Source organism: Kitasatospora sp. NPDC088351, from assembly GCF_040685575.1.
Lineage (GTDB): Bacteria > Actinomycetota > Actinomycetes > Streptomycetales > Streptomycetaceae > Kitasatospora.
Window position 1 is genome coordinate 53,640 of the sequence record NZ_JBFBIL010000006.1, and the last position, 57,671, is coordinate 111,310.

Sequence of the window (57,671 nt, forward strand, 5' to 3'; positions counted from 1 at the left end):
CTGGTGCTCGCCGACGCCGACCTGGACCGGGCCGCCGAGGGCGCCGTCCGGGCCTGCTTCTCCTCGGCCGGCCAGCTCTGCATCGCGATCGAACGCCTGCTGGTGCACCGCTCGGTGGCCGAGGAGTTCCTGGCGAGGTTCGCCGAGCGGACCCGGGCGCTGCGCCTGGGCGGCGGCCTCGCGTACGGCGCGGACATGGGATCGCTGGTCTCGGTACGGCAGTTGGACGCCACCACGCGGCACGTGGACGAGGCGGTCAAGGGCGGCGCCACGGTGCTGGCCGGCGGCCGGGCCCGGCCGGACCTCGGCCCGTTCTTCTACGAGCCGACCATCCTGGACGGCGTCACCCCGGAGATGGCGGTCTGCGCCGAGGAGACCTTCGGCCCGGTGGTCTCGGTCTACCGCTTCGACACCGAGGAGGAGGCGGTGGCCGCCGCCAACTCCACCGCGTACGGGCTGAACTCCAGTGTCTGGACGAGGGATTCGCGGCGTGGCCGGGCCGTCGCGGCCCGCCTGCGCACCGGCACGGTCAACATCAACGAGGGCTACGCGGCGGCGTACGGCTCGGTCTCCGCGCCGATGGGCGGGATGGGGGAGTCCGGGCTCGGCCGGCGGCACGGCGCCGACGGCATCCTGCGGTTCACCGAGGCGCAGACCATCGCCGGCCAGCGGCTGGTGCCGCTCGCGCCCGCGTTCGGCCTGGACGACCGGCAGTTCGCCGCGGTGTTCACCGGCGGGCTGCGGGTGCTGAAGGCGCTGCGCTTCCGGTAGCCGCGCCCGCCGGGCGGCTCGTCCGGTCCGTCCCCGACGTCAGTTCTTTTCCCGAAGGAGCGGTGGCACATGGTGGGGTCCAGCGGTGCGGCGGACTTCGACTACGACGTGGTCGTGGTCGGCTCCGGCTTCGGCGGCTCGGTCGCCGCGCTCCGGCTGACCGAGAAGGGCTACCGGGTGGCCGTCCTGGAGGCCGGGCGGCGCTTCGACCGCGACGAACTGCCCCGGAACTCCTGGGCCCTGGCCGACTACCTGTGGGCCCCCCGGCTCGGCCTGTACGGCATCCAGCGGATCCATCTGCTGGCCAACGTGCTGATCCTGGCCGGCGCCGGGGTCGGCGGCGGCTCGCTGAACTACGCCAACACCCTGTACGTGCCGCCGAAGGCGTTCTTCGAGGACCGCCAGTGGCGCCACATCACCGACTGGCAGGAGGAGCTGGCGCCCTTCTACGACCAGGCGCAGCGGATGCTCGGGGTGCGGCTGAACCCGACCGTCACCCCGTCCGACGTCCACCTCAGGGCGGCCGCCGAGCGGATGGGCGTCGGGCACACCTTCCACCTGGCGCCGGTCGGGGTCTTCTTCGGTGACGGAAAGGACGCCGAAGGGAGGGCCAGGGCGGCCCCGGGCGCCGAGACCGAGGACCCGTACTTCGGCGGCGCCGGTCCGAAGCGGCGGGCCTGCGTGGAGTGCGGCGAGTGCATGACCGGCTGCCGGCACGGCGCCAAGAACATGCTCACCGAGAACTACCTGTACCTGGCCGAGCGCGGCGGCGCCGAGATCCACCCGCTCACCACGGTGGCCCGGATCCGCGAGCACCGGGGCGCGGACGGGAGCCCGGGCTACGCGGTGGACCTACGCCGGACCGACGCGCGCTCCACCACCGACCGGGTGAAGGCGGGGGCGCGGACCGTCACCGCCGCCCGGGTGGTCGTCGCGGCCGGCACCTACGGCACCCAGTCGCTGCTGCACCGGATGCGCGACGGCGGCCACCTGCCCCGGATCTCCGGCCGGCTCGGCGAACTGACCCGCACCAACTCCGAGGCGCTGGTCGGCGCGCAGACCACGGACCGGCGGTACGGCTCCCGGGCGGACTTCACCCGGGGCGTCGCGATCACCTCATCGATCCACCCGGACGAGAACACCCACATCGAACCGGTGCGCTACGGCAAGGGCTCCAACGCCATGGGCGCGCTGTCGATCATGCAGGTCAAGGGCGGTGGCCGGACCCCGCGCTGGCTGCGCTACCTGGGGACGGCGGCCCGGCACCCGGTGACCTTCGCCCGGTCGATGGACCAGCACCGCTGGTCGGAGAAGACCATCATCGGCCTGGTGATGCAGTCCCTGGACAACTCGATCACCGTCTCGCTGAAGAAGAAGGGCCTCGGCAGGAGCCGGCTGACGTCCACCCAGGGCCACGGCGCGCCCAACCCGACCTGGATCCCGGCCGCCGAGCAGGGCGCCCGGGCGCTGGCCGACGAGATCAACGGCTTCGCCGGCGGCACCGTCGGCGAGATCTTCGACATCCCGATGACGGCGCACTTCCTCGGCGGCTGCCCGATCGGCGACACCCCGGAGAGCGGCGTGGTCGACCCGTACCACCGGCTGCACGGGCACCCCGGGATCAGCGTGGTGGACGGCTCGGCGGTCTCCGCGAACCTCGGGGTGAACCCCTCGCTGACGATCACCGCACAGGCCGAGCGGGCGATGTCGATGTGGCCCAACAAGGGCGAGGAGGACCCGCGCCCGGCTCCGGGCGAGGAGTACCGGCGGGTCGCCCCGGTGGCGCCGGTGCGGCCGGCCGTTCCGCAGGACGCCTTCGGCGCGCTGCGGCTGCCGCTGCTCGCCGTGCCGGAGGTTCCGAGGAAGCGGCCCTGAAGGGCCGGTGCCGCCGCAGGGTCCGCGGTGACCCCGAGCCGTCGGGACCAGGCCGGCCCGGGCCCGGACAGGGCAAAGGGCCCCGCGGGGGAACGGGGCCCTTTGTCGCTCAGCACTCGGCGTCAGGGCGGCGCCGGTGCTGGAGGTGACGGCGCCGGGGGAGGAGCGCCGTCGGGTCGGTCGGATTCTGGGTCGCGCCGTCGCGGCTCCGGCGTGGATGGGCCGGTCGCGCGGGGCGCGCACGCTCGCGGCGCGGCGGTTCGGCGCGCGTGTCTGCGCCGGGCCTTCGCTCACGGAGCGTGAGGTGAAAATCGTTGCCGCCTCGGGTCTTGGCGGCATCGGGGGACGGCCTCCGCGAAGGGCCTCGGGCCCGCCGGGAGAACTGCTTCCAAGCAGCATCGTGCTGGACGAAGGGCTTGTTCTGCAACCGATTCGGCGTACTTCGGTACAGTCCATTTTCGGCCCGGCCGGTTCGGGAGGGCTGTGCCCGTCCGCGTGGGAGGCTCCGACGGGCACAGCGGTGATCACGGTGCGTAGTGATGGTGGTCGGCCGGAGCGCACGGGGACGCGCGTAGCGGCGTGGGACGGCAAAGGGCATGCGCCGGGGTGCGACGGTCGGCCTCCGGGCGTCCCCGGGGACCGACCGCCCCACCTTCCTGATTCCAGTCGCGGCCGGGTTCGCTGTCCCCTGCTGGCCGACCGCCGCACCGGCGCACGGTCCCACGGCGCACCGCTCCCGGCGGGGCCGGGACCGCGGCGGCGCCACGCGCGCCGGTGGACTGGGATGAGCTCCACGCGTGGTCCTGCAAGCCCGTACGGCAGCGCCCCTGCCGGGGCGGAGGCGGCGCACCTGGCGGGCGCGGCGCGGTCGTACGGTCGTCTGGAGCAACGAACCGGCCACCCGGCCGGTCACGGTCCCGGCGGCGGGCAGACGAGTGAAACCGGGCCGCCCGGTAGACTCGGCCCTAGACCCCCAGCCCGTCGCCCGCCGCCACCCTTGTAGGACGCGTGGCGCGCGACACCTTTCGTACCGCTGCCGGAAGGCCGTCCGTGTCCTCTGCTATTCCCGACCAGTCCGTACCTGAGACCGACACCGTCCTGGTCGTCGACTTCGGTGCCCAGTACGCCCAGCTCATCGCCCGCCGGGTGCGTGAGGCCAGGGTCTACAGCGAGATCGTGCCGAGCACCATGCCGGTCGCCGAGATGCTCGCCAAGAACCCGAAGGCGATCATCCTCTCCGGCGGCCCGTCGTCGGTCTACGAGGAGGGCGCGCCGCGGATCGACCGCGCGATCTTCGAGGCCGGCGTGCCGGTCTTCGGCATGTGCTACGGCTTCCAGCTGATGGCCGTGACGCTCGGCGGCACCGTCGACAACACCGGCGCCCGCGAGTACGGCCGCACCCCGCTGACCGTCTCCCGCGCCGGTTCCACCCTGTTCGAGGGCGTCCCGGCGCAGCACTCGGTGTGGATGTCGCACGGCGACGCCTGCTCCGCCGCCCCCGAGGGCTTCGTGGTCACCGCCTCCACCGGCGTGGTGCCCGTCGCGGCCTTCGAGAACGACGAGGCCCGCCTCTACGGCGTCCAGTACCACCCCGAGGTGCTGCACTCCGACCACGGCCAGCAGATCCTGGAGCACTTCCTCTACCGCGGCGCCGGCCTGGCGCCGACCTGGACGACCGGCAACGTCGTCGAGGAGCAGGTCGCGCTGATCCGCGCCCAGGTCGGCGACAAGCGCGCCATCTGCGGCCTCTCCGGCGGCGTCGACTCCGCGGTCGCGGCGGCCCTGGTCAACAAGGCCATCGGCGAGAAGCTGACCTGCGTGTACGTCGACCACGGCCTGATGCGCAAGGGCGAGACCGAGCAGGTCGAGAAGGACTTCGTCGCGGCCACCGGCGTCCAGCTGAAGGTCGTCGACGCGCAGGAGCGGTTCCTGACCGCGCTCGCCGGGGTCAGCGACCCCGAGGAGAAGCGCAAGATCATCGGCCGGGAGTTCATCCGGGTCTTCGAGCAGGCCCAGGCCGAGATCGTGGCCGAGGCCGGCGAGCACGGCGAGTCGGTGGAGTTCCTGGTCCAGGGCACCCTGTACCCGGACGTGGTGGAGTCCGGCGGCGGCACCGGCACCGCCAACATCAAGTCCCACCACAACGTCGGCGGCCTGCCCGAGGACCTGCAGTTCCAGCTGGTCGAGCCGCTGCGCAAGCTGTTCAAGGACGAGGTCCGGATGGTCGGCCAGGAGCTCGGCCTGCCGGACGAGATCGTCCAGCGCCAGCCGTTCCCGGGCCCGGGCCTGGGCATCCGGATCGTCGGCGAGGTCACCAAGGAGCGCCTGGACCTGCTCCGCGACGCCGACGCGATCGCCCGCGAGGAGCTGACCGCGGCCGGTCTGGACCGCGAGATCTGGCAGTGCCCGGTCGTGCTGCTCGCCGACGTGCGCAGCGTCGGGGTCCAGGGCGACGGCCGTACCTACGGTCACCCGATCGTGCTGCGTCCGGTGTCCTCCGAGGACGCCATGACGGCCGACTGGTCGCGGCTGCCGTACGACGTGCTGGCGAAGATCTCCACCCGGATCACCAACGAGGTCCGCGACGTGAACCGCGTGGTGGTGGACGTCACCAGCAAGCCGCCGGGCACCATCGAGTGGGAGTGACCGCTCCCCGCCGGCACTGAGCGGCCGCGCCGTCGTTCCCGTGGACAAGGGAGCGGCGGCGCGGCCGTTCGCGGTGTACCGGGCGCCGGACGGGTGGGACCTCCCACCGAAAGCGCTCGCGACCGTGCAGAATGCGGACCGGACCTGCCCGGGCGTGGCAGGCAGGGAAGGAAGGTGTGAGCGATGTCGGAGGCCAGCAGCTCCATGGTGGCCGGCGGGGGAGCGGCCGGCCGGGCGGTCCGGCGCAAGAACCTCGCCTCGCGGTACGCGCTGCTGCCGGTGCGGATCTTCCTCGGCGTCACCTTCGTCTACGCGGCGCTGGACAAGCTCTCCGACTCGCACTACCTGGCCGGCGCGGGCGACCCGGCGTCGTTCGTCTCGCAGACCCAGGCGGTCAGGGACAGCAGCCCGGTCTCCTTCCTGCTCGGCGCCGCCCTGCACGCGCCGACCCCGTTCGCGCTGGCCATCGCCTTCGGCGAGCTGGCGGTCGGCCTCGGCACCCTGGTCGGCCTCTGGGGCCGGGCCGCGGCGCTCGGCGGGGCGCTGATCAGCCTCAGCCTCTGGCTGACCGTCAGCTGGAACGTCTCGCCGTACTACCTCGGCAACGACCTGGCCTACCTGATGGCCTGGACGCCGCTGGTGCTGGCCGGCACCCCGTACCTGTCGGTGGACGGCTACCTCGCCCGGCGGTCGGCCCGGGACCGTGCGCGCGGGCTGCGTGAGCAGCACGTCAGGCGGCGGTCGGTGGTGGACGGTGGCATCGCGGCCGTCGCGATCGGCGGCGGGGGGCTGCTCACCGGTTCGCTGACGGCCACCTTCGGGCGCCCCAAGCAGGCGGCCGTGCCCCAGCGGTCCGCCCCGGCCGGTCCCGCCGCGCCGGCCGTCTCGGTGGCCGCCGCGAGCGTCCCGGTCGGCGGCTCGGCCCAGGTCAAGGACCCGGCCACCGGCGACGCCGTCTACATCGTCCAGCCCAAGGCGGGCCAGTACTGCGCCTTCTCCGCGGTGTGCACGCACTCCGGCTGCGCGGTCGACGCGCCGAAGAACGGGCAGCTGTACTGCCCGTGCCACGGCTCCCGGTTCGACGCGGCCACCGGCGCCGTGGTCAACGGGCCGGCCACCAAGGCGCTGCCCAGGTACGGCGTCACCAAGGACGGCGACAAGCTGAACCTCGGGCCGCTGCAGAGCTGACGCCCCCAGGGCGTGCTCAGTCCCGGCGGGGCTCGTCGCAGCGGCCGCGCCGGGTCATCGCCGCGACCGCCCCGGCCAGGCCGCCGACGCCCAGCACGATGAACGTCACCGGGATGACGATCCGGCCGTTCACCGTGATGTCGTTCAGCGACGCGACCAGGTAGAGCACCGCGATCACGGTGAACAGTCCGCCCGCGATCAGCGAGAACAGGTCGAGCTGGTGCTTCCTCACGACTGGACCACCTTGATCTCGCCGAGCCCGACCGTCAGCTGGAGGTCGAGCGTGCCCTTGGATGTCTGACCGTTCAACGGCTGGTACTGGTACGTACGGGTGGTCCGGTCACTGGTGACCGGCTCACCGGGCGCCCGGACGTTGCCGAGCACGACGCGGGTCCGCAGGTTCACCGTCACGTCCGACGGCAGCGTGACGGTCAGGTTGCCCATGCCCAGCTGCACGGTGGTGCCCACGGCGGCACCGGCCGGGTCCAGCCCGGCCAGGTCCAGCTCGATGTCGCCGGCCCCGAGGACGTACGTGGGCTCCAGCTCGCTCGCCGAGACGACGCTCCAGCTGCGATGGCCGGCCGCGTTCTGCATCGAGACCGACGAGTGACCGACGAAGCTCAGCGCCAGAGTGAGCAGCAGCCCCACCACGGTCAGCCGCCGGGCCCGGCCGAACTTCGCGCCGACCAGCAGCGTCAGACCGACCACCAGCAGGGCGGTCGCCAGCACGGTGGCGTTCAGCACCGTGGTGCTGCGGTCCGCCGAGGCCGACCAGACGGCGGTCGCCGCACCCACCGCCACCAGCAGGCCGAAGAAGCCGAGCGCCGAGCGCTCGCACCGGCGGTGCACCACCGGGGGGGCCGCGGGGGGCGCCGCCGGGCCGCCCTTGCGCAGCGGATCGCCCTGCGGCAGGTCGGGGCGCCGCCACCAGGGCTCCGCCTGCGGCCCGGCCGGCGGGACGGGTGTGCCGTGCGGAGCGGCGGCGCCGTCGTACGGGTTGCGCTCGGGGTGGCGCGGATCCCACAGGTAGCCGCTCGGCCCGGTGTGCGGGGTGTCGGCCGGGACCGTTCCGGCCGCCCGCTCCTCGGCGTGCCGCGCCCGCGCCCGCTGGTCCTCGGCCGGCCGCGGCCAGGAGTAGGCGGAGCCCGACGGCTCCTGCTCCGGGAAGTGCCGGTCGAACGGGCCGCCGTGGCGCTCCCGGCCGCGCCGGCGGCCTCGGCGGCGCTCCGGGTCGTAGCGGACCGCGAGGAAGACCAGGGCCCCGAGCAGCAGCAGCGGGAACATCTGGTCCCCGTCGCCCATGGAGGAGAAGAACACCCCGGTGCCGATCACGGTCAGCAGCACCGCGCCGACCGACTGGCCGTCCACCCGGCCGGTGAGCACCCGCTGGAGCTCGGTGCGGCCCGCCGTGCGGCCGCCCTTGCCGTCCGGGACCGGCTCGGTCGGGACGATCAGCCAGGCCAGCCCGTACAGGAACAGCCCGAGGCCGCCGGAGAGGCAGAGCACGGCCGTCACGACACGGAAGACCACCGGGTCGATGTCCAGATGCCGGCCCAGGCCGCCGCAGACACCGGCCACCACGCGGCGGTGCTCGGTCCGGGTCAGCGGGGGGCGTTCCGGCTCGGGCGGGGAGTTCGGCCCGGTCTCCTGGAGGGGGTGGTCTTCGGTCATGTCCACCATCCTGGTGGCTGCCGGGCCCCGGCCCAACCGGTCCGAGCCCTGTCCGGACCCTGACTTGTCCCTGAGAGAGGGTAGGGGGGGCACCCTGATGCGTCCGGCCCCGCCCGCGTGGAACCATCGTGGCGTGGCAGCCCCCGGTTCCGACTCCCGACCCCTCGTCCCCGACGCAGCGCCGTCGGCCGGCCCCGATCCGGCCGTGCCCGCCGACGGCCGGCCGCCGTACCGCCGGTTCTACCGCAGCCCGCAGGGCCGGATGCTCGGCGGGGTCGCGCACGGGCTCGCGGTGCACCTCGGTCTGCCGGTCACCTGGGTCCGGGTCGCCTTCGTGCTGCTGTTCTTCGCGCAGGGCATCGGCGTGCCGCTGTACGCGGCGTTCTGGTTCGTGGTGCCGATCGGCATCGGCGAGCCCGCGCAGCGCGGCGCCCACTGGGTCTACCTCAACGGCGCCTTCGTGCCCACCGGGCTCGGGCAGGCACCGGGGGCGGCCCTGAGCAAGGGCCGGCGCGGGCGGCTCGACCGGCTGCGGGAGCAGTTGCAGCACACCTTCCACGGCGAGCCCGCCGGGGCGCCGCCCGCCGAGACGGGCGAGGAGGGGGCGGCACCGGCCCGGGCCGCCGGGAGCGGCCAGGCCGGCCTCGGCCAGCTCGCCGCGCTGGTCATGGTGGTGATCGGCCTGATCGCCCTGCTCAGCTCGCTCGGCGTGCAGACCGCCAAGCCGTACACCTGGCCGCTGCTGGCGATCGGCGTCGGCGTCGCGCTGGTCTGGCGGCAGGCCGACGACTCCCGCTGGCAGCGCTGGTTCGGCCTGGAGGAGAGCGAGAAGCGGCGCGGCGCCTACACCCGCGTCGGTGCCGGAGTGCTGCTGGTGGTGGCCGGCACCATCGCCTTCCTCGCCATGCAGGGCAGCGGCTCCACCCTGGGCTCGGTGGTGGAGGCCTCGCTCGCGGTGCTGGCCGGGGTGCTGGTGCTGGTCGGCCCGTACGCGCTGCGGATGTGGCAGGACCTCGGCGCCGAACGCACCGCCCGCATCCGCGCCCAGGAGCGCGCCGAGATCGCCGCGCACGTCCACGACTCCGTGCTGCACACCCTGACCCTGATCCAGCGCCGGGCCGAGGACCCCAAGGAGGTGCTGCGCCTGGCCCGGGCCCAGGAACGCGAGCTGCGCCTCTGGCTCTACCGCCCGGAGGCCGCCGCCGAGGCCGCGCCGGACACCATGGCCGAGAGCCTGCGCGCGGTGGTCGCCGAGGTCGAGGACCGGCACGGGGTACCGGTCGAGGTGGTCATCGTCGGCGACTGCCCGATGGACGAGCGGATCTCGGCACAGATGCAGGCCGCGAGGGAGGCGACGGTCAACGCGGCCAAGTACGGTGGCGGGGGACCGGTCCAGGTCTACGCCGAGGTGGAGGGGAGGACGGTGTCGGTGTTCGTCCGCGACCACGGCCCCGGCTTCGACCCCGATACGGTGCCCGAGGACCGGATGGGCGTACGCGAGTCGATCATCGGCCGGATGAAGCGCAACGGCGGCACCGCACGGGTGCGGTCCGCGCCGGACGGCGGCACCGAGGTCGAGCTGGAGATGGAGAGAACGGATGACTGAGGCAGCGCCGGCGGTGGCGTCCCAGGCCGAAGGCCCGGGCAGGATCGCGCGGGTCGTCCTGGTGGACGACCACCGGATGTTCCGGACGGGGGTACGGGCGGAGATCGGGCGCACCGAGGCCACCGGCATCGACGTGGTCGGCGAGGCCGACGACGTGGAGTCCGCGGTCCGGGTGGTCGCCGAGACCAGGCCGGACGTGGTGCTGCTCGACGTCCACCTGCCCGGCGGCGGCGGGGTCGAGGTGCTGCGCCGCTCGGCCGGGCTGATGGGGGAACAGGGCGGCGTGAAGTTCCTGGCGCTGTCCGTCTCCGACGCGGCCGAGGACGTCATCGGGGTGATCCGCGGCGGTGCCCGCGGCTACGTCACCAAGACCATCACCGGCACCGACCTGGTCAACGCGGTCTTCCGGATCTCCGACGGCGACGCGGTCTTCTCGCCTCGGCTGGCCGGCTTCGTGCTGGACGCCTTCGCGGCCACCGACACCCCGCCGGTGGACGAGGACCTCGACCGCCTCACCCAGCGCGAGCGCGAGGTGCTGCGGCTGATCGCCCGCGGCTACGCGTACAAGGAGATCGCCAAGCAGCTGTTCATCTCGGTCAAGACGGTGGAGAGCCACGTCTCCGCGGTGCTGCGCAAGCTCCAGCTGAGCAACCGCCACGAGCTGACCCGCTGGGCCACCGCGCGCCGGCTGGTCTGAGCCCCGGGACCTCGCCGCCCCGTTGCCCGCCCGGCCCGGTTCCTCCGGCCGGGCGGGCTTGTCAGTGGGTGGCCATAGACTCGGAGTGCCATGAGTAGCCTCTTTGACGACCTCCCGCTCCCCGGTTTCGAGGCCCCCGCCGCCGGGTCGAAGCAGCAGCCCGCCGCCCCCGCCGACGAGGAGCCGCCGCCGTACGAGGACGACGTCCCGTACGACGCGTACGAGGAGGCGATTCCGCAGGGGCTGTTCGAGACCGACCACGCCGCCGAGGCCGAGCGGGACTCCTGGTACCGCAACGGCGCCGCCCGGACGGTGGTGGACCCGGCGCAGCTGCTGGAGGGGATGAACGACCCCCAGCGCGAGGCGGTGCTGCACGCGGGCTCGCCGCTGCTGATCGTGGCCGGCGCGGGCTCCGGCAAGACCAGGGTGCTCACCCACCGGATCGCCCACCTGCTGGGCGCGCGCGGGGTGCAGCCGGGCGAGATCCTGGCGATCACCTTCACCAACAAGGCGGCCGGCGAGATGCGCGAGCGCGTCGAGCAGCTGGTCGGGCCGCGGGCCCGGGCGATGTGGGTGTCCACCTTCCACAGCGCCTGCGTACGGATCCTGCGCCGCGAGTCCAAGCTGCTCGGCTTCACCTCCTCGTTCTCGATCTACGACTCGGCGGACTCGCAGCGGCTGATGTCGCTGGTCTGCCGCGATCTCGACCTGGACCCGAAGCAGTTCCCGCCGAAGTCCTTCACGGCGAAGATCAGCAACCTGAAGAACGAGCTGATCGACGAGGAGACCTACGCCGACCAGGCCGCCAACCCGATGGAGAAGAAGCTCGCCGAGGCGTACTTCCTCTACCAGCGGCGCCTGCGCGAGGCCAACGCGCTGGACTTCGACGACATCATCATGACCACCGTCAACCTGCTCCAGGCGTTCCCCGACGTCGCCGAGCACTACCGGCGGCGGTTCCGGCACATCCTGGTCGACGAGTACCAGGACACCAACCACGCCCAGTACATGCTGGTCCGGGAGCTGAGCGGGGGCTCGGTCACCGCCGCGCCGAAGCGCACCGTCGACGGGGACCTGGTGGACCCGGCGGCCGGGCGGCTCGCCGAGGTGCCGCCGGCCGAGCTGTGCGTGGTCGGTGACGCGGACCAGTCGATCTACGCCTTCCGCGGCGCGACGATCCGCAACATCCTCCAGTTCGAGGAGGACTACCCGGACGCGGTCACGATCCTGCTGGAGCAGAACTACCGCTCCACCCAGACGATCCTGAGCGCCGCCAACGCCGTCATCGAGCGCAACGCCAACCGGCGCGAGAAGAAGCTCTGGACGGCCGGTGACCACGGCGAGAAGGTGATCGGCTACGTCGCCGACGACGAGCACGGCGAGGCCCAGTTCATCGCCGACGAGATCGACCGGCTGACCGACGCCGGGGACGCCAGGCCCGGCGACGTCGCGATCTTCTACCGGACCAACGCCCAGTCCCGGGTGTTCGAGGAGGTGTTCATCCGGGTCGGGCTGCCGTACAAGGTGGTCGGCGGGGTGCGCTTCTACGAGCGCAAGGAGGTCCGGGACGTCCTGGCCTACCTGCGGGTGCTCTCCAACCCCGAGGACACCGTGCCGCTGCGCCGGATCCTCAACGTGCCCAAGCGCGGCATCGGCGACCGCGCCGAGGCGATGGTCGACGCCCTGGCCGCGCGGGAGCGGATCTCCTTCGCGCAGGCGCTGCAGCGGGTCGACGAGGCGTACGGCATGGCCGCGCGCTCGGCGAACGCGGTGAAGAAGTTCAACACGCTGATGGCCGGGCTGCGGCAGGTCGTGGAGTCCGGAGCGGGCCCCGCGGCGGTGCTGGAGGCGGTGCTGGAGGAGACGGGCTACCTCGCCGAGCTGCAGTCCTCCACCGATCCGCAGGACGAGACCCGGGTGGAGAACCTCCAGGAGCTCGCCTCGGTGGCCCTGGAGTACGAGCAGGACCCGGGGGAGCGGCCGGACGCGGGCGAGGACGGCGCACCGCCGGTCGGCTCGCTGGCCGACTTCCTGGAGCGGGTGGCGCTGGTCGCCGACTCGGACCAGATCCCGGACGAGGACGAGGAGGGGCAGGGCGTCATCACGATGATGACCCTGCACACCGCCAAGGGCCTGGAGTTCCCGGTGGTCTTCCTCACCGGTATGGAGGACGGCATCTTCCCGCACATGCGGGCGCTCAACCAGGTCAAGGAGCTGGAGGAGGAGCGGCGGCTCGCGTACGTCGGGCTGACCCGCGCCCGGGAGCGGCTCTACCTGACCCGCTCGGTGCTGCGCAGCGCGTGGGGGCAGCCCTCGTACAACCCGGCCTCGCGGTTCCTGGAGGAGATCCCGGAGCCGCTGGTGGAGTGGAAGCGGATGGGGGCGGCGTCGGCGCCGGCCCCGCGCGGGTACGCGGGGGGCTCGTCCGGCTCGTTCGGCGGGCGCGGGTTCGCCGCGAGCGGCGGCGGTTCGCGCGGGTCCTCGCGGGGCGCCGCGGCGGCTGCGCCGAAGGCGGGCTGGGGGCAGTCGGCGCGGCGTTCCGGCGGCGCCGTCGAGCGCGAGGTCGTCGGGCTGGCGGTGGGCGACCGCGTCACCCACGACACCTTCGGGCTGGGCACGGTGGTGGCCACCACCGGCGTCGGCGACAAGGCGCAGGCCACGGTGGACTTCGGTTCGGAGGGGCGCAAGCAGCTGCTGCTGCGGTACGCGCCGGTGGAGAAGCTGTAGGACCGGGGCGGCGGGGCCCGCGCCGGCGGCCGGTGGGTCAGCGCGGGTCGATGCCCTGGGCGAGCAGCCAGGGCAGCGGGTCGACGGGTGCGCCGCCGCCGGCCGGGCGGATCTCGAAGTGCAGGTGCGGGCCGGTGCTGTTGCCGCTGCTGCCGACGAAGGCGATCACGTCGCCCGCCTTCACCGTGCCCTTGCGGATCTTGTACGAGCGCAGATGGCAGTACCAGGCCTCGGTGCCGTCGGCCGTCTTCAGGATCGTCATATAGCCGTACGACGGATTCCACTGGGTGCGGATCGTCCCGTCGGTGACGGCCAGCACCTGGGTGCCGCCGTCGACCGGGAAGTCGATGCCGGTGTGCCGGGCGGCCCAGTGCGTACCGGACGCGCCGAAGGTCTCGCCCAGACCGCGCTGGGCGACCGGGAGGGAGATCTTGGGGCGCTCGGGTGGCTTGGGCGCCTCGGCGGTCGGGTCGGCGGTCGGGTCGGCGGTGGGATCGGCGGTTGGCTGCGCGGCCGGGTCCGTGGTGGGCTGTGCGGCCGGGTCGGCGGCGGGCTGGGTGCCGGACAGCGGCTGGCGGGCGTCGCCGCGGGAGGCGTGAGCGGCGTCGCCCGGTGCGGAGGCCTGCCGGACGGTGGTCCCGGCGGCCGCACCGGCGCCGGCCGGGTCGGCGGCGGCCTGCTCGGGCCCCCGGCCGGCCGCCTGCGCGCGCTGCTGGTCGGCCGCTTCGCCCTGGACGGTCACGGCGGCCGCCGTGGCCACTCCGAGCGCGGCCACCGACGGCAGCGCGACCCGCAGCAGCGCCGTTCTGGTGGCGGCCTTGGCGGCGTCGCGGCGCTGGGCGCGCGACTGTTCGCGGGCGGCCACGCGCAGCTCGGCGCGGGTCGGACGGGCGGCTGCTTCGGGAGCCATCGGGGGCTGCCTCCTCGGTGGGCCTCGGGCACGTCGACGGACAGGGGAAAACAGCCGAGACTGTAGTCGTAACGCCGACATCCGGACAAAAGTCCGGATGTCAAGAGGCAGGGCCGTGGGGACACCGACGGTGACGGAGGGGCGGAAAGCGGGCGGCGAAAGGCGAAGCTGTGACTTTCCCCTCCTCTTGCCGGGCGGCACGGCCAACCGGGCCGGGTGGCGCTAACCTCCCCTCAGGTTTGTTATTGCTGGTTAACCGCGCCCGCGCCCGACGAGGTCCGGTGGGGTGGTGGACGACGAGGTCCAGGAGGCAGTGATGGGTGTGTCAGGGCCGATCCGCGTGGTGGTCGCCAAGCCGGGGCTCGACGGTCACGACCGGGGCGCCAAGGTCATCGCGCGCGCCCTGCGCGACGCCGGTATGGAGGTCATCTACACCGGGCTGCACCAGACGCCCGAGCAGGTGGTCGACACCGCCATCCAGGAGGACGCGGACGGCATCGGCCTGTCGATCCTCTCCGGCGCGCACATGACGCTCTGCGCGCGCGTCCTGGAACTGCTGAAGGAGCGCGACGCGGAGGACATCAAGGTCTTCTGCGGCGGGATCATCCCGGACGACGACATCGCCGAGCTCAAGGCCCTGGGCGTCGCGGACATCTTCACCCCGGGCACGCCGACCCGGGACGTGGTGGCCTGGGTCGAGGCCAACCTGCGGGCCGCCGGCTGAGTCCACGCCGACCGGGCCGGTACGGAGAGCTTCCCGCTCCGTACCGGCCCGGTCGCATGTCGGCGACCGCCGCTCAGCCGTCGAGTTCGGCGAGCATCGCCTCCCGGAAGCGCAGGGTGCCGGCCAGCCGGGCGAAGGTCTCGCCCCAGGCCGAGGCGGGCGCGGCGGAGGCCGCCAGGGCCTCGACGGCGGTGGCCGTCCCGGGGGCGAGGGCCCGCTCGGTCATCCCGAGCACCCCGCTGTGGCTCCACGGGTACGCGCCGGAGGCGGCCGCCCGGTCCAGCGCCGCGACCACGGCGGTCGACAGCGGCGGGGTCCACGGGGTCGCGCAGGCGCCGAGCAGCTGGAAGGCCTCGCCGAGGCCGTGCACCTCGACGAAGGCGGCCGTCCAGGTGGCCCGTTCGGCGGCCGGGAGCACCGAGAGCAGCTTCGCGGGAGCGCCGGCCGTCCGGGGTGCGCGGCCCGTCCGGGTGCCCCTCCCCGGGGCGGGCGCCGGGCCGAGCAGCGCCCGCGCCCAGCCGGCGTCCTGCTGGCGGACGGCGGCCCTGGCCCAGGCCTCCCGCAGGTCGTCGGCCCAGCTGCTGCTGGTCTCGTCGATGCTGTCGCCGACCCGGAGGGCGAGCAGCTGATCCGGCGTCAGGCCGGTGGTCCCGGACCAGACGGCCAGCGGGGCGGCGGCGATCACCTCGCCGAACCACCAGGCCCGTTCGCCGCGCCCGGTGGGCGACTTGAGCGCAATGCCGTCGCGCTGCATGGCGGCGTCGCACGCGGCGGGCGGGCTGACCAGCAGATGCGTGCCGCGCTCCGAGAGGCGTACGGCGGTGCGGGCGCGCTCGGCCATCCGGTGGGCGAGGGCGGTGCCGGGGAGGGTGGAGAGCAGCTCGGCGGCGGTGGCCCGGACGTTCTTGCTGCGGTCGCCCAGGGCGGCCTCCAGGAACGGTTCGTCGGCGAGGGAGAGGCCTTCCTGCAGGGCGTCCAGGAAGAGCAGGCGGTCCTCGGCGCGTTCGGTGGGCCAGCTGCTCCGGAGCAGGGCCAGGCCGGCGGCGGGGTCGCTCCGGCGGAGCGCGGTGAGGTGGGTGACGCGTTCGGCGAAGAGGCCCTCGTGCCAGAGGCGGTCGTCCTCGGGGAGTTCGGCGGCGGGCGCGGGGTCGGTGGTGGTGCGCAGGACGAAGCGCCAGTCCGGGTTCTGGGCGGCGAGCCAGCGGCCGAGCGGGCCGGCCAGTGCGACGGCGTCGGGGCGCAGTTCGCTACGGGCCCGGGCCGCGTCCAGCAGGGCCGGGACGAGAGCGGCGGGCGGGCGGTAGCCGCGGGAGCGGGCGGTGGTGAGCCATTGGGGGAGCAGCTCGGCGAGGTTGGCGAGGGCGTGGCTCGAGCTGCTTCCGGCGCCGCGGTTGCTGAGCAGCAGGGAGAGCCGACGGGCGGCGGGGGGCGGGAGTTCGGGGCGCGGGTCCTCGGGAGCGGGCGGGCCGGGGGGTTCGGTGGCGGGCGCGGGGAGGGCACCGGCGCGGCGGCGGACGGCGGCCAGGGCGGCGAGTTCGAGGAGGGCGGTGGCCGGGTCGGTGCGGTCCACCGCCTGGGCGGTGGTGCGGTGGGCGGGGGAGCCGGTGGGGGGATCGGCCGGCAGGGGGCGGCGGTCGGTGCCGAGGAGGGCGGTGGTGTGGAGGGTCTCCCAGGGGTCGGCGGGGGTGGTGGGTGGCACGGGGGCTCCTGTGGGTTGGTGGGTGCTGTTCGGGGGGCTCTCGGGAGGGTGGTGGCGGGGGCGGCTCCCGGGGTGGTCGCTCCGGGGGCTGGATGATTTTCAGACTGCCGATTCTGTTGGTGGGCGCTTTCGCCGTTGGCAGTCTGAAAATCACCCGCCACGCCCCCTTCCGCGACCACCCCGTACGCCGCCCCCTCCCGCAGCGCGTCCCTCTCGCCCTGGTCGGGTGGTGGGTGGGAGGGAGGGAAGGGGCGGGAAGGGGGGCGGGAGGAGGGGGAAGGAAGGGGCGGGAGCGGGTGGGTGGGTGAGCGGTGGGGGGAAGGGAGAGAGGGGCGGGAGGGGAAGGGAGGCCGGGGGTTACGGGGTGGTGAGGCTGATGGGGCGGGTGTCCTGGCCCCAGGCGGTGATGGGGGTGAAGCCCTGGTGGCCGTGGTCGCCGAAGACGGTGAGGGGGCGGCCGGTGGAGACGGCGGCGAGGCGCCAGAGGGCGGGTTCGGGGGTGGTGGTGCGGCGGACGGGGAGGGTGTGGTGGCCGTCGGTCAGGTGCCAGCCGTCGGGGGTGAGGACGGGGACGACGGCGGTGAGGACGGTGGGCCAGGTGTCGAGCCAGGGGTCGTCGGCGACGGCGGCGCCGTACGTGGCGACGGCCTCGGCGGGGCTGAGGCCCGAGGGGGGTGCGGCGGGGCCGGGTTCGGGGGTGCCGTAGCGGGCGCCGAGGGCGGCGCGCAGGGGGCGGGCGCCGGGGTGGAAGGCGAGGTCGGCCTCCAGCAGGTGGCCGGTGGGGAGGGCGAGGTCGGGGGCCTGGCCGGGGCGGCCGAAGGCGAGGAGGAGGGCGAGCCGGCCGGTCTTGGCGCCGCGCAGCCAGAGCCGGCGGGTGGTGAGGCGTTCGTCGGCGGTGTCGCGGCTGCCGAGGACGTGCCAGCGGTCGCGGACGGTGGGTCCGGCGAGGAGTTCGGCGGTGTCGGTGGTGTAGCCGACCCGCGCGCGGACCGTGGCGGCGAGCGGGTCGGGCAGTTCGTCGACCCGGGTGGCGGCGGTGGCGAGCAGGTGGAGCATGGCGTACTCCTCCAGGAGGCTGTCCTGCGGGGTGGTGTCGAGTTCGCGGACGCGGGTGGCGAGGCCGGGGGCCTGGGCGTCGACCATGCGGGCGGCGACCTCGTCCCAGGGGCCGGCGCTGCTCCCGTCGGACAGGCCGTGGCGGATCCGGTCGGCCAGCCGGAGGCGCAGTTCGCCGGCGCCGGCGGCGACCCTGGCGGAGCGCTTCTCGGCCCGGCGGCGGGCGGCGGCCGGGTCGGCCGGGGTGTCGGCCCTGGCGGCGCGCTGCTCGGCGCGGTTCTGGCGGCGCTTCAGCCACTCGGACGCCCAGTCGGCGGGCTCGGCGCCGTCCGGGACGGCCTCCGGGGTGCCGCTCCAGAGCAGGAGGAGTCCGAGCGCGTGCTTGCACGGGAACTTCCGGCTCGGGCAGGTGCACGTGTAGGCGGGCGTGGCCAGCTCCACGGCGGTGCGGTACGGCGTGCTGCCGCTGCCCTTGCACGCGCCCCAGAGCGCGGTGCCGTCGGTGCCGGTACCGGACCAGGGCGCGGCCGAGGAGAGTTTGCCCGCCGCCTTCCGCGACGCGGCGTCGGGCGCGAGGGACAGGACGTGTTCGGTGCTCCAGCGTTCCTCCATGCCGACGACGGTAGGCGGGGGGACTGACAGCCGGAGCGGTCGAACTGAGGGCCGATCAGGATTGTCAGTGGCCCGGTGCATGGTGGTTCTCGCAGGCCGGGACGCCGACCTGGCTCCCCCCGATCACCTCGCCGCCTGCCACAGGTGTGTCCGGCGGCCGACCCGAAGGAGCCCTTATGACCGACGTTCTGCGGCAGCACGCGGAGGACGCGTTCGCTGCCGAACTGGCCGCGCTGGCCGCGCAGGACGACCGTCCGCGCCCCGAGCGCTGGAAGCTGTCGCCGTGGGCCGTCGCCACCTATCTGCTGGGCGGCGAGCTGCCGGACGGCACCGTGGTCACGCCCAAGTACATCGGCCCGCGCCGGGTGGTCGAGGTCGCGGTGACGACGCTGGCGACGGACCGCGCGCTGCTGCTGCTCGGCGTGCCGGGTACCGCGAAGACCTGGGTGTCGGAGCATCTCGCGGCCGCGATCAGTGGTGATTCGACGCTGCTGGTGCAGGGCACCGCGGGCACGCCGGAGGAGGCGGTCCGGTACGGGTGGAACTACGCCCAGCTGCTGGCCCACGGCCCGAGCCGGGACGCGCTGGTGCCGTCGCCGCTGATGCGGGCGATGGCCGACGGGAAGATCGCCCGGGTCGAGGAGCTGACCCGCATCCCGGCGGACGTGCAGGACAGCCTGATCACGATCCTGTCGGAGAAGACGCTGCCGGTACCGGAGTTGGGCGGCGAGACGCAGGCGGTGCGGGGCTTCAACCTGATCGCCACCGCCAACGACCGGGACCGGGGCGTGAACGAGCTGTCGAGCGCCCTGCGCCGGCGGTTCAACACCGTGGTGCTGCCACTGCCCGGTTCGCTGGAGGAGGAGGTGGACATCGTCACCCGCCGGGTCAACCAGCTCGGCAGCTCGCTGGAGCTGCCCCAACTGCCCGGCGGCGCCGAGGAGATCAGGCGTGTGGTCACCGTCTTCCGCGAGCTGCGGGCCGGGATCACGACGGACGGCCGGACGAAGGTGAAGACCCCGAGCGGGACGCTGTCGACCGCGGAGGCGATCTCGGTCGTGACGAACGGGCTTGCCCTGGCCGCCCACTTCGGCGACGGCGTGCTGCGGGCCGGCGACGTTACGGCGGGCATTCTCGGGGCCGTCGTCCGGGATCCGGTGGCCGACCAGGCGGTGTGGCGCGAGTACGTCGAGGGCGTCGTCCGCGAGCGGGACGGCTGGAAGGACTTCTACCGTGCCGCCCGCGAGCACACCCGCTGAGACGGCCGTCGTTCGAGTTCCAGGGAGGGAGGGCGCGATGAGCGCAGAGGTGACGCTGCTGGGCGTACGGCACCACGGTCCGGGCTCGGCCCGCGCGGTGGCCGCCGCGCTGGAGCGACTGCGGCCGGACGCGGTGCTGATCGAGGGCCCGCCGGAGGCCGATCCGATCATCAGGCTGGCGGGCGAGAAGGACATGGTGCCGCCGGTCGCGCTGCTCGCCCACGCCGTGGACGATCCGGCCAGGGCCGCGTTCTGGCCGTACGCCGAGTTCTCCCCGGAGTGGGTGGCGATCCGCTACGGCGTCGAGCGCGAACTCCCGGTCCGCTTCATCGACCTCCCGGCGGCGTACGGCTTCGCCGTGACGGAGGAGGCGGATCCCGGGCCGGACGAGGCGGTGCCCGGCGACCCGATCGCGCTGCTCGCCGAGGCGGCCGGCCACGACGACCCGGAGCGCTGGTGGGAGGACGTGATCGAGCACCGCACGCCCGGCGCCGACGAGTTCGCCCCGTTCGCGGCCGTCGCGGAGGCGATGACCGCGCTGCGCGAGGAGGGGGCCGGGGAGCGGCGGCGCGACGAGCTGCGGGAGGCGTACATGCGCCAGCAGATCCGCGCCGCCCGGCGGGCCGGCCACCGGCGGATCGCGGTGGTCTGCGGCGCCTTCCACGTCCCGGTCCTGGCCGCCATGCCGACGGTCGCCCATGACCGCGCGCTGCTCGCCGGCCTGCCGAAGAAGGTCAGGACCGACATCACCTGGGTGCCCTGGACGCACCGCCGGCTCTCCCGACTCACCGGGTACGGCGCCGGGATCGCCTCGCCGGGCTGGTACCACCACCTGTTCGCCGCGTCGGGCGATCCGCTGCCGAAGTGGCTGGCCAGGGCCGCCGAGCTGCTGCGGGCCGAGGACCACCCGGTCTCCTCCGCGCACGTCATCGAGGCCGTCCGGCTGGCCCGCACGCTGGCGGTGATGCGCGGCCGGCCGCTGGCCGGGCTGACCGAGACGCTCGACGCCGTCCGGTCGGTGATGTGCGACGGGTCGGACGTCGCGCTGGAGCTGGTCCGGGACCGGCTGGTGATCGGCGACGCGCTCGGCACGGTGCCGGACGCCGCACCGGCGGTGCCGCTGCAACGGGACCTGTCCCGGCTGCAGCGCTCCCTGCGGCTGAAGCCGGACGTCGAGCCGCGCGACCTCGACCTCGACCTGCGCAAGGAGAACGACGCGGCGCGCTCGCGGCTGCTGCACCGGCTGCGCCTGCTCGGCGTCGAGTGGGGCGTGCCGGTGCGGTCCGCCGTCCACTCGACGGGCACCTTCCGGGAGAGCTGGCGGCTCTGCTGGCAGCCCGAGTTCGCGGTCCGGATCGCCGAGGCCGCCCAGTGGGGCACCACGGTCGAGGACGCGGCGGTCGGCAAGGCCGTCGGCACCGCCCGGGCCGCCGTCGAACTCGCCGAACTCACCGGCCTGGTGGAGACCTGCCTGCTCGCCGGGCTGGGCGGGGCGCTGCCCGCCGTGATGCGGGTGCTCGCCGACTGCGCGGCCCTGGACACCGATGTCGCCCACCTCGCGGGCGCCCTGCCCGCCCTGGTCCGCGCACTGCGCTACGGCGACGTCCGGGGCACCGACAACGGCGCGCTCGCCGAGGCCGCGACCGGTCTCGCCGACCGGATCTGCGTCGGGCTGCCGCCCGCCTGCACCGGTCTTGACGCGGCCGGCGCCGCGGCGATGCGCGGCCACCTCGACGAGGTGCACGGCGCGATCGGCCTGCTGGAACCGGCCGACGCCCCTGACTCCCCCGACGCCCCCGATGCCTCCGGCGACCTCGCCGACCGGTGGGCCGCCGCCCTGCGCTCGCTCGCCCGTCGCGAGCCCACCGGCGGCCCGGCGACGGGCGTCCCCGGCCTGCTGCGCGGCCGCGCCGTCCGGCTGCTGCTCGACGACGGCCGGCTCGGCTCCGAGGAGGCCGGCCGTCGGATGGGCCTGGTCCTCTCGGTGGCCAACGCCCCGGCGGACGCGGCCGGCTGGGTCGAGGGCTTCCTCACCGGCGGCGGGGCCCTGCTGCTGCACGACCCTCGGCTGCTCGGCCTGCTCGACGCCTGGCTGACGGCGGTGCCGGCGGAGGTCTTCACCGATGTGCTGCCACTGCTGCGCCGTACCTTCTCCGCGCTGGAGGCGGGGGTGCGCACCACGGTCGGCAGCCGGGTCGCGGCCGGCCCGCTCGACGCCGCTGCGGCCCCGGCCGGGACGGACGGGGCCCTGCTCGACCAGGCCAGGGCCGACGCCGCGCTGCCCACCCTCGCCCTCCTGCTCGGCCTCCCCGGCGGACTGCCGCGGATTCCCCTGCAGGCCGCCGGCCGCGACACCTGATCCGCACCCACCGAAGGAGCATCCGATGGCAGTGACCACCTCCCCCGCCGCCGAGGAACGGCTGCGCCGCTGGCGGCTGGTGCTCGGCGGCGAGGCGGACGGGACGGGCTGTGCGCTGCGCGGCCGGGACGCCGCCATGGACGGTGCGCTCGCCGCGCTGTACCGCGGGGCTCCGCCGGAGGGCAGGGCCGCGACGGGCGGCCGCCGCAGCGCCGGCCTGGGCGGCTCGGCGCCGCAGGTGGCGCGCTGGCTGGGCGACATCCGCGAGTACTTCCCCTCCACCGTCGTGCAGTTGATGCAGCAGGACGCCATCACCCGGCTCGGCCTGGACCACCTGCTGCTGGAGCCGGAGATGCTGGAGGCCGTCGAGCCGGACGTCCACCTGGTCGGCACCCTGCTCTCGCTGAAGCACGCGCTGCCGGAGACCACCCGGGAGACCGCCCGCGCGGTGGTCGGCAAGGTGGTCGCCGAGCTGGAGCGCAGGCTCGCCGACCGCACCCGGGCCACCCTGGGCGGCGCGCTGGACCGCAGTGCCAAGGTGAACCGCCCGCGCCACCGCGACATCGACTGGGACCGCACCATCCGGGCCAACCTGAAGAACTACCTGCCCGAGTACGGCACGGTCGTCCCCGAGCGGCTGGTCGGCTACGCCCGTGCGCAGCGCGCGGTGAAGAAGGACGTCATCCTCTGCATCGACCAGTCCGGCTCGATGGCGCCGTCCGTGGTGCACTCGGCGGTGTTCGGCGCGGTGCTCGCTTCGATGAGGAGCCTGGACACCCGGCTGGTCGTCTTCGACACCTCGGTGGTGGACCTCACCGAGCAGCTCACCGACCCGGTGGACGTCCTGTTCGCCACCCGGCTCGGCGGCGGCACCGACATCAACCGGGCGCTCGCCTACTGCCAGTCGAGGATCACCCGCCCGTCCGAGACCGTCGTGGTGCTGATCAGCGACCTCTACGAGGGCGGAATCCGCGACGAGATGCTCAAGCGGGTGGCGGCGATGAAGGCGGCCGGCGTCCAGTTCATCGCGCTGCTCGCGCTCTCCGACGAAGGTGCGCCCGCGTACGACCACGCGCACGCCGCGGCACTGGCCGCGCTCGGCGCCCCGGCGTTCGCCTGCACCCCGGACGTCTTCCCGGAGATCATGGCGGCGGCGATCGAGAAGCGCCCCATACCGGTGCCCGACCAGGGGGTGTAACGGCCGGGGGCGCGGATTCACCCGGATGCGCGAACCCGGTCCGCCGCAGGACAGGGCCTGTGACGGACCCCCGTAGGCTGGCTGTGACGGTTCTCACCAAAGACTGGCCGGTCCCGGGCGAAACACTCCCGTCGTCCGGGGATAACCTGCCAGACGGACGTGACGCGCGTGTTGATTGACGTGTGCGCCCGTGGCTGTGTGGGCCGCAAGGCCGTTCTTCTGCGTACCCGCACCGCCCCGACGACCCGCAGCGAAGATCCTGCCGTGGCACGCTCGTAGAGACACAATCCGCGACCACGAACAAGGACAAACACGTGGACCTGTTCGAGTACCAGGCGAGGGACCTCTTCGCCAAGCACGGTGTGCCCGTGCTTGACGGCGATGTCATCGAGACTGCCGCAGACGCTGCCGCCATCGCGGAGCGCTTCGGCGGCCGCGCCGTCGTCAAGGCTCAGGTGAAGGTGGGTGGCCGAGGCAAGGCCGGTGGCGTGAAGCTCGCCGCCGACCCGGCGGACGCCGTCGCCAAGGCCGAGGCGATCCTCGGCATGGACATCAAGGGCCACACCGTTCACAAGGTGATGCTGGCCCAGACCGCGGACATCAAGGACGAGTACTACGTCTCGTTCCTGCTGGACCGCACCAACCGCACCTTCCTGGCCATGGCCAGCGTCGAGGGCGGCGTGGAGATCGAGGTCGTCGCGGAGGAGAACCCGGACGCGCTCGCCAAGATCCCGGTCGACGCCAACGAGGGCTGCACCCCGGAGAAGGCCGCCGAGATCGTCGCCGCGGCGAAGTTCCCGGCCGAGGTCGCCGACCAGGTCGCCGAGGTCCTGCAGAAGCTGTGGAAGGTCTTCATCGCCGAGGACGCGCTCCTCGTCGAGGTCAACCCGCTGATCAAGTCCGGTGAGGGCAAGATCATCGCGCTGGACGGCAAGGTCTCCCTGGACGAGAACGCCGAGTTCCGTCAGCCCGGGCACGAGGCGCTCGAGGACAAGGCCGCCGCCAACCCGCTGGAGGCGGCGGCGAAGGCCAAGGGCCTGAACTACGTCAAGCTCGACGGCGAGGTCGGCATCATCGGCAACGGCGCGGGTCTCGTCATGAGCACCCTCGACGTCGTCGCCTACGCCGGCGAGAAGCACGGCAACGTGAAGCCCGCGAACTTCCTCGACATCGGTGGCGGCGCCTCGGCCGAGGTCATGGCCAACGGCCTGGAGATCATCCTCGGCGACGCCGACGTCAAGTCGGTCTTCGTCAACGTCTTCGGCGGCATCACCGCGTGCGACGCCGTCGCGAACGGCATCGTCCAGGCGCTGGCCCTGCTGGCGGAGAAGGGCGGGGAGGTCAGCAAGCCGCTGGTCGTCCGCCTCGACGGCAACAACGCCGAGCTGGGCCGTAAGATCCTGACCGACGCCAACCACCCGCTGGTGCAGCAGGTGGACACCATGGACGGTGCGGCCGACCGCGCCGCCGAGCTGGCCAACAAGTAAGGAAGGGGACTTAACACCATGGCTATCTTCCTTACCAAGGACAGCAAGGTCATCGTCCAGGGCATGACCGGCTCCGAGGGCATGAAGCACACCCGCCGCATGCTCGCCTCCGGCACCCGGATCGTCGGCGGTGTGAACCCGCGCAAGGCCGGCACCACCGTGGACGTCGACGGCACCGAGGTGCCCGTCTTCGGCACCGTCGCCGAGGCCATCGAGAAGACCGGTGCCGATGTCACCGTCATCTTCGTGCCGCCGAAGTTCACCAAGGACGCCGTCGTCGAGGCCATCGACGCCGAGATCGGCCTGGCCGTCGTCATCACCGAGGGCGTCCCGGTGCACGACACCGCCGCCTTCTGGGCGTACGCGGGCTCGAAGGGCAACAAGACCCGGATCATCGGCCCGAACTGCCCCGGCCTGATCAGCCCCGGACAGTCGAACGCCGGCATCATCCCGGCCGACATCACCACCTCCGGCAAGATCGGCCTGGTCTCGAAGTCCGGCACCCTGACCTACCAGCTCATGTACGAGCTGCGCGACATCGGCTTCTCCTCGGCCGTGGGCATCGGCGGTGACCCGGTCATCGGCACCACCCACATCGACGCCCTCAAGGCGTTCCAGGAGGACCCGGAGACCGAGCTGATCGTCATGATCGGTGAGATCGGCGGCGACGCCGAGGAGCGTGCCGCGGCCTACATCGCCGAGCACGTCACCAAGCCGGTCGTCGGCTACGTCGCGGGCTTCACCGCCCCCGAGGGCAAGACCATGGGCCACGCCGGCGCCATCGTCTCCGGCTCCTCGGGCACCGCCCAGGCGAAGAAGGAGGCCCTCGAGGCCGCCGGTGTCAAGGTCGGCAAGACGCCGTCCGAGACCGCCCGCCTGGCGCGCGAGCTCATCGGCTGACGCTCGCCCCGCTCGTCGAGCGCCCCTGTCCGGTCCGGGCAGGGGCGCTCGACGTTTCCGCCTCCGCCGTGCTCAGCCGTCGTCCGCCGCGCAGGGGCGGAGCGGCCGGCGGGTGCAGTCCACCGGCCCGGGCGGCGGCGGCAGCGGCGCGGCGTGCCTGGTGGTGGTCAGCTCCCACGGGCGGGCGGCCCGGGGCGGCGGGGGGGCCACCATGACGGCTTCGACGCCCGGGGCGGTGCTGCACCAGAAACTGCGGACACCGGGCTCCGGGCCGTCGGGGAGGGCCGGGACGGCGTCCTTCTCGGCCGGGACGCAGAGCACCGGGGTGGGCGGCGCGGACGGGCGGAACAGCACCGACGGCCCTTCGCCGGCCAGGGTCGCCACCGCCGCACCGCTCACCGCCACCGTGAGCAGCGCCGCCGCCCCGGTCCGGGCGGCGTTGCGCAGCCCGCTGCGTGCGCGCAGCACCGGGACCGGTGAGCGGTGCGGCTCCGGGCAGGCGCGGACGGCCGCCCGGTGCAGCAGCCCGCTGAGCCGGTCGGCGAAGCCGTCCGCCGTCGGATCCGGCCCGACCAGGTCCGGCACCCAGTGCGCCAGCGCCGTCCGGGCGGCCCAGACCCGGCCCTCGGCGGCCGTCAGCGTCGACTCCACCTCGACCGCGACGGCGGTGGCGGGCAGCCCCAGCCCGTCGTGCAGCACCAGCGCCCGGCGCTGCGGGCGGGAGAGCCGCTTGAGCGCCTTGAGCAGGGCGTGGTCGCGGTCGGTGAGACGGTCGTGGTCCGGCAGCACCGGCTGGGACTCGTCGGCCGGGCGGACCCTGATCCGCCGGTGCGGCAGCCGCCAGACGTGCGCCCGGCGCGGACCGCCCCGGTGCCAGGGGGAGAGCGCCAGGTCGCAGGCGCGCACCCGGACCCAGACCTCCGGGTCGCCGCCGGCCACCACCTCCTCCCACCGCCGCCGGGCCTCCCCGAAGGCCCGGCCGACGCAGTGCACGGCCCGGTGCCTGCAGGTGGCGACGAGGAACACCTGCTGCACCAGCCGGGTGTGGGCGGTCTCGTACGACTCCTCGAACGAGGCGACGGGGGCGCGGACCGCCGGGGCGGGCGGCGGGGCCGGGGTGACCGCGGACCACGCGGGCGGGTGCCCGGCGCCGGCCCCCTGACGGTCGTGGGCACCGTAGCCGTCATGGGCGCCGTGACGGGAGGCCGGTTCACCGGGGGGCCTGGCGTCCGTCGGCGCGGTCGGCGCGGGCCGCTGCCCGGTGCCGACGACGGGCTGCCGCCCGGCGCCCGGCCGGGCCGGGTCCGCGGGCCGGGTGCCCGCCCCGTCGGGGGAGCCGGTACCGGGCGGCTGCCGCCTCCGCTCCGTGCCGACCACCGGGGGCCGCCGGGCGGGGCCGCCACCCGGCTCCGGGCGGTCCCCGGCGGTCGCGGCGCCCGGCCCGGCGGTGCGTACGCCCGGAGGTTCGTCGGGCCCGGCGGTTCCGTCCGGCCCGTTCCCCGCGGGCGCGGTCCGCGCGGGGCTCAGCAGGGCGGCGAGGGCGGCGGCCTCGGCAGGGGTCCGGGTGCCGAGCTTCCGCATGGCCCGGTGCAGCCAGCCGCGGACGGTGTCCGGGGTGACCCCGAGCGCCGCCGCCGACCGGGCGAGGTCCTGGCCGGCCGCGAGGTGGGCCAGCACCTGGACCTCACGCGGCGTCAGCCGCCGTAGCAGCCGGAAAATTTCCTCCTCGGTGCGGGCGGTGGCGCCGGCGTCTCCGGCGGCCTTCGCGGTGCGGCCGGGTCCGGACCGGCCCTTTCCCGAACGGTCCTGCGGCGCGGGCTGGCCGTCGGCGGGGGAGCCGTCGGGGGAGCCGTCGGGGCGCTCGGCGGTCGGCGGGGTGGTCATCAGACGTTCCGCGCCGAAGTGGGGGCGGCGGCGTGAGAGCATGGTCTGAAAATGCGCATAAGCCAATAATCTGGGACACGACGGCGGTTTGCCCCTTCACGGAGCATGGCGAGTCGCCTTGGCACCATGAGGCGCATGACGCAGCTGATGGGCCGTCCGATCCTGGAAGTGCCGGGCGAACTGGGCGCCAGACCCGTGCTGGCCGACCTGCTCGTCGGGGTGCGGACGGCGCTGCTCGGTCTGGCCGTGGTCGCGGTGCCGGTGCTCGGGCTCTGGGTGGTGACCCCGTACGCGGACGACGGTGCGCCCGGCGCCGCCCGGCTGGCCGGAGCGCTCTGGCTGCTCGGGCACGGCGCGCCGGTGCTGCGCGGGGGTGTGGACGCCCCGCTGACCGTCACCCCGCTGCTGCTCGGCCTGCTGGCGGTGGGTCAGCTCCACCGCATGGGCGCCCGGGTGGCGTCCCGCCGGGGCCTGCGGGCGCGCCGGAGCGGCCCGGTGGCGGTCTGGGCCGGCTACTGCGCGGTGGCGGCCGGGGTGGTGGTGCAGTGCTCGGGCGGCGGCGCGTTCCGCAGCCGGGTGCTGCCGGACGTGCTGGCGGTGGCGCTGCTGGCCGCCGCCGCGACCGCCGCGGGTGTCCGTTCGGTCCGGTCGGGGGAGCGCGGCCGGGCGTGCTGGTCGGCCTTCTGCGGGCGGGTGCCGGTCTGGGCCCGCGCCACCGGCGGCGCGCCCGTGGTCCGTGCGGCGGCGCTGGCGGCCGGGGCGGCCCTGGTGGCCGCGGGCGGGGTGGTGGTCGCCGTGGCGGCGTTGCTGGACGCGGCGGCCGGCGGCGGGCGCGGGGCGACCCCGCTCGCCGCCGGCCCGGCCGCCGTGGCCGGACTGGTTCTGCTCAGTCTGGTCCTGCTGCCCAACGCGGTGCTCTGGGGCACGGCGTACGCGCTGGGCCCGGGCTTCGCCGCCGGGGCCGGGACGGTGGTGGCGCCGTCCGGCACGGTGCTGGGGCCGGTGCCCGAGTTCCCGCTGTTCGCGCTGCTGCCGGAGTCGGGCGCGGGCGGCTGGCGGCTGCTCGCCTGCCTGCTGCCCGCGCTGGCCGGGGTGGTGCCGGCCCTGCTGCTGGGCCGGGCGGCGGCCGGGCGGCGCGGCGAGGGCGCCCCGTGGCATCCGGTCGCGACGGTCGCGGCGGTGCTGGCGGCGGCGCTGCTGACCGGCGCCGCGGCGGCGGTGCTGGGCGGGTTCTCGGGCGGCGCGCTGGCCGGCGGCCGGATGGCTCGGCTGGGCCCGGTGCCGTGGCGGACGGGCCTGGCGGCCGCGGGCTGGGTCGCCGCGGTGGCGGTGCCGGGCGCGCTGCTGGTGCGGTTCGGGGCGCTGCGTGGTGGCCCGGCGCTCGCGGGTCGTGCGCGCCGGAGCGCGCTGGCGTTGCGCGCCCGGGCGTACGCGGTGGTGGTGCGGCTGGGCGGGCGCGCGGACGGCGCGGGCTGAGCCCTGCCCGCCCCTGTCGCCGACCGTTCCCGCCGCCGACCGCCCCGGCCGACCTGCCCCCTCGACGGGCCGCTGCCTACTCGCCCTTGGTGGCGATGTCCACGTACCACTTGGGCGCGAGCCGGTCGCAGCCCTGCTCGCCGGTCGCGGTGAGCGAGTCCCGGACGCAGGTGACGTAGTCGTTGTAGTACAGGCTGAGCCCGATCACGCAGGACACGAAGACCACCGTCACCGCCCCGGTGAGCACACCGCCGAGCGCCGCCGGGGTCAGCGGGTTCGGCGTGGCGGGCACGGCGGCGGCCGCGGTGGGCGTGCCGCCGGTGGTGGTGCCGGTGGCCGGCTTGGGCGCCCGCATCGCGTTGACGCCCCAGAGGATGGCGAGCGCGCCGACGAACAGCGCGACGTAGTAGATCCCGGCGATCGCGCAGACCAGCGACGCCATCCCGGCCAGGGCCGCGTTGCGGGCCCGGCGCTGGGCCGGGTCGCCGGGGTCGAGCCGGGGCTGCTGCGGCGCGGGCGGCCGGGGGTGCCAGCCGCCGCCCTGGTGGCCCGGGCTCCACGGGTGCGGCGGCGGGACCTGCGGACGCTCCTCGGAGGCCGCGTCGTCGGGTGCCTCCCCGCCCTCGGCGGGCGGGGGAGTGCGCGGCTGCCACGGCTGGTCCGGGGCATCCGCCGGCGGCGGCGCGAAGGGGTTGCGCTCGCCGGTGTTGTCACCGCTGCTCATGGTTCAGCCATTCCTTCTCGGTTCGTGGGGCAGGTGCCCACGCACCCTATGATCCCGCAGCCGCGCGTGGGCCGATTCGGGGGCCCGCGGTCGGGGTCCGGATCCGCGGTGGGTGGTCCGGAGAGATCCCCGTCTCAACTACGCGCGTAGCGCCGTCCGGGTGTTTCGGAGGCCGTCCGACCAGCCGTTATCGTGGTGACGGTCAGCAGCTCACCCAGGTTCCCGCGGGCCCGCGTCGCGGCGGGTTTCCCGGGTGTTCCCCCTCGCTCGACCTGCCGTTCGTAGTGGCCCCACCGCCGGTGGACGTACCAGCGGGCGGCCCCTGACCTACGGAGAATCGCGCAGTGGCCGCCGCCCCCGCTCAGCTCTTCCCGCCCCGCAAGCCCGGACCGGCCCGCCTGGTGGTGCTGGTCTCCGGTTCGGGCACCAACCTGCAGGCGCTGATCGACGCCGTCGCCGATCCGGCCTTCGGAGCGGAGATCGTGGCCGTCGGCGCGGACCGCGACGCCATCGCGGGCCTGGAGCGCGCGGACCGCGCCGGCCTGCCGACCTTTGTGCACCGGGTGAAGGACTTCCCCGACCGGGCCGGCTGGGACCGCGCGCTGACCTCCTCCGTCGCGACGTATGAGCCGGACCTGGTGGTCACGGCAGGCTTTATGAAGATCCTCGGCCCCGGGTTCATCGAGGCCTTCGCCGGACGGATCGTCAACACCCACCCCGCACTGCTGCCGTCCTTCCCCGGTGCGCGCGGCGTCCCCGACGCGCTCGCGTACGGAGTGAAGGTCACCGGCTGCACCGTCCACCTGGTCGACGCCGGAGTGGACACCGGGCCGATCATCGCGCAGGGCGTCGTGGAGGTCACCGACGCCGACCACGCCGATGGCGGCGAAGCGCTGCACGAGCGCATCAAGACTGTCGAGCGCAAGCTGCTCGTCGACGTCGTGGGCCGGCTGGCCCGCGAGGGCCACCGCATCGAGGACCGAAAGGTATGGATCCCGGCATGAGTGCCAGCTCCACCACCCCCCCTGTCTCCGAGAACATCCGTCCGATCCGTCGTGCGCTGATCAGCGTGTACGACAAGACCGGTCTGGAGGAGCTGGCCCAGGGCCTGCACGCCGCCGGGGTCTCCATCGTCTCCACCGGCTCCACCGCCGGCCGGATCGCCGCCGCCGGTGTGCCGGTGACCGAGGTCTCCGAGCTGACCGGCTTCCCGGAGTGCCTGGACGGGCGCGTGAAGACGCTGCACCCCCGCGTGCACGCCGGCGTGCTCGCCGACCTGCGCCTGGAGTCGCACCGCGCCCAGCTGGCCGAACTGGGCGTCGAGCCCTTCGACCTGGTCGTGGTGAACCTCTACCCGTTCAAGGCCACGGTCGCCTCCGGCGCCACCCCGGACGAGTGTGTCGAGCAGATCGACATCGGCGGCCCGAGCATGGTCCGCGCCGCCGCCAAGAACCACCCGTCGGTCGCCGTCGTGGTCGACCCGGCCCGCTACGGCGACGTCCTGAAGGCCGCCCAGGAGGGCGGTTTCGACCTGGCCACCCGCAAGCGCCTGGCCGGTGCCGCGTTCGCGCACACCGCCGCGTACGACGTCGCGGTCGCCTCCTGGTTCGAGGCCGGCTACGCGCCCAGCGACGAGCGGTTCCCCGAGTTCCTGGGCGCCACCTGGGAGCGGCAGAACGTGCTGCGCTACGGCGAGAACCCGCACCAGGGCGCCGCGCTGTACGTGGACGGCACCGGGGGCCTGGCCGGCGCCGAGCAGCTGCACGGCAAGGAGATGTCGTACAACAACTACGTCGACACCGACGCCGCCCGCCGCGCCGCGTACGACCACGCCGAGCCGGCCGTCGCGATCATCAAGCACGCCAACCCGTGCGGCATCGCGACCGGCGCCGACGTCGCCGAGGCGCACCGCAAGGCGCACGAGTGCGACCCGGTCTCCGCGTACGGCGGCGTGATCGCCGTCAACCGCCCGGTCACCGTCGAACTGGCCGAGCAGATCGCGCCGATCTTCACCGAGGTCGTCGTCGCCCCGGCGTACGAGGACGGCGCCGTCGAGGTGCTGGCCCGCAAGAAGAACCTCCGGGTGCTGCTCGCCCCCGAGGCACCGGCCAACCGCCAGGAGGTCCGCCCGATCTCCGGCGGCGTGCTGCTCCAGGACGCCGACCGGGTGCACGCCGCGGGCGACGACCCGGCGACCTGGACGCTGGCCACCGGCGAGGCGCTGACCGAGGCCGGGCTGGCCGAGCTGGCCTTCGCCTGGCGGGCCTGCCGGGCGGTCAAGTCCAACGCCATCCTGCTGGCCAAGGGCGGCGCCTCGGTGGGCGTCGGCATGGGCCAGGTCAACCGGGTCGACTCGGCGAAGCTCGCGGTCGAGCGGGCCGGCGAGCGGGCCAAGGGCTCGTACGCGGCCTCCGACGCGTTCTTCCCGTTCGCCGACGGCCTGCAGATCCTGATCGAGGGCGGCGTGAAGGCCGTGGTGCAGCCGGGCGGTTCGATCCGCGACGAAGAGGTGATCGCGGCCGCCGCCGAGGCCGGCGTGACCATGTACTTCACCGGCACCCGCCACTTCTTCCACTGATCCCGGTGACGGCGTGACAGAGCGGCCCGGTCCCCTCCGCGGAGGGGACCGGGCCGCTCTGTCGTGCGGTGCGCGTTACTTCTTGATCACCAGGGTGCCGGCGGCACGGTCGTGCCAGCCCTGCAGCTTCCCGGAGTTGTCGAAGAACGGCGACAGGTACACCAGCAGGGCGCCGATGTAGCAGAGGATGCCGCCGACGATCGGGATGATGAAGCGGATGAAGCCGCCGCCGACGCCGGGGTGCCCGCCGTTGCTCTCCTTGACGACCCGCAGGCCCATCGCCATCTTGCCGAGCGTGGCGCCCGCGAGGGAGACCATCAGCCACTCGTACAGCAGGTTGAACGCGGCCAGCAGCCCGAAGCCGATCAGGAAGGTCACCGCGATGCCGTTGGCGGCATCCTGGTTCTGGGCCACGCAGTCGTTGTACGCCGTCAGGTTGCCCGGGGTGTAGACGCAGTCCTTCTGGTCCTTGGCGATGCCCACCGCGCTGGCCAGGCCGAGCGCCGCCGCCAGCGCGAAGACCGCGCCGACCGCCGCGAAGTCGATCAGCCGGGCCAGGAACCGCTGGCCCATGGTGGCGATCTTCACCGTGCCCAGGTGCGCGATGTTGATGTAGCCGTTGTTGGCCTGGATGGTGCCCGGCATCGGCGCGTACCCGTACGCCTGCTGCTGCGGCGGCTGGGGGTAGCCGTATCCGGCGGCCGGCGGGGCCTGCTGGGGGTAGCCGTACCCGGCGGCCGGCGGGGCCTGCTGCGGGTAGCCGTACCCGGGCGGCTGCTGCGGCGGCGGCGGGGGCTGCTGGCCGTACGGGTTGTTCGGGTCGGACGGGTAGCTCATCGATGCCTCCGGGCAGGATGGGGACGTGGGGACGGGACAGCGGAGGACCCGGGACGGACCGGAGGGACGGACCACCGGCCGGACGGGACAGTAGCGGAGCGCACTGACAGGGCGGCGCGGATGCCCGGCGCCGGACGCGGCTCAGCGACGTGGGAACAGGAGCATCGACGGCCGCGGTTCTGACAACGCGATGCCGCGGTGGTCGGGCGGCACTGTCTGGTCTGGTCGGCTCACTGGTTCTTTCCCCCGGTTACGCCCCCGCCGGTGTTCCGTCGGCCCGTCACAGGGCCGGAAGCGGCGGGGAATGCCCGCATATCGTCAACCGGGCGGCCGGGCGATGTCCAGCCGTGCCCGCGCGCCGGACCGGACTGTGGCGCAACCGCAACGTGCTCAGCATGTCCGGTACCCGCCGGGGCCTGGCACGGACGGCCGCCCCGATCCGGGAGAATGGGCTCATGACTGCCCAGATTCTCGATGGCAAGGCCACCGCCGCCGCGATCAAGTCCGAACTCGCCGCCCGCGTGGCGGCCCTCAAGGCCAAGGGCGTCACGCCCGGCCTCGGCACCGTCCTGGTCGGCGACGACCCGGGCAGCCGCTGGTACGTCAACGGAAAGCACAAGGACTGCGCCGAGGTCGGCATCGCCTCGATCCAGCGCGAGCTGCCCGCCACCGCCACCCAGGAGGACGTCGAGAACGTCGTCCGCGAGCTCAACGCCGACCCGGCCTGCACCGGCTACATCGTCCAGCTCCCGCTGCCCAAGGGCCTCGACCAGAACCCGGTCCTGGAGCTGATGGACCCGGACAAGGACGCGGACGGCCTGCACCCCACCTCGCTCGGCCGGCTGGCGCTGGGCATCGAGGGGCCGCTGCCCTGCACCCCGCTCGGCATCGTCGAGCTGCTGCGCCGGCACGGCGTCGAGATCAACGGCGCCGAGGTGGTCGTGATCGGCCGCGGCGTCACCGTCGGCCGCTCGATCGGCCTGCTGCTCACCCGCCGGAGCGAGAACGCCACCGTCACCCTCTGCCACACCGGCACCCGTGACCTCGCCTACCACCTGCGCAAGGCCGACATCGTCGTGGCCGCGGCCGGTGTGCCGCACCTGGTCAAGCCGGAGGACGTCAAGCCGGGCGCCGCCGTGCTGGACGTCGGCGTCAGCCGCAGCGAGGGCAAGATCGTCGGGGACGTGCACCCGGGCGTGGCCGAGGTGGCCGGCTGGATCTCCCCGAACCCCGGCGGCGTCGGCCCGATGACCCGTGCCATGCTGCTCAACAACATCGTCGAGGCGGCCGAGCGCCGCGCCGGCATCTGACACCGGGGGAGCGGCCAGGCATGAGCGAACCCCGACCGGTGCGGACCCGGCGCAGGCCGCCGGTCAAGACCACCGGCACCCTGCCGCCCGAGGGCTCGGCGGCGGCCCTGGGCCGTGAACACGCCCTGCCGGTCCGCCAGTGGCCGATAACGCTGGTCCTGCTGGTGGTCGGCGCCGGGCTCGCGGTCACCTGGTTCGCCGACTTCAAGGACGGCTTCAAGTACGGGCTGCTGATCCTCGGCGGCGGTGTGCTGCTCGGCGCGGTGCTGCGGCTGGTCCTGCCCGAGGTCGGCATGCTGGCGGTGCGCAGCCGCTTCACCGACGTGATCGTGCTGACCTTCCTCGGCGTGTCGATCGTGCTGCTGACCCTGGTGGCCCAGCCCAACCCGTGGCTGGAGATGCCGTTGCTGGACAACATCGGCAACCTGATCGGCCGTCCCAAGCACTGAGCGGTCCGGCCCCAGGCGGCCCCCGCCCGGCATCCCGGGCGGGGGCCGCCGCCGTCTGTGACCTATCTGCCACGACCGCACCCGCGGCGTACGCTTCCCTTTGCGATAACCTGACGCCGGTCTCTCGATGTCGAGAGACCGTCCTCGGCTCCAGTGCGCCGGTGTGCCTGGGGCACCTGGCGATTTGCTGGAGAAGGTAGAAATGACCCGCACCCCCGTCAACGTCACCATCACCGGAGCGGCCGGCCAGATCGGCTACGCGCTGCTCTTCCGCATCGCCTCGGGCCACCTGCTCGGCGCCGACGTGCCGGTGAACCTGCGCCTCCTGGAGATCCCGCAGGGCCTCAAGGCCGCCGAGGGCACCGCGATGGAGCTCATCGACTGCGCCTTCCCGCTGCTGCGCGACATCAAGATCACCGACAACGCGGGCGAGGCCTTCGACGGCGCCAACGTCGCCCTGCTGGTCGGCGCCCGTCCGCGCACCGCGGGCATGGAGCGCGGCGACCTGCTGCAGGCCAACGGCGGCATCTTCGGTCCGCAGGGCAAGGCCATCAACGACCACGCCGCGGACGACATCAAGGTCCTGGTCGTCGGCAACCCGGCCAACACCAACGCCCTGATCGCCCAGCGCAACGCCCCGGACGTGCCGGCCGAGCGCTTCACCGCGATGACCCGTCTGGACCACAACCGCGCGGTCGGCCAGCTGGCCATCAAGACCGGCGCCACCGTGGCCGACATCAAGAAGGTCACCATCTGGGGCAACCACTCCGCGACCCAGTACCCGGACGTGTTCCAGGCCGAGATCGCCGGCAAGCCCGCCTTCGAGGCCATCGGCAGCGACCAGGCCTGGCTGACGGAGACCTTCATCCCGACCGTCGCCAAGCGCGGCGCCGCCATCATCGAGGCCCGTGGCGCCTCCTCGGCCGCCTCGGCCGCCAACGCCGCCATCGACCACGTCCACACCTGGGTCAACGGCACCGCCGAGGGCGACTGGACCTCGATGGGTGTCGTCTCCGACGGCTCCTACGGTGTCCCGGCCGGCCTGATCTCCTCCTTCCCGGTCACCACCAAGGACGGCTCCTTCGAGATCGTCCAGGGCCTGGAGATCTCCGACTTCTCCCGCGCCCGCATCGACGCCTCGGTCCAGGAGCTGACCGAGGAGCGCGACGCGGTCCAGGAGCTGGGCCTCATCTGAGCCCCGCCACCACGGAACGTCCGACGGCCCGCCGCCTCTCCGGAGGAGGCGGGCCGTCGTGCGGACCGGCCGCCGGCCGGTCCACGCGGCGTCCCGTCCCCGGCCGCCGGCCGGTCCTACACTGACCCGCTGTGACCGAAACCCTCGAGGACGCGGCGCTCGTCCTCGTCTTCATCATGCTGGGCGGGCTGTTCAACGTCGCCGAGATCTCGCTGATCTCGCTGCGCGAGGGCCAGATCAGATCGCTGGCGGCGCGCGGCACCCGCAGATCCGCCCGGGCCGCGCACCTCGCGGCCGACCCGAACCGGTTCCTGGCCGCCGTCCAGGTCGGCGTGACCTGCATGGGCTTCCTGTCCGCCGCCTTCGGCGCGGACACCCTGGCCGGCAAGGTGGCGCCGCTGTTCGTCCGGGCCGGGCTCTCCGAGGGCGTCGCCGACGCCCTCGCCCTGGTCGGGCTGACCCTGCTGATCAGCTACGCCTCGCTGGTGCTCGGCGAGCTCACCCCCAAGCGGATCGGCCTCCAGCGGGCCGACTCCATCGCCGTGCTCGCCGCACCGGTGGTGGACGTGATGTCGGTGGCGCTGCGCCCGGTGATCTGGCTGCTCGGGCACTCCACCAACCTGATGGTCCGCCTGCTCGGCGGCGACCCGGCGGCCGGGCGCGGCTCGATGAGCTCCGAGGAGCTGCGCGGCCTGGTCGCCACCAACACCGAACTCGGCAGTGACGAAAGGGCGTTGATCGCGGACGTGTTCTCCGCCGGGGAGCGCCAGCTGCGCGAGGTGATGGTCCCGCGCACCGAGGTGACCTTCCTGGACGCCGAACGCCCGCTGGCCGAGGTCCGCGAGCAGGCCGACTCCTCCCCGCACTCGCGCTACCCGGTGGTCGAGGGCAGCTACGACGCGGTGACCGGCTTCGTCCACGTCCGCGACCTCTACGGCGCCCGCGGCGAGCAGGCCGTGAAGGTCCGCGACCTGGCCCGCCCGGTCAAGCTGCTGCCCGGCACCAAACGGGTGCTGGCGGCGATGGGCGAGATGCGCCGTGAGGGCCATCACCTGGCGATCGTGGTGGACGAGTACGGCGGCACCGCCGGCATCGTCACCCTGGAGGACCTGGTCGAGGAGGTGATCGGCGAGATCCGCGACGAGTACGACTCCCAGGAGCCCACCACCACCCGCCGGCTGGCCGGCGGCGGCATGGAGCTGGACGGCCTGCTGAACCTGGGCGACTTCGCCGAGGAGACCGGCGTCGCCCTGCCCGAGGGCCCGTACGAGACGGTGGCCGGCTGCCTGGTGGCGGCGCTCGGCCGGCTGCCGGCCGACGGCGACCACGTCCGGATCGCCGACGGGGCCGACGGCGTCCTGCTGACGGTGGCGAAGCTGGAGGGCCGCCGGATCGCCCGGGTCAGGGTGAGTGCCGTCACACTGCCGGAACCTCCCGGGGCAGAGGTTTCCTGACCGGTCGGTGGAACTGGAACAATGACCCCCATGGTCAACGCAGCGGTCACTGGTCCGGTCAAGGACCGTCCCCGGGTGCTCTCCGGCATCCAGCCCACCTCCGGCTCGTTCCACCTCGGCAACTATCTCGGCGCGGTGCGCCAGTGGGTCGATCTCCAGGAGGCCAACGACGCCTTCTACATGGTGGTCGACCTGCACGCGATCACCGTCGAGCAGGACCCGGCGACGCTGCGCCAGAACACCAGGATCTCCGCCGCCCAGTTGCTCGGCGCGGGCCTGGACCCGGAGCACTGCACCCTGTTCGTCCAGTCCCACGTGCCCGAGCACGCGCAGCTCGCCTGGGTGATGAACTGCCTCACCGGCTTCGGCGAGGCCGCCCGGATGACCCAGTTCAAGGACAAGTCCGCCAAGCAGGGCAGCGACCGCACCTCGGTCGGCCTCTTCACCTACCCGGTCCTCCAGATCGCCGACATCCTGCTCTACCAGGCGGACGCGGTGCCCGTCGGCGAGGACCAGCGCCAGCACCTGGAGCTCACCCGCGACCTCGCGGAGCGCTTCAACACCCGCTACCGGCCCACCTTCACGGTGCCCAAGCCGTACATCCTCAAGGAGACGGCCAAGATCCTGGACCTCCAGGACCCGGGCGCCAAGATGAGCAAGTCCGCCTCCTCGGCCAAGGGCCTGGTGAACCTGCTGGACGACCCGAAGGCGAGCGCCAAGAAGTTCAAGAGCGCCGTCACCGACACCGGCACCGTCGTCTCCTACGACGAGGAGGAGAAGGCCGGCGTCTCCAACCTGCTGCGCATTCACTCCGCGCTCAGCGGCCAGTCGATCGACCAGCTGGTCGCGCACTTCGAGGGCCGGATGTACGGCGCCCTGAAGACCGAGCTGGCCGAGCTGTTCACCGAGTGGGTGACGCCCTTCCAGCAGCGCACCCACACCTTCCTGGACGACCCGGCCGAGCTGGACCGGGTGCTGGCGATCGGGGCCGAGAAGGCCCGCGCGGTGGCGTCGCAGACGCTGGAGACGGTGTACGACCGGATCGGCTTCCTCCCGGCCGCCAAGCGGTGATGCCGCTCGCGAGCCTGCCCGGTGGTGGCGACCTCCCCGAGGTCGTCACCATCGGCGTGTCCGTGAGCGTCCCGGATCCGTACGGCTCGGCGATCCAGGACGCGCGGGCCGGGCACGGCGATCCGCTGGCCCGGTCGATACCCACGCACGTCACGCTGCTGCCGCCGACCGAGGTGCCGGCCGCGCTGCTGCCGAAGATCGAGGAGCACCTGGCGGCGGTGGCCGCCGCGCACCGGCCGTTCCGGATGGTGCTGCGGGGCGGCGGCAGCTTCCGCCCGGTCTCGCCGGTGGTCTTCGTCCGGGTCGAGGAGGGCACGCAGGAGTGCCGGCTGCTGGAGGCGGACATCCGCTCCGGCCCGCTGGCCCGGGAACTGGCCTTCCCCTACCACCCGCACGTCACGGTGGCGCACGGCCTGTCGGACGACGTGCTGGACCAGGCCCACGAGCAGGCCCGGGCCTTCCAGGCGTCCTTCCCGGTGCCGGGGTTCGGCCTCTCCCGGTTCGACGCCGACGAGGTCTGGCGGCCCTGGCGGGGCTACTCCTTCGCCTGACCGGAGGCTGGCCCGCCCCGGATCCGCGAGCGTGTGGCCGGCCGCCGGAGAGCGCCGAGGCGCCCGACGCGGTCGTCGCGTCGGGCGCCTCGGAGGGTGCGGCGGAGCGCCGCCGCTACTCCTGCCGGAGCATGCCGTCCACCACGCGGGCGGCGGCCTGGCCGTCGTCCAGGTCGCAGTACGCCTCGCGGAACGCCGTGTACTTGCCGGCGTACTCGCCGGCCAGCTCGTCCACCCGGCCCAGCGCGGCGACCAGCTCCTCGGAGGTGGCCAGCAGCGGGCCGGGCGCCTCCGACTCGAAGTCGATGCTGAAGCCGCGCAGGTTGTCGCGGTAGTGCTCCAGGTCGTACGTGAAGAACAGCATCGGCTTGCCGGTCGCGGCGAAGTCGAACACCGTCGCCGTGTAGTCGGTGACCAGCACGTCGGCGACCAGCAGCAGTTCGGCCATGTCGGGGTAGCTGCCCACGTCCCAGATGTAGCCGTTTCCGGCGCCGGGGATCTGACCGCACATCACGCTGTGCCGGCGCACCAGCAGCACCTGGTCGTCGCCGAGGGCGGCCTTGGCGGCCTCCAGGTCGATCCGCAGGTCCAGCTGGTAACCGCCGTTCGGACGGCGGCGGTCCTCCCGGAAGGTCGGCGCGTACAGCACCACCTTCTTGCCCTCGGGCAGACCGAGCCGCTCGCGGACCTGCTCGGCGGTCTTCTCCCGGTCGGGGGCGAACAGCAGGTCGTTGCGCGGCGAACCGCTCTCCAGGATCTCGCCCTTGAAGTCGAACGCGCGGCGCAGCACCGGCGCCGCGAAGCGGCTCCCGGCGACCAGCAGGTTCCAGTTCGGGACCTCCTTGGCGACGCCCTTCAGGTAGTTGGCGTCGGTGAACCAGACCTTCTCGAAGTCGTACCCGATCTGCTTCAGCGGGCTGCCGTGCCAGGTCTGCACGACCACCTGGCCGGGGCGGCGGACGAAGAAGTCCGGCAGGTGCGCGCTGGTGACGATGTACTTGGCGGTGGCCAGCGCCTCGAACCACTCGGGGCTCCAGAGCCGGATCGCGCCGGTCGTCTGCGGCAGTTCGGCCTGCAGGTCGTCGCTGCCCCACAGGTGCTCCAGCGGCAGGCCCCGGCGGACCAGCTCCTCGTGGATCGCCCGCGGCGAGTCCGCGTAGAGCCCGCCGAGCGCGACGTTGTAGAGCACGGTGTCGCGCAGCGGGTGCCGGCGGGCGGCCGGGTAGTCGACACCGCGCAGCTGGCGCTGCCGGTAGCCGCTGCGCTCCTCGGGCAGCAGCGCGGAGTGCGACTCCAGCGAGAGGCCGTCGTAGTGGCGGCGCTCCAGCACGATCCGCTTGCCGCGCGACTCCACCTCCAGCGGCAGCGAGTCGAAGCACTCGGGCGCGATCAGCGCGGGCGACTGCGCGGTGATGCCGGCCTGGGCGCCGACCGGGCGGAAGAAGACGTCCCAGGTGCCCTGGGCGAGCGGCACCCGGCCGGCGAAGGAGGCCGTCGGCACCGGCGGCAGCGCGGCCCGGAACCGGCCGTCCGCGATCTCCACCGGGTACGCGTGCTCCTCCTCCCGCCAGTTGTGCCGGACCACCAGCTCCCAGCGGTGCGTGCCGGGCAGCGGGAAGGTGCCGCTGAGCAGGAAGCCGTCGGCGCCGCGGGAGGCGACCTCCTCCACCACCGGCTGCAGCAGCTGGTCGGAGAGCTGGAGGTAGCCGCCGGGGGAGGGCTTGGAGTACAGCGCGCGGCGCTCGTGGACCGGGGCCAGCGGGTTCAGCGCGAGGTGCAGCCGCTCGGGGGCGCTGCGGTCGTCCAGCGCCACCGGGACGGTGGAGCCGTCGGCGAGCAGCAGGGCGGTGTCCCAGCGGTCGCGGCTGCGCTCGTTGGCGACCGGGTCGAGCGCGGCCCAGGCCTCGCGGACGGCGGTCAGCTCGTCCACCGGGAAGGAGGTGCTGAACGGCTGGAGCATCCCGACGGGGGTACCGAGCTCCAGCGGGTACAGCAGCTCGCGGTCGGACTCGACGTGGGTGAGCTTGAACCGGGCCCCGGCGAGGTCCGGGCCGGAGCGGGCCGCGCCGGAGAGCTCCACCCGGCCGCCCTGTCCGGCCAGGCCGGTCACCCGGGCGCGCACGTTCTCCACCCGCAGGTAGACGTGGCCGTCGCGGACCCACGGCACGATCCGCACGTCCGGCTCGACCCAGTGCGCCGGGATGTACTGCGCGGTGTCGCTCCAGCCGGCCGAGATCCGGCCCTTGTAGACGCCGCCCTTGCCGGCGCCGGCCACCAGCACCCGCCAGTTGCCGTCCTTCCACTGGCCCCGCTGCTTCAGCCGCTTGGGGTCGATGCTGGCGGTGAAACCGGCCCAGTCGCAGTTGTACAGGTCGTGCTTGGAGCTGGCGGTGGCCTCCGGGCTGTACTGCGCCTTCGTCGGCACGGCCAGCACCCGGCGGCCCTTGGCCTCGCGCAGCACCAGCACCTTGACCATGTCGTGCCGGTTCTCGGCACCGAGCTGCTCCGGGTAGGCGTGCCCGGTCAGCTGGAGCCTGCCGCCGACCCAGGCCGACTCGTACAGCCGGCTGCGCATGACCAGCGAGTTGTCCAGCTTGAGGACGCCGGCCGGCACGCTCTTGCGCCCGCCGCGCAGGAACGGGTAGTCGGCGTACGGGCGCAGCAGGCCGCGCGCCGGAGCGCCGCCGTTGCTCTCGCCCTCGAACTTCATCTGCTCGACGAACTCGTCGATCCGGCCCTGGAGGGTCAGGTGGTACTTCAGCCGCAGCGGCGCGCGCAGCTTGCGGACGTGCTCGGGGCCGATCGCCCGGAGCAGCCGGCTGACGTGCTTGAGGTAGGCGTCCCGGTACTCCTTGTCGCCGTCCACGACGGACCAGAAGAACATCGGGATCTCCTCGACGAGGGTGTTCTCGTCGTAGGAGTGCAGGTACTGGGAGAAGCGCGGGTCGGTCTGCTTCTTCAGCCAGCCGCGGACCAGCTCCACCGAGGCCACCCGGTCGATCAGGCCCTTGGGGTTGGTGCGCATCTGCGTGATCGACATCTCGCCGACCTCGCGCTCACGCCAGTGGTAGATCGGCTCGGAGAGCACGTCCACGCTCTTGGCGAGGTAGTGGTGCGGCACGCTGACCGGGGCGTCCTCGTACAGGATGCCCTCGGGGTAGAGCAGGCCGGCCGCGTCGAAGAAGGAGCGGCGGTACACCTTGTTCCAGGCCGTGCGGTCGGTGACCAGCGCGGGGATCTCGGTGATGTGGGTCTTGAGCCTGGTCTCCTTGAACGGCTTCACATGGCCGCCGGACTGGTAGTAGCCCACCGCGCGGAACCGCAGCACGTTGCCGGTGGCGAAGTCGGAGCCGGTCTCGTCCAGCGTGTTGATCATCAGCTCGTACGCGCTCGGCGGCATCGAGTCGTCGCTGTCGACGAAGCAGAGGAACTCGGAGTCCGGGTCGATGTGGCGGATACCCGTGTTGCGGGCCGCGCCGAGGCCCTTGTTCACCTGGCGGACCAGGCGGAACCGGGAGTCCTTGGCCGCGTACGCATCGGCGAGCGCCGCGCTGCCGTCCTTCGAACCGTCGTCGACCATGACGCACTCGAAGTCCGTGAAGGTCTGGGCGGCGATCGAGTCGAGGCATTCGACGAGATAGCGCTCGACGTTGTAGATCGGAACGACGATGGAGAGGCGGGGAGCCATCGGCTACGCAGGCCTTTCTTGGGAAGGAGCGTGGCAGCCCGGTCGGGTCTGACCGCACTTTGAACCGGTGCGTACGTGCCCGTCGATCCTACCGTCCGGCCTTCCGGGCCCCCGGGCCGCCGGAGGCCGGACGCGATGGGCCCGGGCCGGGGCCCGGCCACTACGCTGTGCCCATGCCCCGCTTCAGCGTCATCGTCCCCGTCTACCAGGTCCAGGAGTACCTCACCGAGTGCCTCGACTCCGTGCTCGGCCAGGGCGGACCGGACCTCGAACTGATCGCGGTGGACGACCGCTCCCCGGACGGCTGCGGCGCGATGCTCGACGAGGCCGCCGCGCGCGACCCCCGCGTCCGGGTGCTCCACCTGCCGGAGAACGTCGGCCTCGGCCGGGCCCGCAACGCCGGCCTGGCGGTCGCCACCGGCGAGTACGTGGTCTTCCTGGACAGCGACGACACGCTCACCCCCGGCCTGCTGAAGGCCGTCGACGACCGGCTCGCGGCCGGCGGCGACCCGGACATCCTGGTCTACGACTACGCCCGCACCTACGCCGAGGGCCGGATCACCCGGGCCGCCTCGGCCCACGTCTTCGGCGCCGCCTCCCCGGAGGTCTTCGGCCTCGCCGCCCGCCCCGACCTGCTCGACCTGCTCCAGGTGGTCTGGAACAAGGCGTACCGCCGCGGCTTCATCACCGAACAGGGCCTCACCTTCCCCGCGGGCTACTACGAGGACACCCCCTGGACGTACCCGGCGCTGCTGGCCGCCGCGAGCATCACCCTGCTCGACCAGGTCGGGGTGCACTACCGCCAGCGCCAGGAGGGCGGCAACATCCTCGCCACCGCCAGCCGCAAGCACTTCGACGTCTTCGCCCAGTACGACCTGGTCTTCGCCTTCCTGGACGGCCGCCCCGACCTGGACCACTGGCGCCCGGTGGTCTACGGCCGGATGCTGCACCACCTCAACACCGTGGTCTCCAGGCCGGGCCGGATCCCGCCCGGTGACCGCCGCGAGTACTTCCGCCGGGCCGCCGCGCACTGCGCCCGGCTGCGCCCGGCCGGCTACCGGCCGCCGGCCGGGGTGGCCGGCCTGCGCACCGAGCTGCTCAGCCAGGGCCGCTACGGCACCTACCAGACGGTCCGCGCGCTCGGCCGGGCCCGCCGCCTGGTGGGCCGCTGACCCTTTGTCGGGGGCGGGCCGGGGAGCCTGACGACCGTTCGGGTGAGCGGCCGGTATAACCGGACGGTGGACTTTCTCACCCGCCTCCCGGTGATCGGCCCGCTCGTCGCCCGGCTCCTGCGCAGCCGCCCGTACCGGGTGTACGAGCACTTCAGCGCCGCCCGCGGCAACCGGCTCGCCGGGGCGGTCACCTTCTTCGGCTTCCTCGCGCTGTTCCCGCTGCTCACCGTGGCGCTGGCGATCGCGGTCGCGACCCTCACCGACAGCCGGGTCGCCGACATCGAGAAGCGCGTCTCCGACCAGCTGCCCGGCATCTCGGACGCGCTCAACCTGCCGTCGCTGGTGGCCAACGCCGGTACCGTCGGGCTGGTCAGCGGCCTGTTGCTGCTGGTTTCCGGCCTCGGCTGGGTGGACACCATGCGCACCTCGATCCGGGACATCTGGCAACTGCCCGAGGACGACGGCAACCCGGTGCTGCGCAAGGCCTGGGACTGCGCGGTGCTGTTCGGCCTCGGCGTGGTCTCGCTGTTCTCGCTGGCCGCCTCGGCCGCCGGGACGACCCTGGCGGGCCGGATCGCCGACTGGATCGGCCTGGGCACCGGCGGGCCCGGCGGCTATCTGCTGACCGCCGTCGGCCTGCTCATCGCGGTCGCCTCCGACACCCTGCTCTTCGCCTACCTGCTGGCGCCCTTCCCCCGGATCGGCGGCCAGCACCGGCGTGACGTGCTGCAGGGCGCGCTGATCGGCGCGGTCGGCTTCGAGCTGCTGAAGATCCTGCTCGCCTCCTACCTGGGATCGGTCGCCGGCAAGAGCCTGTACGGGGCCTTCGGCGTGCCGGTGGCGCTGCTCCTGTGGATCAACTTCGTCAGCCGGCTGCTGATGTACTGCGTCGCCTGGACGGCCCTGGCCGACCCGGCCGCCGCCCGGGACCGGGCCCGCGAGCGGGCCCGGGCGATGCTGACGGAGGCGGACCGGGCCGGGGCGGCTGCGGCGGAGCAGGGGAAGACCCGGCCTCAGGATCAGGGCTGAGGCCGGGCCGCACGGGCTCCCCCACCGGATCAGTCGGCGTGGACGCGCCGCCAGAGCAGGACCAGCGCCCCGCCGCCGACCACCACGAAGGCCAGGGCGATCCCCAGCCGGCCGGCCAGGCCGATCCCGGACTCCCCGTCGGCGCCGGCCGCCGGCTGGGCCGCCGTCGAGGTGCGCGGCGGCGGCGCGGGCTGGCCGGTGGTGCCGCCCGCCTGCCCGGTCGGTGTGGGCTCGACGCCGTCGGCCGGGGCCTCGTCCACCAGCCGCCCGACCGGGGTGACCTTGCCGGCCGCCGCGAAGCCCCAGTCCAGCAGCGCCGCCGTCTCGTCGTAGACCTTCTGGTAGGTGTCCGGGTGCATCACCGTCACCAGCAGGGTGCGCCCGTTCCGTTGGGCCGCGCCGACGAAGGTCGAACCGGCGTTGGTGGTGAAACCGTTCTTCACCCCGATCAGGCCGGGGTACTTGCCGAGCAGCCGGTCGGTGTTGGCGATCCCGAAGCTGCCGCGCTGGCCGGTGTTCTTGTCGACCGCGCCGGGGAACTGGGCCTCCCGGGTGGCGCAGTACGTCCGGAAGTCGGGATTGCGCAGGCCGGACCGGGCGAACAGGGTGAGGTCGTAGGCGGAGGAGACCTGGCCGTCCATGTCGTAGCCGTCGGGCGAGATCACCCTGGTGTCGCGGGCCTGGAGGGCGTCCGCGCGGGCCTGCATCTCGGTCACGGTCTGCCGGATGCCGCCGTTCATATGGGCCAGGACGTGCACCGCGTCGTTGCCCGAGCTCAGGAACACCCCGCGCCACAGGTCCTCGACCCGGTACTCCAGGTTCTCCTTGATGCCGACCAGGCTGCTGCCGGCGCCGATCCCGGTGATCTCCTCGTCGCGGACCTTGTGCACCGTGTTGCGGTCGAACTTGGGCAGCACGGTGTCGGCGAAGAGGATCTTCAGGGTGCTGGCCGGGGCGAGCCGCAGATGCGGATTGCTGGCCGCCAGCACGTCTCCTGACGCCGCGTCGGCGACTATCCAGGACTGCCCGGTGAGGCCGCCCGGTAACGCGGGGGCGCCGGCCAGTGGGGCCACCTGGGCCCCGGGGAGCCCCAGCCGTTCGCCGCCCACCGCGGCCGGCGGGGGAGCGGGTGCGTACGGGGCCGCGACGGCGGAGGGGGTGGCCAGGAGGGTCGGGAGGGCCGCGGCGACCGCGGCGAGCAGGTGCGTGAGCTTACGGCGAGTGGGCACCAGCAGACCGTACCCACTCCGGGGATTCGTTGTTCGCCACTCCGGCTCTGTCCCCCGCAGGAGGGGCCCGCCGTACGCCGACCGGCCGCCCGCGCATACTGGGAGCACACCGTCTGCACACCGCCGCCCGCCGAGGACCACCATGAAGCTCAGCCGCCGTACCTCCTGGTTCCTGACCGCCTTCGGCGTCTGGTCCATGATCATCTGGACTACGATCTAGGGACAACTACTCTGTACGCGGATGGGCCCGGGGCACCACAACGGCCAGTACTGATCAGGTTCGAACAACCGCCCGCCGTCCGGCGCAGCGCGGTTGTCCAGGATGGACCCATGGCTAAGGACAAGACCACCCCCCGACACGCAAGGGCCCTTCTCGCTGTTTCAGGCGCTCATTCCTCGGGCCACGATGAAGGTGACGACCGCCACCCACAACAGCCACCCGAGGCAGTAGACGGCCCTACGCACGGTCCACTGCGTCCGGCCGCGCCGTCCACTCAAGCCCGCCACCAACGGGACCGCCGGTTGGTCTCCGCGAGGGCGCTCCGGATGCGGGTTATGGTCGGCGACTCGGGTACGGGCTCAAGGGGTGGGGCAGGCCGGTCGTCCTCGTCCACCTGGATGTCCAGTTCCTCCACCGGTTCAGGTTCAGGCTCCATCCCGGATCGCCTCCTCATCGGCAGCGAGGTGCTGTGCGAGGCTGCGCTGAAGGTGGCACGCGATCGTCGGGAACCACTCTTCGGGGTAGCGCCGGATCGCATCGTGGAGCTTGGAGCAGCCATCGCACTCCGACCCGTCCGGGGAGGGTTCAACCTCCGGCGGGGGAAGGGCGGAAAGGATGCGACGGATGAGTTCGCGGGGGCTAGACCCGACCACGCTGCGCCCCTTCCTCCCAGTCCAGCGGGGCGAACTGGAACGGGTTCGGCGGGCGGCGCTGCTCCTCAGCTTGGGCCTTCCGGTAGTCGGCCTGACAGGCGCGGATCAGGGCGGGGCTGGCGCGCTTGCTGGGAGGTCGCAACGTCTTACGTCTGTGGGCCGTGACTCCGTCGCTGGTGTCGGCCTCAGTCCCGATCTCGGTGGTGCTGGTGCTGGTGCTGGCCGCCATCGGCTCCACTCCTCATCCACAATCGGAGCAGGAGCGTGCCCCCTCCGACCGGCCGCCAGCGAGGGGGTAGCCAGAGGGGGTAGCCAGACAGCTATGCGTCAGCCTCAACCTCAGCCATGAGGAGCCGCAGCGTAAGTGAGTGCTTCTCGGGTGGTAGCGCATCCAACGCCGAACGCGCGTAGGCAATTCCGCCCGCCCGATCGCCCGACTGCGCCAGCATGAGCCCCTTGTGCATCTCCAGGTGCGTCCGGAACCGAGGAAGGCTGTCCGGGAGCAGCCTCCCAGCCTGCTCTTGCGCTTCCAGGGCGCGCCGTTCTTCGCCGAGTCGCGCCAACAGCAGGGAGCAGAAGACGTTCATGCGCCACTCCGGCACGGCGTAGTCGGACGACTCGTTCGCTGGGCTCGCCGCCTTCTCGAACACGCGCCATCCCTCGTCCATCAGCGTCAGCGCGCCGCGTCGGTCACCTCTGATCGCCGCCGTGTGCGCCTTGCCCATGAGCGCGTTCAGGCGCCCGAGGGACGGCCTAGGAGAGAGGGCTAGGGCTTGGTCGGCCATCTGATCGGCGACCGCCAGTGATGCGCCCTCGTAGCCCAGCGCGATGGCCGCGCGACCCCGCACCCACACCCGCGCAGTGACATCCTCCGAGCGGTCCGCCATCGTGGCAGCGACCCGGTACCAGTTCCCCGCACGCGCCCCATCGCTGCCCGGGAACGTCTTGGCGTAGAGCGTCGCCAACTTGGCTGCCACGTCCCACATTCCGGGCCGTTCGAGCTGCTGTTGTAGCACCACCAGATCACCGGCAAGGCGGCGCTGAATCTCGGCAGCCCCGGCTGACATGTAGTCCCGGCCGTACGTCACCAAGCGATCCTGCCAGTCGTCCACGCTGGGACCGCTGCGCAGCGCCGACGCGAAGCCATGGTGAAGTAGATCGGCAGCCGTGCCGGGAGCTATCGCTGTCGCTGCTGCCGTCGTAAGAAACGATCTTCTGTCCACGTCCGCCATCTCAAGTGTGGTCAGAGGGACTTGCAAGACGGTAGCCATCGCAGGTAGCCACTTCTTCGGGGTCCTGCCCCCGTTCTCCCAGCGGCTGATGTCCGTTCGCCGGAACGTCTGGCCCGTGACCTCTTCCAGCCGCGCAACAAGGTCGTTCTGCGACATGCCTAAGGCAACCCGCAGTTCCTTGATCAGAGCACCGATCGGGGTAGATGGCATGGCGGCAGCGTACGCCGCGTGACTGGCCGCTGCCCCTCGCGTGTGCGCGCGTATTGGGCCACGAGGCCCGGACCTGGTGACCCGTACGCGAACGGGGCTGTTATCCCTAGCCGGTCGCCGGAGATTTCGACTTCGGGTCCTACCCCACACCCCCAAGCGCAAGAGAGACCGCCTACCTCAGCGGGCAGACGGTCTCTCGGTACTTGCGTTCGGATCACTCGCTGTCGGCAAGCGCGCGGTACAGCGTGGCGCGTGAGACGCCCAAAGCCTTCGCGATGGCTGAGACGCTTTCTCCCTTGGCCTTGCGCGCCATGGCAGCAGCGACCTTGTCAGCGTCCATCACAGCGGGTCGGCCGCCAGTCCGCCCCTGAGCCTTGGCGGCTTCCAGTCCGGCGCGGGTGCGGTCCTTGATCAACGAGCGCTCGAACTCGGCCATGGCGCCGACGACTTGGAGCATCAGGCGGCCGTCAGGGGTGTTCGGGTCGATGCTGGCCAGCGCGCCCGTGAGGACCTTGAAGCCGATACCCCGGGCCGACAGCGCGTCCACCATGGTCACCAGGTCAATCAGCGACCGGGCGAAGCGGTCCAGCTTCCACACGCACAGGGTGTCACCGGGGCGGAGGTAGTCCAGGACGGCGGCAAGCTCCGGGCGGTCGGTGTTCTTCCCGCTGGCCTTGTCGGTGAAGATCCGGGCGCAGCCAGCGTCGGTCAGCGCGTCGTGCTGGAGCTGGGCTTCCTGGTCGTCGGTGGACACTCGGGCGTAGCCGATCAGGTGGCCGGTGGTCTTGTTCGTCGTCATGCCCCGATCGTCTCATAACGCGTCTCAAAACATCAAGCTCCGGGGGAGGGTTGTGAGACGGGTTTTGAACACCGAATCAACCCTGGATCGGCACTGTCGGCGGGTGTCTCAATAACCATCGTTTGTGAGACGGCGGACGGTGATCACTCGCGGTGACGGCGGCGCAGCGAGGGAGGCGGGCGCAGGACTGCGACTCTGGGGCTTTTGTGGCGAAAGCCCTGGAAGGGCCCGTGAGCGGCCGCTCTCGCCCCCAATGGCACCCATTGCCGACCCGGCCTCCCGAGCTCGCCGTAGCCCCCTTCTGGCCGCTTGTGGAGCCTGCCTGTGCGTAGGCGGCCTCTCGGTGCAGCGGCGGGGCGGGGAGGGGCACGGAGTGTCGAATGTCGATTACGAACCCTGTTTTGGCTTGCCCTAAGAAAACCTATAGGCGACCTACTTTTGGGTTCAGAATCGACATTCAACACTAAGCCCAGGTCAGAGGGGGTGTGGGGCGGTGTCGATCCTCTCCGCTGTGTCGGCGAGAACCGCCTAAATGCGAAACGGCCGCTCCCCGCGAGGGAAACGACCGTTTCTAGTGTGGCGCGTGTCACACCGCCGCTAGTTCCTGCTCGTCCTCTTCGTCATCTTCCTTGGGGAGTTCAACCCACGTGAAGTGGACTCGGTCTTCCGTTTTGATGATTTTCTTGGTCTCGGGGTCTCGGCCTCGGCCTACCATCACCCCCGTGAGGAAGTACGAGAGGAAGTCGCGCTGTTCCTTGGTGGACCAACTTGCCCACACACTTTCCTCGCCGATCGGGTCGAGCCCAGAGAACCACTCGTCCGGAAGTTGGATGCTGCCGGATACCTGCTCGTCCAGCTCGGCCAAACGGGCGGTGCACTGTTCTTCGAACTTCCGGTACTGGCCGATGGTCGCCCGCCACGTGTTCAGCTCGTCGCGGCCCTTGTACAGCCCGGCCTTACGGTCCTGCTGCAAGTCCTTGATCGACTGCTGCACGTGCTCAAGGTGCGTCGCTGTCTCTCGGCGTTCCTCAGCGACCCCGGCAAGGTCCTTTTGGGTCGCATACCGGACGGCCACAGCAGCGAGCCATTCGCGGTCTTGCTCATCATCCATATCGGCGTGATTTAGCCTCGCCCACACCCGACGGGCAACGTGGTCGTCGAGGTCTTCTCGCTTGATCCCGAGTCCGCCGTGACCCTTGGGGTTCGCGCAAATGTAGGTCTCGGTCCAAACCTTCGTGCGCCCCTGGAAACCCGAGGATTGCCCCATGGAACCGGCGCAGAGTTGGCACCCGAGGAACCGCCAACCAGAGAGAAGGGTCGGGACGACGTTCGCGTTCCCGGGCTGTGCCTCGGGGCGGGAGCGCTGCTTGCGCTTCTCCTGCAACTCCAGCCAGCGCGCACCCGAAATAATGCCCTCATGGGGCGTGAGCGGCTGTCCGGCCTCATCTCTACGGATGACGTTGATGTGCGACTTGCCACGCGGTACCCGCTCGAACGCAAACCCGCCGATAACGGGATGGTTAAGAATCCAGCGGACCGTCTGAGCCCGCCACGCGATCGGCCGTTCCGAACCGTCCATCCGGCGCGCTGTGATGCTCTTCATACGGTTCTCGGTGTTCCGGCGCTTGGACATTCCGGGGGCCGGAATCTTCTCCTCTTCGAATGTCGTTGCGATTTTGTTATCTGACACGCCATCAAAAGACATGGCTACCATGCGCTCCACCATCTCGATGTGGTCCGGATTGTCGGCGTCCGGTTCGAGTACGGATATCACCAGGTTGTCAACCTGCTTCCGGATGGCGCGCATGCCGTAGACGGCCGTGGACGAGTGGATACCACCCAAGGCCGCAATCTGTGCTTTGGCCCCGGCCAGACGCTCGGCCTTGGTGTCGCTGTCCTGCTTCGCAAGGGCCGCAATCAGGGCGAAGATGGCCACCCCGATAGGATTGGACGTGTCAAGGAAGGGCTCAAGAACAGACATGAATCGGACGCCGTGGGCGCGGAACTCCTTGTCGATCTCCAGCGCGTCATGGGCACCCTGGCGGGTGAGACGCGACAGCTCGTTGACAATGCACACGTCACCTTCCCCGGCGCGCACGTCGCCCATCATGCGGTCGAAGTCTTCGCGGCGAACCTTCGGGTCCCAGCCGGAACGTCCCTTGTCCACGTACTCACCGACCACGATCCACGGCACGCCCCCTTGCATGTTCCGGGAGGCGACCAGCGCGTGACCGGCGGCAAGTTGGGATTCGGTGGAGACCTCGGAGCCGTCCGTTCGGGCCGAAGATTGACGCGCGTAGAGGAATACGCGGACGGCGTCCATGTGTGCGGGCAGGACGGTGGGGGAGAGGAAGGGTGTCATGGTGTGGTCGTCGCGCTGCATAGGCGCTGACCTGCCCTTTCGGCTCGTTGGTGTTTGGTACTTAGTACTTTGCCATAGACAACCTTCGTCAAGAACCTCTGGAAGGACTCCGGCGGCCAGGCCTTCACCAATGGCGACCACTCCCAGCCCACCGCCTTCTTCTGGATCCACCTCCTGCTGGCCGTCACCTCCTTCGTTCTCGGCGTCCTGGTCGGCACCGTCGGCGTCCGCGGCCTGCGCGCGACCCGCCGCACCCCGGCCACCGGCTGACCGGTTTATTCCTGTTGCGGGGCCGCCCGGGCCGCTGGCAGGATCCCCACCGCTTGATCACATATCGAATCTGTCTTCGATTTCAGGGGTGGGATTCATGAACCACGTGCACCACCGTCGACTCGGCGGGGTCGCCGCGATCGTCGTGGCCGCCGGTCTGGTCGCCGTGCCGACCACGGCCTCGGCCGACACGGGCCCGATGGTCCTGGGGACGACGGCCTATCCGCAGCCGCGAATCTCGTCCACGGGTGTGCGCACCGACGCCTGCGACTGGACCGCCACGCCGGGCTGGATGGCGAGAACTGGCAGCGATCCCACCCTCAACGCCACGGTCGCCGGGGACGGCAGCGGCTCGCTCTCGGCCCGCTTCGAGGTCTGGGACCAGATGACGGGCGCCGACAGCGCCGTGTTCAGCGGCGTTGCCCCGGCCTACGCCGGGCAGGCGCGCATCAATGTCCCCGGTCTGCTGGACGGGCACAGCTACACCTGGCGCACCTGGGCGCTGCAGGGCGACCGAACCTCCGCGCCGGCGCCGGACTGCCACTTCCGGGTGGACACCACCTCGCCGACGGTCTCGGTCGCGTCCCCGGACTTCCCGGCCGACGGATCCGGAGGCACGGCCACCAAGTACGCGGGCCAGGTCGGCACTTTCGTGCTCAACGCCGCCGACCCGGCCCCGGACGGTGGGGAGGCCTCCGGTGTCGCCTGCGTCCGGTACGGCTTCGACATGCTGGGCGTGGGCGGCGACTGCACCGCGCCGGGTACCGTCAGGCCGGGCGCCGACGGGACGCTCACCCTCCAGCTGAAGGTCCTGCACTGGGGCACCAACACCCTCAACGTCGAGGTGATCGATGACGCGGGTAACTCCGGCCGGGTGTCCTACACCTTCTACGCCCCATCGAACCCGAACCCGCCGAAGACTCTTGGCGACGTCGACGGTGACGGCACCGCGGACATCCTGCTGCCCGACGCCCAGGGCAACTTGCAGTACTTCGGCGTCAACGCGGGCGACACCGCTCCGAGTTCGACGATCCAGGGCAACCGGGCACCGTACGACGGCAGCTGGGCGCCGTTCCAGGTGGCCCACCGCGGCTGGTCGAAGTCCCACGCGCCGTCCTCGGACGACCTCTTCATCCACAAGCCGGGCGACGGTTACCTCTACCTGTACCAGAACGTCGACTACGGATCCTTCACCGGGTACATGACGGACGCCCAGCGCTCGCGCAGCTGCCAGGACGATGCCGGGGCAACCGTCGCCTGCCCGGCGGACTTCGCGTCCGACTGGTCCAAGGCGGACCAGGTCGTGGCGTTCGGCCCGGTGACCGACGCCACCTCACCGTCGCTGCTGACGCTTGAGGACGGGAACCTCTGGCTGCACGCGGGCGGCAACTTCGGGTTCGGCTCCCAGAAGGCCCGGAAGCTCACCACCACCGGCGACTGGAGCGGCTACGACCTGATCGCACCCGGCCCGGACGCGTCCGGGAGCCTCACGCTCTGGGCGCGTGAGCGGGCCGACGGCACGCTGCACGCGTACCCGGTGCCGAAGCAGGCCAACGGGCTGTTCGACTTCTCCGCCCTCGCCGACCCCGCCGCCGGTGTCGTGGCGAGCGGCTTCACCGTCGGGGCGTACCCGACGCTGGGCAGCTCGGGCGACGGCGACGGTGACGGTGCGCCGGACCTGTGGGCCGTCACGGCCGACCGGCACCTGGTGACGTACAGCGGCTGGAGTGCCCCGAAGGACCTCGGCGTGCTGCGCTGAGAAACGGCCGAGGCCCCGTCCGGTCGGATGACCGGACGGGGCCTCGGTTCAGGCCGGGATCAGAAACGGCGGGTGACCAGCGCCCGCTTCACTTCCTGGATCGCCTTGGTGACCTCGATGCCACGCGGGCAGGCCTCCGAGCAGTTGAAGGTGGTCCGGCAGCGCCAGACACCCTCGCGGTCGTTCAGGATCTCCAGCCGCTGCTCCGCACCCTCGTCGCGCGAGTCGAAGATGAAGCGGTGCGCGTTGACGATCGCGGCCGGGCCGAAGTACTGGCCGTCGTTCCAGAAGACCGGACAGGACGACGTGCACGCGGCGCACAGGATGCACTTGGTGGTGTCGTCGAAGCGCTCGCGCTCCTCGGCGGACTGCAGGCGCTCGCGGGTCGGGTCGTTCCCCTTGGTGATGAGGAACGGCATGACGTCCTTGTACGCCTGGAAGAACGGGTCCATGTCCACGACCAGGTCCTTGAGGACCGCGAGGCCCTTTATGGCCTCGATCGTGATCGGCTTCTCCGGGTTGACGTCCTTGATCAGGGTCTTGCACGCCAGCCGGTTGCGGCCGTTGATCCGCATCGCGTCGGAGCCGCAGATGCCGTGCGCGCAGGAACGGCGGTAGGTGAGGGTGCCGTCCTGCTCCCACTTGATCTTGTTGAGCGCGTCCAGGACGCGCTCCTTCGGGTCCAGGGTCAGCTGGTAGTCGACCCACACCGGGTCCGGGTGCTCCTCCGGGTTGAACCGGCGGATCCGGAAGGTGACGGTGATCAGCTCGACACCGCCCGCCTCGACCGCGTCCAGAGCGGCCGAGTGCTTCTCCACAGTCGGAGTGCTCATCAGTACTTACGCTCCATCGGCTGGTAGCGGGTCGTGACGACCGGCTTGTAGTCGAGGCGGATGGAGGTGGTGCCGTCCTCGGCAACCTCCTGGTACGCCATGGTGTGCTGCATGAACTTCACGTCGTCACGGGTCGGGAAGTCCTCGCGGTAGTGGCCGCCGCGCGACTCCTCACGGGCCAGCGCGGAGACCGCCAGCACCTCGGCCAGGTCGAGCAGGTTGCCCAGCTCGACGGCCTCCAGCAGGTCCGTGTTGTAACGGAAGCCCTTGTCCTGGATGGCGACGTGCTTGTAGCGCTCGCGCAGTGCGGCGATGTCCTCGACGGCCTGCTTCAGGGTCGCGCCGGTGCGGTAGACCATGGCGTTGGTGTCCATGGTCTCCTGCAGCTCCTTGCGGATCTGCGCCACGGACTCGGTGCCGGTGGACTCGCGCAGGCCGTCGACCAGCGCCTGCACCTTCTCGGCCGGGTTCTCGGGCAGCTCGGTGAAGCCCACCGTCTGCGCGTAGTCGGCGGCGGCGATGCCCGCGCGCTTGCCGAACACGTTGATGTCCAGCAGCGAGTTGGTGCCCAGCCGGTTGGCGCCGTGCACGGACACGCAGGCGACCTCGCCGGCCGCGTACAGGCCGGGGACGACGTCGGTGTTGTTGCGCAGCACCTCACCCTCGACGTTGGTCGGGATGCCGCCCATGGCGTAGTGCGCGGTGGGCTGGATCGGGATCGGGTCCGTGTAGGGCTCGATGCCGAGGTAGGTGCGCGCGAACTCGGTGATGTCCGGGAGCTTGGCGTCCAGCTGCTCCGGCGGCAGGTGGGTGAGGTCCAGGTAGACGTGGTCGCCGTCCGGACCGCAGCCGCGGCCTTCGCGGATCTCGGTGTAGATCGCGCGGGAGCAGACGTCACGGGACGCGAGGTCCTTCATGACGGGGGCGTAGCGCTCCATGAAGCGCTCGCCGTCCTTGTTGCGCAGGATGCCGCCCTCGCCGCGGGCGCCCTCGGTGAGCAGGATGCCCATGCGCCAGATGCCGGTCGGGTGGAACTGGAAGAACTCCATGTCCTCCAGCGGCAGGCCGCGGCGGTAGACCAGGGCCTGGCCGTCACCGGTGAGGGTGTGGGCGTTGGAGGAGACCTTGAAGAACTTGCCGGTGCCGCCGGAGGCGAACACGACGGACTTGGCCTGGAAGACGTGGATCTCGCCGGTGGCCAGCTCGTAGGCGACGACGCCGGCCGTCTTGCCGTCGTTGATCAGCAGGTCGAGGACGTAGAACTCGTTGAAGAACTCGACGCCGTGCTTGACGCAGTTCTGGAACAGCGTCTGGAGGATCATGTGACCGGTACGGTCGGCCGCGTAGCACGAGCGGCGGACCGGGGCCTCGCCGTGGTTGCGCGAGTGGCCGCCGAAGCGGCGCTGGTCGATCCGGCCCTGCTCGGTCCGGGAGAAGGGCAGACCCATCTTCTCCAGGTCGAGGACGGCGTCGATGGCCTCCTTGCACATGATCTCGGCGGCGTCCTGGTCGACCAGGTAGTCACCACCCTTGACCGTGTCGAAGGTGTGCCACTCCCAGTTGTCCTCCTCGACGTTGGCGAGGGCGGCGCACATGCCGCCCTGGGCCGCGCCGGTGTGGGACCGGGTGGGGTAGAGCTTGGTCAGCACGGCGGTACGGCTGCGCTGGGTCGACTCGATGGCCGCGCGCATGCCGGCGCCGCCTGCGCCGACGATGACGGTGTCGTACTGGTGAATCTGCATGGGGGTTCTAACTCGCCTCTGGCCTCTGTCGATGTCCGATTAGATGTTCGGGTCGAAGGTGAAGATCACCAGGGTGCCGAGCAGCACGGTGAAGACCGTGGCGGCGCCCATGAGGCCCTTCAGCCAGAGCCGGGTGGAGTCCTTCTCGGCGTAGTCGTTGATGACCGTCCGCATGCCGTTGGCGCCGTGGAGCATGGCGAGCCAGAGCATCAGGAGGTCCCAGCCCTGCCAGAACGGCGAGGCCCAGCGGCCGGCCACGAAGGCGAAGCCGATCTTGGAGACGCCGCCGTCGAGCACCAGCATGATCAGCAGGTGGCCGAGGATCAGCACCACGAGGACGATGCCGGACAGGCGCATGAAGAGCCAGGCCAGCATCTCGAAGTTGGTGCGGGTGCGGCGCGGCGTCTTCCTGGTCCGCTTGCGGGGCGGCTCGATGACGAACTCGTCGGCCGGGTTACCGGTGCCGAGGCCCTTGCCGGTGTGCGCCTGGGCGGAGGGGACCACCAGGGCGTCGGAGATTTCCGTGGACATGTCTCAGATCACTTCCCGAACCACGTGAGCAGGGTGTGTTCCAGGATGTTGTAGAACGAGCCGGCCAGCAGCACGACCCACACCCCGACCACGGTCCAGAGCATCTGCCTCTGGTACTTCGGGCCCTTCGACCAGAAGTCGACGGCGACGACCCGGAGGCCGTTGAGAGCGTGGAACAGGATGGCGGCCACCAGGCCGTACTCCATCAGGTTCACCAGGGGCGTCTTGTACGTCTGAATGACGGTGTCGTACGCCTCGGGCGACACCCGCACCAGGGCGGTGTCCAGGACATGAGCGAACAGGAAGAAGAAGATGAGGACGCCGGTGACTCGATGAGCCACCCAGCTCCACATGCCTTCCCGGCCGCGGTACAGCGTTCCAGCCGGCACGGAAAAACCCTCCGGGAGCGGATTGGGGGCTCGGCCGGCTTCGGTGTCGGTCAGCCCGGCCGGGTACGGTCCACCGGCCGCCAGCATCCTATCGACGCGTTGTCGGGAACCGCCTCCGGGGGCCCGAGGTGTGATCAATCAGGCACGACTGGCCTAGCCGGACGGGAACCGGGGCGCCATTGCTCGCTCTGGGTGACCGTTCGGCTGCGCTACGGTGGCGGCCCCTCCCGTCGACGACACCCTGCCGAGGCCCCCGTGCCGCTCCGCCCGCCCCGACCGTCCGTCGCCGTCCTCGTCTCTGTCCTGCTCGCCGCCGGCTGCACCACGGTCGGCCGCTCCGCCGACCAGGCCGGGGCCGGGCGCGAGCTGTCCGCCGCCGAGCTGCGGGCGGCCGCGGTGGCCGACGGCGACCTCGGGCCCGGCTACACGGTGACGGTGATGACGTCCGGCCACGGCGAGACCGGCTCGGGTGGCGGCCGGGAGGTCTCGGACACGCCCGCCTGCCAGCCGTTGCTGGACGTGGTGACCCCGGCCGTGGCGGCCGGCGGCGGCTCGGCCTCGCCCGGCCCCGGTCGGCCGTACGCCGAGACCGATCTGAGCGTGGCACGGGCGGCCGACCCCAGGGGCGGCGTGTACGGC

43 protein-coding genes and 3 pseudogenes (2 of these 46 cut by a window edge) are annotated in these 57,671 nt (G+C 72.5%); 28 read left to right on the plus strand and 18 right to left on the minus strand.

Annotated elements, in window-relative coordinates; all coding sequences use genetic code 11:
• The 5 genes and pseudogenes from AB0P06_RS06625 to AB0P06_RS06645 form a co-directional block, all read left to right on the plus strand.
• Positions 1-771: the 3' end of a succinic semialdehyde dehydrogenase gene (locus AB0P06_RS06625; protein ID WP_363605553.1), read on the plus strand. It extends 873 nt beyond the left edge of the window; only the last 771 of its 1,644 coding nucleotides appear in the window; its start codon lies beyond the left edge, outside the window; it ends in the stop codon at positions 769-771.
• A 69-nt stretch (positions 772-840) separates the two neighbouring features.
• Positions 841-2,646, plus strand: a complete 1,806-nt coding sequence (locus AB0P06_RS06630; protein ID WP_363605555.1) for a GMC family oxidoreductase — start codon at positions 841-843, stop codon at positions 2,644-2,646.
• A gap of 1,050 nt (positions 2,647-3,696) precedes the next feature.
• Positions 3,697-5,292: a glutamine-hydrolyzing GMP synthase gene (gene guaA, locus AB0P06_RS06635; protein WP_363605556.1), complete on the plus strand. Its 1,596-nt coding sequence runs from the start codon at positions 3,697-3,699 to the stop codon at positions 5,290-5,292.
• 204 nt (positions 5,293-5,496) lie between these two features.
• Positions 5,497-5,982 (plus strand): annotated as a pseudogene (locus AB0P06_RS06640) (DoxX family protein); the annotation flags it as partial.
• A gap of 198 nt (positions 5,983-6,180) precedes the next feature.
• Positions 6,181-6,480, plus strand: coding sequence for a Rieske (2Fe-2S) protein (locus tag AB0P06_RS06645; RefSeq protein ID WP_363605797.1), 300 nt, complete (start codon positions 6,181-6,183; stop codon positions 6,478-6,480).
• A 16-nt stretch (positions 6,481-6,496) separates the two neighbouring features.
• On the opposite strand, the gene AB0P06_RS06650 is transcribed toward AB0P06_RS06645, so the two are convergent.
• The gene (locus AB0P06_RS06650; protein WP_363605558.1) at positions 6,497-6,712 is read right to left on the minus strand and encodes a hypothetical protein; all 216 of its coding nucleotides are present in this window, start codon (positions 6,710-6,712) and stop codon (positions 6,497-6,499) included.
• A complete protein-coding gene (locus AB0P06_RS06655; RefSeq protein WP_363605559.1) occupies positions 6,709-8,151 on the minus strand; it encodes a PspC domain-containing protein in 1,443 nt (480 codons plus the stop codon). The genes AB0P06_RS06650 and AB0P06_RS06655 overlap by 4 nt, the downstream gene beginning before the upstream one ends.
• A gap of 205 nt (positions 8,152-8,356) precedes the next feature.
• Here AB0P06_RS06655 and AB0P06_RS06660 point away from each other — a divergent pair, with 205 nt between their 5' ends.
• The 3 genes from AB0P06_RS06660 (at position 8,357) to pcrA (ending at position 13,181) form a co-directional block, all read left to right on the plus strand.
• On the plus strand, positions 8,357-9,757 hold the full coding sequence (locus AB0P06_RS06660; protein ID WP_363605798.1) for a PspC domain-containing protein: 1,401 nt from the start codon (positions 8,357-8,359) through the stop codon (positions 9,755-9,757).
• A complete protein-coding gene (locus tag AB0P06_RS06665) occupies positions 9,750-10,454 on the plus strand; it encodes a response regulator transcription factor (RefSeq protein ID WP_363605560.1) in 705 nt (234 codons plus the stop codon). Before AB0P06_RS06660 ends, AB0P06_RS06665 begins: the two co-directional genes overlap by 8 nt.
• 90 nt (positions 10,455-10,544) lie before the next feature.
• Entirely contained in the window at positions 10,545-13,181 is a 2,637-nt protein-coding gene (gene pcrA / locus AB0P06_RS06670; RefSeq protein ID WP_363605561.1) for a DNA helicase PcrA, read from the plus strand.
• 37 nt (positions 13,182-13,218) lie between these two features.
• On the opposite strand, the gene AB0P06_RS06675 is transcribed toward pcrA, so the two are convergent.
• Positions 13,219-14,091: a peptidoglycan DD-metalloendopeptidase family protein gene (locus AB0P06_RS06675; RefSeq protein ID WP_363605562.1), complete on the minus strand. Its 873-nt coding sequence runs from the start codon at positions 14,089-14,091 to the stop codon at positions 13,219-13,221.
• A gap of 316 nt (positions 14,092-14,407) precedes the next feature.
• Between AB0P06_RS06675 and AB0P06_RS06680 the strand changes: the two genes are divergently transcribed.
• The gene (locus AB0P06_RS06680; protein WP_363605564.1) at positions 14,408-14,815 is read left to right on the plus strand and encodes a cobalamin B12-binding domain-containing protein; all 408 of its coding nucleotides are present in this window, start codon (positions 14,408-14,410) and stop codon (positions 14,813-14,815) included.
• A 73-nt stretch (positions 14,816-14,888) separates the two neighbouring features.
• Here the strand turns inward: AB0P06_RS06680 and AB0P06_RS06685 are convergent, their stop codons facing one another.
• Both AB0P06_RS06685 and AB0P06_RS06690 read right to left on the minus strand, forming a co-directional pair.
• Entirely contained in the window at positions 14,889-16,514 is a 1,626-nt protein-coding gene (locus tag AB0P06_RS06685) for a DUF5691 domain-containing protein (protein WP_363605565.1), read from the minus strand.
• A 357-nt stretch (positions 16,515-16,871) separates the two neighbouring features.
• A complete protein-coding gene (locus AB0P06_RS06690) occupies positions 16,872-18,182 on the minus strand; it encodes an SWIM zinc finger family protein (protein ID WP_363605567.1) in 1,311 nt (436 codons plus the stop codon).
• Between the two features lie 176 nt (positions 18,183-18,358).
• Between AB0P06_RS06690 and AB0P06_RS06695 the strand changes: the two genes are divergently transcribed.
• From AB0P06_RS06695 to sucD, 5 genes are all read left to right on the plus strand, one after another.
• Complete coding sequence (locus AB0P06_RS06695; protein ID WP_363605568.1) at positions 18,359-19,441, plus strand: AAA family ATPase; 1,083 nt, start codon at positions 18,359-18,361, stop codon at positions 19,439-19,441.
• A 37-nt stretch (positions 19,442-19,478) separates the two neighbouring features.
• Entirely contained in the window at positions 19,479-21,800 is a 2,322-nt protein-coding gene (locus tag AB0P06_RS06700) for a DUF5682 family protein (RefSeq protein ID WP_363605569.1), read from the plus strand.
• Positions 21,801-21,825: 25 nt separating this feature from the next.
• A complete protein-coding gene (locus tag AB0P06_RS06705) occupies positions 21,826-22,998 on the plus strand; it encodes a VWA domain-containing protein (protein WP_363605570.1) in 1,173 nt (390 codons plus the stop codon).
• A gap of 314 nt (positions 22,999-23,312) precedes the next feature.
• Positions 23,313-24,485: an ADP-forming succinate--CoA ligase subunit beta gene (gene sucC / locus AB0P06_RS06710; RefSeq protein WP_363605571.1), complete on the plus strand. Its 1,173-nt coding sequence runs from the start codon at positions 23,313-23,315 to the stop codon at positions 24,483-24,485.
• 18 nt (positions 24,486-24,503) lie between these two features.
• Positions 24,504-25,385 (plus strand): succinate--CoA ligase subunit alpha, encoded by an 882-nt coding sequence (gene sucD, locus AB0P06_RS06715; protein WP_363605572.1) that lies wholly within the window; start codon positions 24,504-24,506, stop codon positions 25,383-25,385.
• 72 nt (positions 25,386-25,457) lie between these two features.
• On the opposite strand, the gene AB0P06_RS06720 is transcribed toward sucD, so the two are convergent.
• A complete protein-coding gene (locus AB0P06_RS06720) occupies positions 25,458-27,269 on the minus strand; it encodes a LuxR C-terminal-related transcriptional regulator (protein WP_363605574.1) in 1,812 nt (603 codons plus the stop codon).
• Between the two features lie 135 nt (positions 27,270-27,404).
• Between AB0P06_RS06720 and AB0P06_RS06725 the strand changes: the two genes are divergently transcribed.
• Entirely contained in the window at positions 27,405-28,745 is a 1,341-nt protein-coding gene (locus tag AB0P06_RS06725; RefSeq protein WP_363605575.1) for a DUF6350 family protein, read from the plus strand.
• A 76-nt stretch (positions 28,746-28,821) separates the two neighbouring features.
• On the opposite strand, the gene AB0P06_RS06730 is transcribed toward AB0P06_RS06725, so the two are convergent.
• Positions 28,822-29,469 carry a hypothetical protein gene (locus tag AB0P06_RS06730; protein ID WP_363605577.1) on the minus strand — a complete coding sequence of 216 codons (648 nt, stop codon included), beginning with the start codon at positions 29,467-29,469 and terminating at the stop codon, positions 28,822-28,824.
• A gap of 344 nt (positions 29,470-29,813) precedes the next feature.
• Between AB0P06_RS06730 and purN the strand changes: the two genes are divergently transcribed.
• Both purN and purH read left to right on the plus strand, forming a co-directional pair.
• Entirely contained in the window at positions 29,814-30,473 is a 660-nt protein-coding gene (gene purN / locus AB0P06_RS06735) for a phosphoribosylglycinamide formyltransferase (RefSeq protein WP_363605578.1), read from the plus strand.
• The gene (purH, locus tag AB0P06_RS06740) at positions 30,470-32,047 is read left to right on the plus strand and encodes a bifunctional phosphoribosylaminoimidazolecarboxamide formyltransferase/IMP cyclohydrolase (protein ID WP_363605579.1); all 1,578 of its coding nucleotides are present in this window, start codon (positions 30,470-30,472) and stop codon (positions 32,045-32,047) included. Before purN ends, purH begins: the two co-directional genes overlap by 4 nt.
• Positions 32,048-32,122: 75 nt before the next feature.
• Here purH and AB0P06_RS06745 read toward each other — a convergent pair whose 3' ends face one another.
• Complete coding sequence (locus AB0P06_RS06745; RefSeq protein WP_363605580.1) at positions 32,123-32,884, minus strand: RDD family protein; 762 nt, start codon at positions 32,882-32,884, stop codon at positions 32,123-32,125.
• A 455-nt stretch (positions 32,885-33,339) separates the two neighbouring features.
• Here AB0P06_RS06745 and AB0P06_RS06750 point away from each other — a divergent pair, with 455 nt between their 5' ends.
• From AB0P06_RS06750 to AB0P06_RS06775, 6 genes are all read left to right on the plus strand, one after another.
• The gene (locus AB0P06_RS06750; protein ID WP_350593833.1) at positions 33,340-34,194 is read left to right on the plus strand and encodes a bifunctional methylenetetrahydrofolate dehydrogenase/methenyltetrahydrofolate cyclohydrolase; all 855 of its coding nucleotides are present in this window, start codon (positions 33,340-33,342) and stop codon (positions 34,192-34,194) included.
• 20 nt (positions 34,195-34,214) lie between these two features.
• Positions 34,215-34,643 carry a DUF3017 domain-containing protein gene (locus AB0P06_RS06755; RefSeq protein WP_363605582.1) on the plus strand — a complete coding sequence of 143 codons (429 nt, stop codon included), beginning with the start codon at positions 34,215-34,217 and terminating at the stop codon, positions 34,641-34,643.
• Between the two features lie 202 nt (positions 34,644-34,845).
• Positions 34,846-35,838 carry a malate dehydrogenase gene (locus AB0P06_RS06760; protein WP_363605583.1) on the plus strand — a complete coding sequence of 331 codons (993 nt, stop codon included), beginning with the start codon at positions 34,846-34,848 and terminating at the stop codon, positions 35,836-35,838.
• 131 nt (positions 35,839-35,969) lie between these two features.
• Positions 35,970-37,292 carry a hemolysin family protein gene (locus tag AB0P06_RS06765; RefSeq protein ID WP_363605585.1) on the plus strand — a complete coding sequence of 441 codons (1,323 nt, stop codon included), beginning with the start codon at positions 35,970-35,972 and terminating at the stop codon, positions 37,290-37,292.
• 30 nt (positions 37,293-37,322) lie between these two features.
• Positions 37,323-38,363: a tryptophan--tRNA ligase gene (gene trpS / locus AB0P06_RS06770; RefSeq protein WP_363605586.1), complete on the plus strand. Its 1,041-nt coding sequence runs from the start codon at positions 37,323-37,325 to the stop codon at positions 38,361-38,363.
• Positions 38,363-38,914, plus strand: coding sequence for a 2'-5' RNA ligase family protein (locus AB0P06_RS06775; RefSeq protein ID WP_363605588.1), 552 nt, complete (start codon positions 38,363-38,365; stop codon positions 38,912-38,914). Before trpS ends, AB0P06_RS06775 begins: the two co-directional genes overlap by 1 nt.
• A 115-nt stretch (positions 38,915-39,029) precedes the next feature.
• On the opposite strand, the gene AB0P06_RS06780 is transcribed toward AB0P06_RS06775, so the two are convergent.
• Positions 39,030-42,602 carry a bifunctional glycosyltransferase family 2 protein/CDP-glycerol:glycerophosphate glycerophosphotransferase gene (locus AB0P06_RS06780; RefSeq protein ID WP_363605589.1) on the minus strand — a complete coding sequence of 1,191 codons (3,573 nt, stop codon included), beginning with the start codon at positions 42,600-42,602 and terminating at the stop codon, positions 39,030-39,032.
• A 173-nt stretch (positions 42,603-42,775) separates the two neighbouring features.
• Here AB0P06_RS06780 and AB0P06_RS06785 point away from each other — a divergent pair.
• Positions 42,776-43,762, plus strand: a pseudogene (locus AB0P06_RS06785) (glycosyltransferase); the annotation flags it as partial.
• A gap of 78 nt (positions 43,763-43,840) precedes the next feature.
• The gene (locus tag AB0P06_RS06790; protein WP_363605591.1) at positions 43,841-44,803 is read left to right on the plus strand and encodes a YihY/virulence factor BrkB family protein; all 963 of its coding nucleotides are present in this window, start codon (positions 43,841-43,843) and stop codon (positions 44,801-44,803) included.
• Between the two features lie 29 nt (positions 44,804-44,832).
• On the opposite strand, the gene AB0P06_RS06795 is transcribed toward AB0P06_RS06790, so the two are convergent.
• From AB0P06_RS06795 to AB0P06_RS06815, 5 genes are all read right to left on the minus strand, one after another.
• Positions 44,833-45,969, minus strand: a complete 1,137-nt coding sequence (locus tag AB0P06_RS06795; protein ID WP_363605799.1) for a D-alanyl-D-alanine carboxypeptidase — start codon at positions 45,967-45,969, stop codon at positions 44,833-44,835.
• 922 nt (positions 45,970-46,891) lie between these two features.
• Complete coding sequence (locus tag AB0P06_RS06800) at positions 46,892-47,134, minus strand: hypothetical protein (protein WP_363605593.1); 243 nt, start codon at positions 47,132-47,134, stop codon at positions 46,892-46,894.
• 91 nt (positions 47,135-47,225) lie between these two features.
• Positions 47,226-48,347, minus strand: coding sequence for a helix-turn-helix transcriptional regulator (locus AB0P06_RS06805; protein ID WP_363605595.1), 1,122 nt, complete (start codon positions 48,345-48,347; stop codon positions 47,226-47,228).
• Between the two features lie 214 nt (positions 48,348-48,561).
• Positions 48,562-49,146: a recombinase family protein gene (locus AB0P06_RS06810; RefSeq protein ID WP_363605596.1), complete on the minus strand. Its 585-nt coding sequence runs from the start codon at positions 49,144-49,146 to the stop codon at positions 48,562-48,564.
• Between the two features lie 586 nt (positions 49,147-49,732).
• On the minus strand, positions 49,733-51,529 hold the full coding sequence (locus AB0P06_RS06815; RefSeq protein ID WP_363605598.1) for a recombinase family protein: 1,797 nt from the start codon (positions 51,527-51,529) through the stop codon (positions 49,733-49,735).
• A 60-nt stretch (positions 51,530-51,589) separates the two neighbouring features.
• Between AB0P06_RS06815 and AB0P06_RS06820 the strand changes: the two are divergent.
• Together AB0P06_RS06820 and AB0P06_RS06825 are read left to right on the plus strand one after the other, a co-directional pair.
• A pseudogene (locus AB0P06_RS06820) lies at positions 51,590-51,778 on the plus strand (hypothetical protein); the annotation flags it as partial.
• A gap of 97 nt (positions 51,779-51,875) precedes the next feature.
• Entirely contained in the window at positions 51,876-53,537 is a 1,662-nt protein-coding gene (locus AB0P06_RS06825; RefSeq protein ID WP_363605600.1) for a hypothetical protein, read from the plus strand.
• A 59-nt stretch (positions 53,538-53,596) separates the two neighbouring features.
• On the opposite strand, the gene AB0P06_RS06830 is transcribed toward AB0P06_RS06825, so the two are convergent.
• The 4 genes from AB0P06_RS06830 to sdhC are packed head-to-tail and all read right to left on the minus strand — an operon-like array spanning position 53,597 to position 57,032.
• Positions 53,597-54,370 (minus strand): succinate dehydrogenase iron-sulfur subunit, encoded by a 774-nt coding sequence (locus AB0P06_RS06830; RefSeq protein ID WP_363605601.1) that lies wholly within the window; start codon positions 54,368-54,370, stop codon positions 53,597-53,599.
• Complete coding sequence (sdhA, locus tag AB0P06_RS06835) at positions 54,370-56,112, minus strand: succinate dehydrogenase flavoprotein subunit (RefSeq protein WP_363605602.1); 1,743 nt, start codon at positions 56,110-56,112, stop codon at positions 54,370-54,372. The genes AB0P06_RS06830 and sdhA overlap by 1 nt, the downstream gene beginning before the upstream one ends.
• A gap of 39 nt (positions 56,113-56,151) precedes the next feature.
• A complete protein-coding gene (locus AB0P06_RS06840; RefSeq protein WP_363605603.1) occupies positions 56,152-56,643 on the minus strand; it encodes a succinate dehydrogenase hydrophobic membrane anchor subunit in 492 nt (163 codons plus the stop codon).
• A gap of 8 nt (positions 56,644-56,651) precedes the next feature.
• Positions 56,652-57,032 (minus strand): succinate dehydrogenase, cytochrome b556 subunit, encoded by a 381-nt coding sequence (sdhC, locus tag AB0P06_RS06845; RefSeq protein ID WP_363605604.1) that lies wholly within the window; start codon positions 57,030-57,032, stop codon positions 56,652-56,654.
• 255 nt (positions 57,033-57,287) lie between these two features.
• Here sdhC and AB0P06_RS06850 point away from each other — a divergent pair, with 255 nt between their 5' ends.
• Positions 57,288-57,671: the 5' portion of a hypothetical protein gene (locus tag AB0P06_RS06850; protein WP_363605606.1), read on the plus strand. Its footprint extends 378 nt past the window's final position; 384 of the gene's 762 nt are visible here — the first part of the coding sequence; it begins with the start codon at positions 57,288-57,290; its stop codon lies beyond the right edge, outside the window.

Excerpts from the sequence above, each read along its gene's own strand:
- AB0P06_RS06630 (WP_363605555.1), top strand. The coding sequence starts at position 841 with ATGGTGGGGTCCAGCGGTGCGGCGGACTTCGACTACGACGTGGTCGTG.
- AB0P06_RS06655 (WP_363605559.1), bottom strand. The coding sequence starts at position 8,151 with ATGACCGAAGACCACCCCCTCCAGGAGACCGGGCCGAACTCCCCGCCC.
- AB0P06_RS06665 (WP_363605560.1), top strand. The coding sequence starts at position 9,750 with ATGACTGAGGCAGCGCCGGCGGTGGCGTCCCAGGCCGAAGGCCCGGGC.
- pcrA (WP_363605561.1), top strand. The coding sequence starts at position 10,545 with ATGAGTAGCCTCTTTGACGACCTCCCGCTCCCCGGTTTCGAGGCCCCC.
- AB0P06_RS06675 (WP_363605562.1), bottom strand. The coding sequence starts at position 14,091 with ATGGCTCCCGAAGCAGCCGCCCGTCCGACCCGCGCCGAGCTGCGCGTG.
- AB0P06_RS06680 (WP_363605564.1), top strand. The coding sequence starts at position 14,408 with ATGGGTGTGTCAGGGCCGATCCGCGTGGTGGTCGCCAAGCCGGGGCTC.
- AB0P06_RS06690 (WP_363605567.1), bottom strand. The coding sequence starts at position 18,182 with ATGGAGGAACGCTGGAGCACCGAACACGTCCTGTCCCTCGCGCCCGAC.
- AB0P06_RS06695 (WP_363605568.1), top strand. The coding sequence starts at position 18,359 with ATGACCGACGTTCTGCGGCAGCACGCGGAGGACGCGTTCGCTGCCGAA.
- AB0P06_RS06700 (WP_363605569.1), top strand. The coding sequence starts at position 19,479 with ATGAGCGCAGAGGTGACGCTGCTGGGCGTACGGCACCACGGTCCGGGC.
- AB0P06_RS06705 (WP_363605570.1), top strand. The coding sequence starts at position 21,826 with ATGGCAGTGACCACCTCCCCCGCCGCCGAGGAACGGCTGCGCCGCTGG.
- sucD (WP_363605572.1), top strand. The coding sequence starts at position 24,504 with ATGGCTATCTTCCTTACCAAGGACAGCAAGGTCATCGTCCAGGGCATG.
- AB0P06_RS06720 (WP_363605574.1), bottom strand. The coding sequence starts at position 27,269 with ATGACCACCCCGCCGACCGCCGAGCGCCCCGACGGCTCCCCCGACGGC.
- AB0P06_RS06725 (WP_363605575.1), top strand. The coding sequence starts at position 27,405 with ATGACGCAGCTGATGGGCCGTCCGATCCTGGAAGTGCCGGGCGAACTG.
- AB0P06_RS06730 (WP_363605577.1), bottom strand. The coding sequence starts at position 29,469 with ATGAGCAGCGGTGACAACACCGGCGAGCGCAACCCCTTCGCGCCGCCG.
- purH (WP_363605579.1), top strand. The coding sequence starts at position 30,470 with ATGAGTGCCAGCTCCACCACCCCCCCTGTCTCCGAGAACATCCGTCCG.
- AB0P06_RS06745 (WP_363605580.1), bottom strand. The coding sequence starts at position 32,884 with ATGAGCTACCCGTCCGACCCGAACAACCCGTACGGCCAGCAGCCCCCG.
- AB0P06_RS06750 (WP_350593833.1), top strand. The coding sequence starts at position 33,340 with ATGACTGCCCAGATTCTCGATGGCAAGGCCACCGCCGCCGCGATCAAG.
- AB0P06_RS06755 (WP_363605582.1), top strand. The coding sequence starts at position 34,215 with ATGAGCGAACCCCGACCGGTGCGGACCCGGCGCAGGCCGCCGGTCAAG.
- AB0P06_RS06760 (WP_363605583.1), top strand. The coding sequence starts at position 34,846 with ATGACCCGCACCCCCGTCAACGTCACCATCACCGGAGCGGCCGGCCAG.
- trpS (WP_363605586.1), top strand. The coding sequence starts at position 37,323 with ATGGTCAACGCAGCGGTCACTGGTCCGGTCAAGGACCGTCCCCGGGTG.
- AB0P06_RS06775 (WP_363605588.1), top strand. The coding sequence starts at position 38,363 with ATGCCGCTCGCGAGCCTGCCCGGTGGTGGCGACCTCCCCGAGGTCGTC.
- AB0P06_RS06780 (WP_363605589.1), bottom strand. The coding sequence starts at position 42,602 with ATGGCTCCCCGCCTCTCCATCGTCGTTCCGATCTACAACGTCGAGCGC.
- AB0P06_RS06800 (WP_363605593.1), bottom strand. The coding sequence starts at position 47,134 with ATGGCGGCCAGCACCAGCACCAGCACCACCGAGATCGGGACTGAGGCC.
- AB0P06_RS06805 (WP_363605595.1), bottom strand. The coding sequence starts at position 48,347 with ATGCCATCTACCCCGATCGGTGCTCTGATCAAGGAACTGCGGGTTGCC.
- AB0P06_RS06810 (WP_363605596.1), bottom strand. The coding sequence starts at position 49,146 with ATGACGACGAACAAGACCACCGGCCACCTGATCGGCTACGCCCGAGTG.
- AB0P06_RS06815 (WP_363605598.1), bottom strand. The coding sequence starts at position 51,529 with ATGCAGCGCGACGACCACACCATGACACCCTTCCTCTCCCCCACCGTC.
- AB0P06_RS06825 (WP_363605600.1), top strand. The coding sequence starts at position 51,876 with ATGAACCACGTGCACCACCGTCGACTCGGCGGGGTCGCCGCGATCGTC.
- AB0P06_RS06830 (WP_363605601.1), bottom strand. The coding sequence starts at position 54,370 with ATGAGCACTCCGACTGTGGAGAAGCACTCGGCCGCTCTGGACGCGGTC.
- sdhA (WP_363605602.1), bottom strand. The coding sequence starts at position 56,112 with ATGCAGATTCACCAGTACGACACCGTCATCGTCGGCGCAGGCGGCGCC.
- AB0P06_RS06840 (WP_363605603.1), bottom strand. The coding sequence starts at position 56,643 with ATGTCCACGGAAATCTCCGACGCCCTGGTGGTCCCCTCCGCCCAGGCG.